This window comes from Paracoccus suum (assembly GCF_003324675.1).
GTDB classification, from domain to species: domain Bacteria; phylum Pseudomonadota; class Alphaproteobacteria; order Rhodobacterales; family Rhodobacteraceae; genus Paracoccus; species Paracoccus suum.
This window is the reverse complement of the sequence record NZ_CP030918.1, coordinates 1,446,817-1,502,443: the sequence shown is the minus strand read 5'-3', so window position 1 is coordinate 1,502,443 and position 55,627 is coordinate 1,446,817. Positions and strand designations below refer to the sequence as shown.

At 66.8% G+C, this 55,627-nt stretch carries 52 protein-coding genes (2 of these 52 running past the window's edge); 14 read left to right on the top strand and 38 right to left on the bottom strand.

The genetic code is table 11. From position 1 onward, the window contains the following. Positions 1 to 909 carry the 5' portion of an Mrp/NBP35 family ATP-binding protein gene (locus tag DRW48_RS07340; protein ID WP_114075840.1) on the bottom strand. 168 nt of this gene lie to the left of the window's left edge, so 909 of the gene's 1,077 nt are visible here — the first part of the coding sequence; the start codon lies at positions 907 to 909; the stop codon falls past the left edge of the window. Between the two features lie 350 nt (positions 910 to 1,259). Between DRW48_RS07340 and DRW48_RS07335 the strand changes: the two genes are divergently transcribed. Together DRW48_RS07335 and DRW48_RS07330 are read left to right on the top strand one after the other, a co-directional pair. Continuing rightward, on the top strand, positions 1,260 to 1,487 hold the full coding sequence (locus DRW48_RS07335; RefSeq protein ID WP_114075839.1) for a DUF1127 domain-containing protein: 228 nt from the start codon (positions 1,260 to 1,262) through the stop codon (positions 1,485 to 1,487). Positions 1,488 to 1,798: 311 nt separating this feature from the next. Next, the gene (locus DRW48_RS07330) at positions 1,799 to 2,572 is read left to right on the top strand and encodes a 23S rRNA (adenine(2030)-N(6))-methyltransferase RlmJ (protein WP_114075838.1); all 774 of its coding nucleotides are present in this window, start codon (positions 1,799 to 1,801) and stop codon (positions 2,570 to 2,572) included. Between the two features lie 15 nt (positions 2,573 to 2,587). On the opposite strand, the gene DRW48_RS07325 is transcribed toward DRW48_RS07330, so the two are convergent. From DRW48_RS07325 to DRW48_RS07310, 4 genes are all read right to left on the bottom strand, one after another. Further along, positions 2,588 to 4,999: an ATP-dependent helicase gene (locus tag DRW48_RS07325; protein WP_114075837.1), complete on the bottom strand. Its 2,412-nt coding sequence runs from the start codon at positions 4,997 to 4,999 to the stop codon at positions 2,588 to 2,590. 43 nt (positions 5,000 to 5,042) lie between these two features. Beyond that, positions 5,043 to 6,038, bottom strand: a complete 996-nt coding sequence (locus tag DRW48_RS07320) for a TerC family protein (protein ID WP_114075836.1) — start codon at positions 6,036 to 6,038, stop codon at positions 5,043 to 5,045. A 174-nt stretch (positions 6,039 to 6,212) separates the two neighbouring features. Next, a complete protein-coding gene (folE2, locus tag DRW48_RS07315; RefSeq protein WP_114075835.1) occupies positions 6,213 to 7,175 on the bottom strand; it encodes a GTP cyclohydrolase FolE2 in 963 nt (320 codons plus the stop codon). A gap of 68 nt (positions 7,176 to 7,243) precedes the next feature. Further along, positions 7,244 to 8,443, bottom strand: coding sequence for an aminotransferase class I/II-fold pyridoxal phosphate-dependent enzyme (locus tag DRW48_RS07310; protein WP_114075834.1), 1,200 nt, complete (start codon positions 8,441 to 8,443; stop codon positions 7,244 to 7,246). 185 nt (positions 8,444 to 8,628) lie between these two features. On the opposite strand from DRW48_RS07310, the gene DRW48_RS07305 reads away from it, so the two are divergent. Further along, the gene (locus tag DRW48_RS07305; protein ID WP_114075833.1) at positions 8,629 to 9,549 is read left to right on the top strand and encodes a lipase family protein; all 921 of its coding nucleotides are present in this window, start codon (positions 8,629 to 8,631) and stop codon (positions 9,547 to 9,549) included. A 20-nt stretch (positions 9,550 to 9,569) separates the two neighbouring features. On the opposite strand, the gene DRW48_RS07300 is transcribed toward DRW48_RS07305, so the two are convergent. The 8 genes from DRW48_RS07300 to soxX form a co-directional block, all read right to left on the bottom strand. Beyond that, positions 9,570 to 10,640 (bottom strand): bifunctional transcriptional activator/DNA repair enzyme AdaA, encoded by a 1,071-nt coding sequence (locus DRW48_RS07300; RefSeq protein WP_422385755.1) that lies wholly within the window; start codon positions 10,638 to 10,640, stop codon positions 9,570 to 9,572. A gap of 98 nt (positions 10,641 to 10,738) precedes the next feature. Continuing rightward, positions 10,739 to 12,160: a c-type cytochrome gene (locus DRW48_RS16535; protein WP_422385754.1), complete on the bottom strand. Its 1,422-nt coding sequence runs from the start codon at positions 12,158 to 12,160 to the stop codon at positions 10,739 to 10,741. Continuing rightward, positions 12,144 to 13,454, bottom strand: coding sequence for a sulfite dehydrogenase (gene soxC, locus DRW48_RS07285; RefSeq protein ID WP_114075832.1), 1,311 nt, complete (start codon positions 13,452 to 13,454; stop codon positions 12,144 to 12,146). The genes DRW48_RS16535 and soxC overlap by 17 nt, the downstream gene beginning before the upstream one ends. Positions 13,455 to 13,466: 12 nt before the next feature. Continuing rightward, entirely contained in the window at positions 13,467 to 15,158 is a 1,692-nt protein-coding gene (gene soxB, locus DRW48_RS07280; protein WP_114075831.1) for a thiosulfohydrolase SoxB, read from the bottom strand. Positions 15,159 to 15,244: 86 nt separating this feature from the next. Beyond that, positions 15,245 to 16,111 carry a sulfur oxidation c-type cytochrome SoxA gene (soxA, locus tag DRW48_RS07275; RefSeq protein ID WP_241963411.1) on the bottom strand — a complete coding sequence of 289 codons (867 nt, stop codon included), beginning with the start codon at positions 16,109 to 16,111 and terminating at the stop codon, positions 15,245 to 15,247. Between the two features lie 112 nt (positions 16,112 to 16,223). Continuing rightward, positions 16,224 to 16,550 (bottom strand): thiosulfate oxidation carrier complex protein SoxZ, encoded by a 327-nt coding sequence (soxZ, locus tag DRW48_RS07270; RefSeq protein WP_114075829.1) that lies wholly within the window; start codon positions 16,548 to 16,550, stop codon positions 16,224 to 16,226. Positions 16,551 to 16,574: 24 nt separating this feature from the next. Beyond that, positions 16,575 to 17,069, bottom strand: coding sequence for a thiosulfate oxidation carrier protein SoxY (soxY, locus tag DRW48_RS07265; protein WP_114075828.1), 495 nt, complete (start codon positions 17,067 to 17,069; stop codon positions 16,575 to 16,577). 19 nt (positions 17,070 to 17,088) lie between these two features. Continuing rightward, positions 17,089 to 17,577, bottom strand: a complete 489-nt coding sequence (soxX, locus tag DRW48_RS07260; RefSeq protein ID WP_114077429.1) for a sulfur oxidation c-type cytochrome SoxX — start codon at positions 17,575 to 17,577, stop codon at positions 17,089 to 17,091. A gap of 232 nt (positions 17,578 to 17,809) precedes the next feature. Between soxX and DRW48_RS07255 the strand changes: the two genes are divergently transcribed. Continuing rightward, positions 17,810 to 18,271, top strand: a complete 462-nt coding sequence (locus DRW48_RS07255; protein WP_241963410.1) for a thioredoxin domain-containing protein — start codon at positions 17,810 to 17,812, stop codon at positions 18,269 to 18,271. Between the two features lie 2 nt (positions 18,272 to 18,273). After that, complete coding sequence (locus DRW48_RS07250) at positions 18,274 to 18,609, top strand: ArsR/SmtB family transcription factor (RefSeq protein ID WP_114075827.1); 336 nt, start codon at positions 18,274 to 18,276, stop codon at positions 18,607 to 18,609. A gap of 9 nt (positions 18,610 to 18,618) precedes the next feature. On the opposite strand, the gene DRW48_RS07245 is transcribed toward DRW48_RS07250, so the two are convergent. Further along, entirely contained in the window at positions 18,619 to 19,218 is a 600-nt protein-coding gene (locus DRW48_RS07245; RefSeq protein WP_114075826.1) for a LysE/ArgO family amino acid transporter, read from the bottom strand. Between the two features lie 15 nt (positions 19,219 to 19,233). After that, entirely contained in the window at positions 19,234 to 19,965 is a 732-nt protein-coding gene (locus DRW48_RS07240; RefSeq protein WP_241963409.1) for a lytic transglycosylase domain-containing protein, read from the bottom strand. Between the two features lie 155 nt (positions 19,966 to 20,120). On the opposite strand from DRW48_RS07240, the gene gatB reads away from it, so the two are divergent. After that, positions 20,121 to 21,635, top strand: a complete 1,515-nt coding sequence (gatB, locus tag DRW48_RS07235; RefSeq protein WP_114075825.1) for an Asp-tRNA(Asn)/Glu-tRNA(Gln) amidotransferase subunit GatB — start codon at positions 20,121 to 20,123, stop codon at positions 21,633 to 21,635. Between the two features lie 330 nt (positions 21,636 to 21,965). Here the strand turns inward: gatB and clpX are convergent, their stop codons facing one another. Then, positions 21,966 to 23,228: an ATP-dependent Clp protease ATP-binding subunit ClpX gene (gene clpX, locus DRW48_RS07230; RefSeq protein WP_114075824.1), complete on the bottom strand. Its 1,263-nt coding sequence runs from the start codon at positions 23,226 to 23,228 to the stop codon at positions 21,966 to 21,968. Between the two features lie 155 nt (positions 23,229 to 23,383). Further along, entirely contained in the window at positions 23,384 to 24,016 is a 633-nt protein-coding gene (locus tag DRW48_RS07225; RefSeq protein WP_114075823.1) for an ATP-dependent Clp protease proteolytic subunit, read from the bottom strand. Between the two features lie 201 nt (positions 24,017 to 24,217). Here DRW48_RS07225 and pth point away from each other — a divergent pair, with 201 nt between their 5' ends. Genes pth through DRW48_RS07200 form a run of 5 tightly spaced genes read left to right on the top strand, consistent with a single transcriptional unit; the run spans position 24,218 to position 27,667 of the window. Continuing rightward, positions 24,218 to 24,922: an aminoacyl-tRNA hydrolase gene (gene pth / locus DRW48_RS07220; protein WP_114075822.1), complete on the top strand. Its 705-nt coding sequence runs from the start codon at positions 24,218 to 24,220 to the stop codon at positions 24,920 to 24,922. Further along, entirely contained in the window at positions 24,919 to 25,962 is a 1,044-nt protein-coding gene (locus DRW48_RS07215; protein WP_114075821.1) for a DUF2332 domain-containing protein, read from the top strand. Before pth ends, DRW48_RS07215 begins: the two co-directional genes overlap by 4 nt. Then, positions 25,959 to 26,357: a DUF2237 family protein gene (locus DRW48_RS07210; RefSeq protein WP_114075820.1), complete on the top strand. Its 399-nt coding sequence runs from the start codon at positions 25,959 to 25,961 to the stop codon at positions 26,355 to 26,357. The genes DRW48_RS07215 and DRW48_RS07210 overlap by 4 nt, the downstream gene beginning before the upstream one ends. After that, the gene (locus tag DRW48_RS07205; protein WP_114075819.1) at positions 26,354 to 26,944 is read left to right on the top strand and encodes a DUF4893 domain-containing protein; all 591 of its coding nucleotides are present in this window, start codon (positions 26,354 to 26,356) and stop codon (positions 26,942 to 26,944) included. Before DRW48_RS07210 ends, DRW48_RS07205 begins: the two co-directional genes overlap by 4 nt. Before the next feature lie 48 nt (positions 26,945 to 26,992). Beyond that, a complete protein-coding gene (locus tag DRW48_RS07200) occupies positions 26,993 to 27,667 on the top strand; it encodes a phosphatase PAP2 family protein (RefSeq protein ID WP_114075818.1) in 675 nt (224 codons plus the stop codon). A gap of 8 nt (positions 27,668 to 27,675) precedes the next feature. Here the strand turns inward: DRW48_RS07200 and prfB are convergent, their stop codons facing one another. From prfB to DRW48_RS07185, 3 genes are all read right to left on the bottom strand, one after another. Next, positions 27,676 to 28,803 carry a peptide chain release factor 2 gene (gene prfB, locus DRW48_RS07195; protein WP_114075817.1) on the bottom strand — a complete coding sequence of 376 codons (1,128 nt, stop codon included), beginning with the start codon at positions 28,801 to 28,803 and terminating at the stop codon, positions 27,676 to 27,678. 204 nt (positions 28,804 to 29,007) lie between these two features. Next, positions 29,008 to 31,551, bottom strand: a complete 2,544-nt coding sequence (locus tag DRW48_RS07190) for a penicillin-binding protein 1A (protein WP_114075816.1) — start codon at positions 31,549 to 31,551, stop codon at positions 29,008 to 29,010. Between the two features lie 103 nt (positions 31,552 to 31,654). After that, the gene (locus DRW48_RS07185) at positions 31,655 to 32,884 is read right to left on the bottom strand and encodes an N-acetylmuramoyl-L-alanine amidase family protein (protein ID WP_241963408.1); all 1,230 of its coding nucleotides are present in this window, start codon (positions 32,882 to 32,884) and stop codon (positions 31,655 to 31,657) included. Between the two features lie 162 nt (positions 32,885 to 33,046). On the opposite strand from DRW48_RS07185, the gene DRW48_RS07180 reads away from it, so the two are divergent. After that, positions 33,047 to 33,802 carry a DsbA family protein gene (locus DRW48_RS07180; protein WP_114075814.1) on the top strand — a complete coding sequence of 252 codons (756 nt, stop codon included), beginning with the start codon at positions 33,047 to 33,049 and terminating at the stop codon, positions 33,800 to 33,802. Positions 33,803 to 33,961: 159 nt separating this feature from the next. On the opposite strand, the gene ispG is transcribed toward DRW48_RS07180, so the two are convergent. From ispG to hemA, 3 genes are all read right to left on the bottom strand, one after another. Beyond that, entirely contained in the window at positions 33,962 to 35,089 is a 1,128-nt protein-coding gene (gene ispG, locus DRW48_RS07175; RefSeq protein ID WP_114075813.1) for a flavodoxin-dependent (E)-4-hydroxy-3-methylbut-2-enyl-diphosphate synthase, read from the bottom strand. 95 nt (positions 35,090 to 35,184) lie between these two features. Then, on the bottom strand, positions 35,185 to 36,453 hold the full coding sequence (locus DRW48_RS07170) for a helix-turn-helix domain-containing protein (protein ID WP_114075812.1): 1,269 nt from the start codon (positions 36,451 to 36,453) through the stop codon (positions 35,185 to 35,187). Between the two features lie 114 nt (positions 36,454 to 36,567). Next, entirely contained in the window at positions 36,568 to 37,797 is a 1,230-nt protein-coding gene (hemA, locus tag DRW48_RS07165; RefSeq protein ID WP_114075811.1) for a 5-aminolevulinate synthase, read from the bottom strand. Between the two features lie 160 nt (positions 37,798 to 37,957). Here hemA and DRW48_RS07160 point away from each other — a divergent pair, with 160 nt between their 5' ends. Then, positions 37,958 to 39,346, top strand: coding sequence for a M20/M25/M40 family metallo-hydrolase (locus DRW48_RS07160; RefSeq protein ID WP_114075810.1), 1,389 nt, complete (start codon positions 37,958 to 37,960; stop codon positions 39,344 to 39,346). 116 nt (positions 39,347 to 39,462) lie between these two features. Here the strand turns inward: DRW48_RS07160 and DRW48_RS07155 are convergent, their stop codons facing one another. The 3 genes from DRW48_RS07155 to DRW48_RS07145 all read right to left on the bottom strand — a co-directional run bounded on the left by DRW48_RS07155 (position 39,463) and on the right by DRW48_RS07145 (position 43,148). Beyond that, the gene (locus DRW48_RS07155; protein ID WP_114075809.1) at positions 39,463 to 40,206 is read right to left on the bottom strand and encodes a YebC/PmpR family DNA-binding transcriptional regulator; all 744 of its coding nucleotides are present in this window, start codon (positions 40,204 to 40,206) and stop codon (positions 39,463 to 39,465) included. Positions 40,207 to 40,299: 93 nt separating this feature from the next. After that, positions 40,300 to 42,078 carry an SLC13 family permease gene (locus tag DRW48_RS07150; protein WP_114077426.1) on the bottom strand — a complete coding sequence of 593 codons (1,779 nt, stop codon included), beginning with the start codon at positions 42,076 to 42,078 and terminating at the stop codon, positions 40,300 to 40,302. Between the two features lie 254 nt (positions 42,079 to 42,332). Continuing rightward, positions 42,333 to 43,148, bottom strand: coding sequence for a TIGR00282 family metallophosphoesterase (locus DRW48_RS07145; protein ID WP_114075808.1), 816 nt, complete (start codon positions 43,146 to 43,148; stop codon positions 42,333 to 42,335). Between the two features lie 115 nt (positions 43,149 to 43,263). Between DRW48_RS07145 and DRW48_RS07140 the strand changes: the two genes are divergently transcribed. Next, positions 43,264 to 43,968, top strand: coding sequence for an SOS response-associated peptidase (locus DRW48_RS07140; protein WP_114075807.1), 705 nt, complete (start codon positions 43,264 to 43,266; stop codon positions 43,966 to 43,968). Between the two features lie 109 nt (positions 43,969 to 44,077). On the opposite strand, the gene DRW48_RS07135 is transcribed toward DRW48_RS07140, so the two are convergent. The 12 genes from DRW48_RS07135 to ehuA all read right to left on the bottom strand — a co-directional run. Continuing rightward, a complete protein-coding gene (locus DRW48_RS07135; RefSeq protein WP_241963407.1) occupies positions 44,078 to 45,217 on the bottom strand; it encodes an alcohol dehydrogenase catalytic domain-containing protein in 1,140 nt (379 codons plus the stop codon). Further along, a complete protein-coding gene (locus tag DRW48_RS07130) occupies positions 45,210 to 46,583 on the bottom strand; it encodes an aspartate aminotransferase family protein (RefSeq protein WP_114075805.1) in 1,374 nt (457 codons plus the stop codon). The genes DRW48_RS07135 and DRW48_RS07130 overlap by 8 nt, the downstream gene beginning before the upstream one ends. A 13-nt stretch (positions 46,584 to 46,596) precedes the next feature. After that, positions 46,597 to 48,045 carry an NAD-dependent succinate-semialdehyde dehydrogenase gene (locus DRW48_RS07125; protein WP_114075804.1) on the bottom strand — a complete coding sequence of 483 codons (1,449 nt, stop codon included), beginning with the start codon at positions 48,043 to 48,045 and terminating at the stop codon, positions 46,597 to 46,599. Continuing rightward, positions 48,045 to 49,121: a N(2)-acetyl-L-2,4-diaminobutanoate deacetylase DoeB gene (gene doeB / locus DRW48_RS07120; protein WP_114075803.1), complete on the bottom strand. Its 1,077-nt coding sequence runs from the start codon at positions 49,119 to 49,121 to the stop codon at positions 48,045 to 48,047. The genes DRW48_RS07125 and doeB overlap by 1 nt, the downstream gene beginning before the upstream one ends. Before the next feature lie 5 nt (positions 49,122 to 49,126). After that, positions 49,127 to 50,308: an ectoine hydrolase DoeA gene (gene doeA / locus DRW48_RS07115; RefSeq protein WP_114075802.1), complete on the bottom strand. Its 1,182-nt coding sequence runs from the start codon at positions 50,306 to 50,308 to the stop codon at positions 49,127 to 49,129. A gap of 7 nt (positions 50,309 to 50,315) precedes the next feature. After that, positions 50,316 to 51,296: a cyclodeaminase gene (locus DRW48_RS07110; RefSeq protein ID WP_114075801.1), complete on the bottom strand. Its 981-nt coding sequence runs from the start codon at positions 51,294 to 51,296 to the stop codon at positions 50,316 to 50,318. Then, positions 51,293 to 52,273, bottom strand: coding sequence for a hydroxyectoine utilization dehydratase EutB (gene eutB / locus DRW48_RS07105; RefSeq protein WP_199286177.1), 981 nt, complete (start codon positions 52,271 to 52,273; stop codon positions 51,293 to 51,295). The genes DRW48_RS07110 and eutB overlap by 4 nt, the downstream gene beginning before the upstream one ends. Next, positions 52,270 to 53,019 (bottom strand): aspartate racemase/maleate isomerase family protein, encoded by a 750-nt coding sequence (locus tag DRW48_RS07100; protein ID WP_114075800.1) that lies wholly within the window; start codon positions 53,017 to 53,019, stop codon positions 52,270 to 52,272. The genes eutB and DRW48_RS07100 overlap by 4 nt, the downstream gene beginning before the upstream one ends. Then, the gene (gene ehuD, locus DRW48_RS07095) at positions 53,016 to 53,672 is read right to left on the bottom strand and encodes an ectoine/hydroxyectoine ABC transporter permease subunit EhuD (protein ID WP_114075799.1); all 657 of its coding nucleotides are present in this window, start codon (positions 53,670 to 53,672) and stop codon (positions 53,016 to 53,018) included. Before ehuD ends, DRW48_RS07100 begins: the two co-directional genes overlap by 4 nt. Further along, positions 53,672 to 54,328 carry an ectoine/hydroxyectoine ABC transporter permease subunit EhuC gene (gene ehuC / locus DRW48_RS07090; protein WP_114075798.1) on the bottom strand — a complete coding sequence of 219 codons (657 nt, stop codon included), beginning with the start codon at positions 54,326 to 54,328 and terminating at the stop codon, positions 53,672 to 53,674. Before ehuC ends, ehuD begins: the two co-directional genes overlap by 1 nt. Positions 54,329 to 54,394: 66 nt before the next feature. Then, positions 54,395 to 55,216 carry an ectoine/hydroxyectoine ABC transporter substrate-binding protein EhuB gene (gene ehuB, locus DRW48_RS07085; RefSeq protein WP_114075797.1) on the bottom strand — a complete coding sequence of 274 codons (822 nt, stop codon included), beginning with the start codon at positions 55,214 to 55,216 and terminating at the stop codon, positions 54,395 to 54,397. Positions 55,217 to 55,266: 50 nt separating this feature from the next. Further along, positions 55,267 to 55,627, bottom strand: partial view of an ectoine/hydroxyectoine ABC transporter ATP-binding protein EhuA gene (gene ehuA, locus DRW48_RS07080; protein WP_114077424.1) — the end only. Its footprint extends 425 nt past the window's final position; only the last 361 of its 786 coding nucleotides appear in the window; its start codon lies off the right edge, out of view — the gene reads right to left on this strand; the stop codon is at positions 55,267 to 55,269.

The following is a 55,627-nucleotide window of genomic DNA, read 5'->3' as shown; positions in this document are numbered from 1 at the left end:
CACGCCACCGTGGCCGAAGGGGTGGGTGACGTGGTTGCAGTTCGGGCAGCAGTAGCTGGCCATGTTCTCGACCAGGCCGAGGATCGGGGTGCCGAGGCGGCGGAACATGTCCACAGCGCGACGCGCGTCGATCAGGGCCACGTCCTGTGGGGTGGAGACGATGATCGCGCCGTCCAGTCGAGTCTTCTGGCACAGCGTCAGTTGCACGTCGCCGGTCCCCGGCGGCAGGTCAATCAGCAGCACGTCCAGCGGGGCCCAGGCCACCTGCCCCAGCATCTGCTGCATCGCACCCATCAGCATCGGGCCGCGCCAGACGATGGCCTGCCCGTCGGGCACCAGCAGCCCAAGCGACATCACCTTGACGCCATGCCCGACTAGCGGCTGCATGGTCTTGCCGTCCGGCGCCTCGGGCCGACCAGATACGCCCATCATGCGCGGCTGCGACGGGCCATAGATGTCCGCGTCCAGCAGCCCCACCCGCCGCCCCTGCCGCGCCAGAGCAACGGCGAGGTTGGCGGTCAGCGTCGACTTGCCGACCCCGCCCTTGCCTGAGCCGACGACCAAAATGCGACCGACGCCCGGCACGGGCTCGGGACCCGTCTGCGGGGTCGGGTGGCGGCCGATCTTGAGGTCGGGCGCCGCGCCGCGTCCGGATTCGCGCACGGTAGGGGCGGTGGTCACAATGCTGACCTGCGAAACGCCCGCCAGCGCCTCTAGCCGGGCGCGGGCCTCGGCCTCGGCCGGTTGCATGGCGGTTGCCGCCGCGGCGTCTGGCACCTCGATCACAAAGCGGACCGCGCCGCCCTCTACGGACAGTGCGCGCACCAGATCACGCGAGGCGAGCGTGCCGCCCCCTTCGACCGCGATCTGATCAAGCACGGCCATCACCTCGTCGCGGCTGATCGTCATGTCGCACCCCTACATCTGTTCAGGACGATCTTGTGCCCATGGCCCGACAACGACAAGTGCAGGGGCGCAAACGGCGCGCACTCGACCCCATGCCGCAACGCAGCAACAGGTACACCTGACGTTGCGTTAATTGCATGGCTTGTGAAGGAATAGTGACGGAACCGAGCGGTTCAATAACAATTTCGATAGGCCGTGCTGCATTTTGTCGCAGTGTTTGTGCGTGAAATGCATATCTGTTTTGCCTGAACGGGCATTGTGCAGCTGCAGCAAATAGGCCATCTATGATCCAACGCAGCAGCAAGCCCGAGGGCAACGCCAGCCTGCAGAACTTTACTTGAAAGTCCGCTCCAATGTCCGCGTTTGACCAGAATATCGCCCACACCGCCCAGCATGGCGTCGCCTCGCGCGTCAGCGTCATGCTCGAGAACCTGCGGGTCGCCCGTGCACGTCGTTCGATCTATCGCCAGACAGTGCGTGAGCTTGGTGCGCTGAGCGATCGCGACCTCGCCGACCTCGGCCTCAGCCGTGGCTCGATCCGGCAGGTTGCCCGCGACGCCGCCGACGGCCTCGCCCTCTGAACAGTTTTCCCGGTCCACTCTCCTCCCCCTTGGACCGGGGCATGGGCGGCGCCCCACTCCTCCCCCTTGTAGGGGTAGCCGCTCAAAAGATCGCCGGTTGAAGGGTCCTCCCCCCTGAAGCCGGTGCCGCCGGACCGATCTCCCCCCTTGAGGTCCGGCACCCAAGCGACCCCGGCCCCTCCCCCCATAGGCCGGTGTCGCGGCTCTACGCGGCCCGGGTCCTCCCCCCGGATCAGCGTTTAGCGGCGGTGTCTGGTCCTCCCCCAGACGCCGCCGCTTTTTCTTTGCCGTGCAAGGGGGTAAGGCGGGATATGCTGTCCTATCAACATGCCTACCACGCCGGAAATGCCGCCGATCTCCACAAGCATGCGCTGCTGGCGTGGATGCTGGACTACCTGACAGTCAAGCCAAAACCGCTCAGCTATCTGGAAACCCATGCCGGGCGCGCGTTGTATGACCTGGCCGGCCCCGAGGCCCTCCGGACCGGCGAGGCCGAGGCTGGCATAACCCGCGCCCTGGCGCGCGGTTGGCTGGCCGTAGATCACCCGCTGGCCCGGGCCATCGCCGCCACCCGCGCGCAGCATGGCGCGACTGCCTATCCCGGCTCGCCCATGATCGCCGCGCATCTGTTGCGGCGCACCGATCCGATCCACTTGGCCGAACTGCACCCGGCCGAGGCCGAGGCCCTGAACCGCACCATGGGCCGCCGCGCGCATGTGCATCTCGAGGACGGCTTTGCCATGGCAAATCGCCTGGCCCCGCCCGAGCCGCGGCGCGGGCTGCTGCTGATCGACCCGAGTTGGGAGGTCAAGGCGGACTACGCCCGCATGCCCGCCTTTGTCGACCGCATCGCCCGCAAGTGGAATGTCGGCGTGATCGCGCTGTGGTACCCACTTCTGGCGGAAGCCCGTCATGCCGAGATGCTGGACAGTCTTGCCGCCGCGCACCCCGACGCCCTGCGCCACGAACTGGCCTTTCCGCCGGCTCGCGAAGGCCACGGCATGATCGGCTCGGGGATGTTCGTCGTGAACCCGCCCTATGGGCTGGCGGAGGAAGCGGCGCGGCTGACTGCCTGCATCGCCTGAACGGGTAGCCGACCGCTAGAACGGAACGTCATCGCCGACCTCGCCTGCCATCTGCACATAGGCAGCCTTAACGGTCTTGAAGCCAGCCTCGAACTGGACCGTCAGCGTATCTTCGGCGATGCCCATGATCTCGCCCTCGCCGAACTTGGGATGCGTGACCCGGTCACCGACTGAAAAGCGCGCGCCCGGCTCGGCATCGATCACGATCGGGGTGCGATGCACCGGCGCGGCGCGCTCGGCGGCGCGGTCCTGCATCCGCTTCCAGCCGGGCGAGTTGTAGACGTCGGCCCGGGCCGCGCGCTCGTGCATCGAGGTCGTGCCGGCCTGCGCCATCGCCGCGCCGAAGCCGCCGCCATAAAGGCCAGGCGGGGTCAGCACCTCGACATGATCCTCGGGCAACTCATCGACAAAGCGCGAGGGCAGCGACGACTGCCACTGGCCATACATCCGCCGGTTGCCGGCAAAGCTGATGGTCGCCAGGTCTTCGGCCCGGGTGATGCCGACATAGGCGAGCCGCCGCTCCTCCTCGAGGCCCTTCAGCCCGCTCTCGTCCATGCTGCGTTGCGAGGGGAACAGGCCGTCCTCCCAACCGGGCAGGAATACGACCGGAAACTCTAACCCCTTGGCGGCGTGCAGGGTCATGATGCTGACCTCGTCGGACTGCTCGCCCTCGGCGGCGTCCATGACCAGCGCGATATGTTCCAGAAAACCCTGAAGGTTCTCGAATCCTTCCAGCGCCTTGACCAGTTCCTTGAGGTTGTCGAGGCGGCCGGGGGCGTCGGGCGAGCGGTCGTTTTGCCACATCGCGGTATAGCCCGATTCGTCGAGGATCCGTTCGGCCAGCTCGACATGGCTGGACTGACTGTCGATGGCATCGGCATGCCAGCGGCCCATGCCCTGCACGAATTCGCGCAGCCCAGCCGCCGCCTTGCCGGACAGCGCCCCGGCCTGCACGGCGGCAGCCGCCCCCTCCAGCAGCGACAGCCCGCGCTCGCGGGCCTCACGCTGGATGGTCTGCACCGCCTTTTCGCCAAGGCCACGCTTGGGCACGTTCACCACCCGCTCGAACGCCAGATCGTCGGCCGGGCTCACGGCGAGGCGGAAATAAGCCAGCGCGTCGCGGATTTCCTGGCGCTCGTAAAAGCGCGGGCCGCCGATGACGCGATAGGGCAGACCGATGGACAGGAAGCGGTCCTCGAAAGCGCGCATCTGGTGGGTGGCGCGCACGAGGATCGCAATGTCGTTCAGGTCGCGCTTGCCGACGGCAGCGCGGTGGCCGCCGTGAAAAGCCTCGATCTCCTCGCCGATCCAACGCGCCTCGGCTTCGCTGTCCCAGTGACCGATCAGGCGCACGCGCTCACCTCCCTCGGCCTCGGTCCACAGGGTCTTGCCGAGGCGGCCCTTGTTGGACGCGATCAGCCCCGAGGCGGCGGCGAGGATATGCGGGGTCGAGCGATAGTTCTGCTCCAGCCGGATGACCTGCGCGCCGGGGAAATCCTGCTCGAAGCGCAGGATGTTTCCGACCTCGGCCCCGCGCCAGCCATAGATCGACTGGTCGTCATCGCCAACGCAGCAGATATTGCGATGCGCCTGCGCCAACAGCCGCAACCACAGATACTGGGCGGCATTGGTGTCCTGATACTCGTCCACCAGGATATAGCTGAACCGCTGCTGCCAGCGCGCCAGTATGTCGGGATGGGCTTGGAAGATGGTCACGCAATGCAGCAGCAGATCACCGAAATCGACCGCGTTGAGGGCAATCAGCCGCTCTTGATAGGCAGCATACAGCGCTGCGCCTCGGCCGTCATAGGCGTGGCTTTCGCCCGGGGGCACGCGCGAGGGGGTTAACGCCCGGTTCTTCCAGCCGTCGATCAGCCCGGCGAGCATCCGCGCCGGCCAGCGCTTTTCATCGATATTCTCGGCCGCGATCAGTTGCTTGAGCAGGCGCAGCTGATCGTCGGTATCGAGGATGGTGAAGCTGGGCTTCAGGTGCATCGTCCCGCTGCCGACCAGTTCGGCATGGCGGCGCAGGATCTTGACGCTGATCGAGTGAAATGTGCCGAGCCATGGCATCCCCTCGACTGTCTCGCCCATCAGGCGGGCGATGCGCTCTTTCATTTCGCGCGCGGCCTTGTTGGTAAAGGTCACCGCCAGGATGTCCCCCGGGCGTGCGCGGCCCATGGCGATCAGATGGGCGATGCGGGTGGTCAGGGCGCGGGTCTTGCCCGTGCCGGCGCCCGCCAGCAGCAGGACGGGCCCGTCCAGCGCCTCGACCGCCGCGCATTGGGCAGCGTTGAGACCGGCCATGTAATCGGCGGCCGGACGCGCGGCCGCGACCCCCGTCGCCCGCTGGGACAAGGGCACCCGCGGGGCTTGGGCCGCGGCTACCGCCGCCTCGAAGGCATCGTTGTCGTCATATCCGCTCATGCCCCGAACATAGGCTAGTCCGGGGCATGTGGGAAGGCCGTGTTCACGCCTTGTTCACCCCGGGCGTGGCATGATCTTCGCGCGTGCGCCACAGCGAATATCCGACCCCCGCGGCGAGGATGACGAAGGTCACGCCCAGCGAGACGACCGGCGGCACCTTTTCGATACCCATGAACTCGGCCACGAACACCTTGCCGCCGATGAATACCAGCAGCACCGCCAGCGCCTGCTTGAGGTAGGCAAAGCGGTGGATGATCGCAGCTAGCGCAAAATACAGGGCCCGCAGTCCCAGGATGGCAAAGATGTTGCTGGTATAGACGATGTAGGGGTCGGTGGTGATGGCAAAGATCGCCGGCACGCTGTCGACCGCGAAGATGACGTCCGCGACCTCGACCATCGCGAGCGCCAGGAACAGGGGCGTGGCATAAAGGTGGCGACGGCCATTGCGGTCGGCGCGGCGCACAAAGAAGCGCTCGCCATGCAGGCGGTTGGTGATGCGCAGGTTGCGGCGCAACCAATTAAACACCCGGTTCTTGGAAAGGTCGGTCTCATGATCGTCGGACCAGAGCATTCGCGCGCCGGTGAAGATTAGGAAGGCGGCAAAGACCAGCAGGATCCATTCGTAGCGCGCCACCAGCGTCGCGCCGACACCGATCATGATGCCGCGGAGGACGATGACCCCGAGGATTCCCCAGAACAACACGCGGTGCTGCAGCGCGCGCGGAATCGCCAGCGCGCCAAAGATCATGGCAATGACGAACACGTTGTCCATCGCCAGCGATTTCTCGACCACGAAGCCGGTCAGGTATTCGAGGGCGCGTTCCTGCCCCAGTTGCCACCAGACAAAGCCGCCGAAACCGACGCCGAGGGCAATATACATGGCCGACAGCGACAGGCTGCGGCGCACCCCGATCTCGCGGTTGCCGCGGTTGAGGATGCCGAGATCGAAGACCAGCAAGACCACGACCGCAGCCAGAAAGGTCAGCCACATCCATGCGGGCTGACCCAGAAACATCGTTCCGAGCAATGAAGGTTCCATGACCCCTCTCTGTGTGCGTTCGGCAGCCGCACGCGGCCGCGTTTAGCGTGGCCGACATCACGGCAAGCGCCGCCAGAGGGGCCCGGTCCACCTGTCCCAGATAGGGCGGCGCACCGAGCCTTCAAGCCGAAGGACAAAGGAAATATCGGCGCGCGGCAGCCCGTGCGCCCTGGGTCAGGCGCTGAGGCCCGCGAACCCAAGCGGGTCGAGGCTGACCTGGGCAAAGGTGGGCCCCTCGGTCAGCAGGCTGACGGCATCATGAGAGTGCAGCGATTCCTGATGGCTCGCGACCACCCGGAAATCGCCGACCCGCGGTTCGGCCTGCAACTGCTGCGCAAAGGCGCGCACCGCGTCCTCGACAAAGATCGGATTGGCGGCGTTAAGCTCGGCGAAGGCCTGCTCGTCCTCGCGCTTGACCATGACCTGAGTCTCGGTCGCGATGGCGCGCCGGGCCAGCGCAATCATGTCCTCGAACCACAGCTTGCCCTCGCCCTGCATGACCACCGACAGGCGCGCGATCGAGCGCTGCGAATGCGGCGTCGCCAGTTGGCCACGCTGGGCCCGCGCGTGTTCGGACAATTCCAGCGAGCAGGGGCAGGTCGATGAATAGACGTAGTCAAGGTGCAGTATCCGCAACCGGCGCTCTGCCTGCTCGACCAGTTCCATGGCAATGTCGTAATACTGCCAACCCTCAAGGCCAGAGCGCAGCGAAAGCACCCGCTCGGGGTAGCTGAGTCGCATCATGATCCGCGCGCCGAGGCTTTCGTGATCTGCGCGGTAATCGTCCAGCGCGGCTTGAAGCACCGACAGGCTGAACTGCTTTTCGGCATGGGCATAGAACGAGCGCATGATGCGGCTCATGTTGATGCCCTTGCGGTCCGCCTCAAGGCTGACGGTGCCGGTAACACTCGTCTCCAGCGTCATCTCGCCGCCGGACTTGGTCTGGTAGCGGATCGGCAGGCGGAAGTTCGAGATCCCGACGTGCTGGATCGGCGCGCGCGCGCCGACGATCAGGCTGGCGGGGCCATTCTGCAGGTCCGGCAGGCCCGCGCGATAGGCGTCGTCGACCACGAAGTCGGCCGGGTAATCGCGCCGAAGCACGGGATAGGTCGCGGTGATCTCTCGCGTGTCATTCATCGCGGCACCTCGGATAATGCTCGCAAGGGATATGGGGTAGGTGCGGTCGAAAAGCGAGGGGGCGGCGCTTAGGCCGCCGCCAGCGCCGATTCGAGGTCGGCCAGCAGGTCTGCCGTATCCTCCAGCCCGATGGAGAGGCGCAACAGGCCGGGACCGATCCCCAGGCGCGCCCGCGCCTCGTCCGCCAGGCGCTGATGGGTGGTGGTCGCGGGGTGCGTTACGATCGAGCGCGCATCGCCCAGGTTGTTGCTGAGCGAGATGACCTGCAGCGCGTCCAGCACGCGGAACGCCACCTCCTTGCCGCCCGGCAAGTCGAGCGCGATCATCGTCCCGCCGGTGCCCATGACCTTCATCGCGACATCGTGCTGCGGATGCTCGGGAAGGCCGGGATAGATCACCCGCACATCGCCGCGCGCGGATAGCGCCTGCGCGATCACCGCCGCGCTGGCACATTGTGCGCGGACCCGCAGATCCATGGTCACGAGGCCGTTCAGCATGATCCAGGCGTTGAACGGGCTAATGGCCCCGCCGGTATGCTTCAGATAGGGCTCGGCGATGCCGCGCACGAAATCGCGGGTGCCGCAGATCACCCCGCCCAGCGCCCGGCCGCTGCCGTCGATGTGCTTGGTCGCCGAATAGATCACCACGTCGGCGCCCTGTTCGACGGCGCGCGAGAATGTCGGGGTCACGAAAACGTTGTCGACCATGACCAGCGCGCCCGCCTCATGGGCAAGCGCCGCGACGGCCGGAAGGTCGATCACCTCCAGCGTCGGGTTGGACAGGCTCTCAAAGAAGACGGCCTTGGCCGGCTGCGCCAGCGCCGCGCGCCACTGGGCCAGGTCCAGCCCATCGACCCAGTCGACCTGCACACCATACCCCGCCAGCAGGTCAAGAACATAGGCGCAGCTGCCAAACAGCGCGCGCGCGGAAACGACGCGATCACCGGGCCGCAGATAGGCGAACAGCGCGCCGTTGACCGCGGCCATGCCCGAGGCGGTCGCAAACGCATCCTCGGTCCCTTCGAGGCTGGCGATCCGGTCCTCGAACATGCGCGAGGTGGGGTTGCCGTAGCGGGCATAGATGAACTCGTCCGGGCCGGTGCCCAGGAACCGCTTTTCCGCCTGCTCGGCCGAGTCGTAGAGAAAGCCCTGCGTCATGAAGATCGCCTCGGCCAGCTCGCCATACTGGCTGCGGCGCGCGCCGGCATGGACCGCGCGGGTCTGGCGGCCCATGGATTTGCGATCACGTTCGGTGGGGCTGTCGGTCATGGCGGGCCTCATGGGGGACCGCCTGTCCCTAGCGGGCCGCAGATGCTGCTGCAAGTTTTTCGCGCAGCAGCGACGCGGGAACCGGCGAGCGCGCGCGGGCGTCACCTTCATGTAACCCAGCGGACATCCGGCTGTCGCGACCATCCGGCACATTGCCCGCAATTACTGGGAAAGGACGGTCTGGCATGGCGCTGGTCGTTGTTAATGCAGGCGAAGCCCCACCCGAACGGACCTGGCAGATCGCGGCCGCGCTTCCGGCCGGGGCGCCGATCGTGGTGATGATCCACGGCTACCGGTTTTCGCCGCATTCGATCCACGACCCGCACAACCACATCCTGGGCCTGCACCCGCCCGCCGACTGCCGCCGTGCGGTTTCCTGGCCGCGCGCCCTAGGCTTTGGCAACGCCGATGATCCGCGCGAGGGATTGGCCGTCGCCTTTGGCTGGGAGGCGCGCGGCAGGCTGCGCACCGCCTACGGTCAAGCCGCTGCGGCGGGCGCCGATCTGGGTCCGCTGGTCGAGGCCCTGGCCTCCGCGGCCGGCCGGCCGGTCGCGATGATCGGCCACTCGCTGGGCGCGCGCGTCGCGCTAGAGGCGCTGGGCCACACTGCCCCCGGCGCCGCTGGGCGGCTGATCCTGTTGGCCGCCGCCGAGATGCGCGACCGCGCCGAGGTCGCCATCGCCAGCCCCGCCGGGCAGCTGGCCGAGGTAATCAACGTTACCAGCCGCGAGAACGATCTTTATGATTTCGCAATGGAAATCGCGCTGTCAGCCGGACGGCGCCCGGCGCTCGGCTTTGGACTGTCGCGCCGCACCGACCGTTGGCTTGACCTCCAGATTGACGCATCCGACACCCTGGCCGCGCTGAAAAGCATGGGCTTTCCGATCAGCGGGCAGGCGCAACGCTACTCGCACTGGTCGCCCTATTTGCGCGATGGCCTGTTCGAACTCTATGCCGCCGCGTTGCGCCAGCCTGAGGCGCTGCCGCTGTGGTTGCTGCGCCGGCACTTGCCCACCCGCGCCGCGCCGCGTTGGTCGCGCCTGCTCGCCCGTCCCTGGGGCGGCCGCGACACCGACGCCGGCGGCCCGCACGCGACGGCCGCCTGACGCCACCTCCGGCCCCCCGACTAGGCCGTCTGGCGTCCCCCAAGACGCCGCTCGATATCGATAAGCATCTGCTTACGCCACAAACCGCCGCCATAGCCGGTCAGGCTGCCATCCGCGCCGATCACGCGGTGGCAGGGAATGATGATCGCGATCTGGTTGGCGCCGTTGGCACGCGCAACGGCGCGGCTGGCGGTAGGCCGGCCAATTTTCTGGGCCAGCGCACCATAGCTGACGGTCTCCCCCGGCGGGATTTCCTGCAGGGCCGCCCACACCTGACGATGAAACGGCGTGCCGTGCAGGACCAGGGGGACGGTGAACTCGGCCGCCTCGGCTGCGAAATAGCGCGCCAGTTCGGCTTCGGTCCGGTCGATGGCGGCGGTGCGGCCGACGCCGATGCGCCCGCCTGCCCCGTCGGAGAGGCGCCGCACTTCGGTCCCCAGCGCCCGGCGGCCGACAAACTCCAGCAGATGCAGGCTACGATTGTCGGCGACGGTGATCATGCCGCCCAGCGGGGTGTCGATCCAGTCGGCCATCAGCCCGGCATCTGCAGCCTGCATCGCCGCGGGCGGATGGCCAAACAGCCGGGCAAAGGCGGCGCGAAAGCCCGAGGCGCTATCAAAACCGGCATCCAACTGCGCCTCGATCACCGGCTCGCTCCGGCCGATCCGGGCGACGCTGCCGCGCAGGCGGGTCTGCCGCGATAGCTCGAGGAAGGTCATGCCGAAATGGCGGCGAAAGGCGCGGCGCACGGTCGAGGGGTCGAGGCCGAGGGCGGCGACATCTGCTTCGGTCCAGACCTTGGCAGGGTCGGCCGACAGTGCGTGGGTCAGGCGGCGGATGGTCGGGTCGCCATCAGCCTCGGCCGGGACCAGCGGGTGGCAGCGCAGGCAGGGGCGAAAGCCCGCGGCAAGCGCCTCGGCCGGGGCGGCGAACCACTGGCAGTTTTCGGGCAGGGGCTTTCGGGCGGGACAGGTCAGGCGGCAGAAAATGCCGGTGGTGGTCACGCCAACCAGCGCACGCCCTTCGAATTTCGGGTTGCGATCCACAAGCGCGCGGTAGAGCGCGTCGCGGTCGGGCAGAAGGTCCAGCATGATGTGCCTCATGGTCAGATCATGACCCGGCTTCTACCAAACCGCCATGCCCGGCGTGCACGAGGATCGGGCGCGGCATTGCTGCCGCGCCCGGATTTTCAGGGATGCGAGGCCAGGTACGCGACCACGGCATCGACGTCGGCGGGCTTTTTCAGGCCGGCAAAGCTCATCTTATTGCCGGGCATGTAGGCCTTGGGATCCGCGAGATAGCCGTGCAGCGCGGCGCTGTCCCAGACGAGGCCCCCGGCGCCGGCGTCAGCCATTGCCTTGGAGTATTTGAACCCCTCGGCCGTCGCGGCCTGCCGCCCGACGATGCCGTTCAGCTGCGGGCCGACAGCGTTCTTGGCGCCCTCGCCCACCTTGTGACAGGCCTTGCACTTGCCGAACACCTTCTCGCCAGCGGCGATCATCTCCGGGTCCGCAGCCGGTGCGGCCGCGGCAGCCTCAGCCGGCGCGGCAGCAGCAGGGGCCGCAGCGGCAGCGGGGGCCGCGCCATCAGCCGCCGGGGCAGCCGGTGCGGGCTCTGCCGGGGCGGCGGCCGGCTCCGAAGGCGCAGCAGCAGCTGCCGAGCTGTCGGCGTCGCCAGTTTCCTTTGCCGCCGGGGCCTCCGGCGTCGCCGGAATCTGCGCCGCGCCGGGATCGACCGCCTCGGGGCTTGCCGGCTTGGGCTCGGGATCGGCCGCAGTCCCAATAGGCGCGCCGGCCGCATCAGCGGCTGGAGCCTCAGCGGCCGTAGCAGCGTCGGCAGGCGCGGCGGGAGCAGCAGGCTCGGCCGGGGCGGCAGCATCCGCCGGGGTTGCCGCATCGGCAGGCGCGGCGTCGGTGGCAGCGGCCTCACCTGCCGGCGCTGCGCCGCCCTCCAGCGAGACGGCACCGGCGTCGCCGTCGTCCGCCTCGCCCGGAGTCACGTCCAGGTTCGACGCGTGCATCGTGATCTCGACCTTCTCCTTGCAGCCGTCCATGCACGGCTCCTTGGAGAATTCGGGCAGTTCCTTCGCATCGCGGTCGTCCTCGATGAACCCGTCCGCGTTGGGCAATTTCACGTCGAGGAAATTGTCCTTCGACAGGACGAAATCATCGTCCACCAGATCGTTGGAGTAGAGGATGTAGGCCACGATTGCGTAGGTTTCGTCCGGCGTCAGTGACTGCGCATCGCCATACGGCATCGAGCGGTGGGCATAGTCGAACACGGTCGACAGGTGCGGCCAGAACGATCCGACGGTCTTTACCGGATCGTCATTGGCCAGCGTGCCCTCGCCGCCCGCAAGCGCCGGATAACGGCCGGCACCCTCCGCAAATTCGCCGTGGCACATGGCGCAGCGGTCCGAGAACAGCGACTCGCCATCCTCCACGCTGCCTTGCCCGTCGGGCAGGCCGCGGCCGTCGGGCATCACGCGCACGTTCCAGGCCGCGATCTCCTCCGGCAGCGCCGGCCGGCCGAGGCCGAAGGTCTGGGCACTCACCGAGGCCGGCAGTGCCAGCATCGCGCCGAGGAACAGAAGCTTAGGAAACTTCGACATTTTCAGCCTCTCCCGTCGGCTTGACCCACCAGGTCTGGATACCATTGCTGTGATAGACCGAATTGACGCCGCGAATGGCGCGCAGCGCGTCCTTGGTCGGCTGGACATAACCGGTGTCATCCATCGCCCGCGACTGCAGCAGCATCTCGCTGCCGTCCCAATCATGGTCGAGGTAGAACCGGCTGACCGCCATCGCGACGCCCGGCGCGGCCAGACGGGCCTCACGCCAGGTCTTGCCGCCATCGACCGAGACGTCGACCCGCTTGATCGCGCCGCGACCCGACCAGGCGAGGCCGGTGATGACCAGTGGACCCTTGCCATGTTTGATCGGCATCTGCGGCGACGGCGCCGTGATGACCGACTTCGCGTCCATGACCCACGTCCACTTGCGGGTGACGCCGTCGGCCAGCGTATCAGTGTATTTCGAGGTCTCTTCGCGACTCTCGACGGCGGCATCGGTGACTTCGATGCGGCGCAGCCACTTGACCCACATGTTGCCTTCCCAACCCGGCACGACCAGCCGGACGGGATAGCCATGCTCCTTGCGGAGCGCCTCGCCATTGGCCTTGAAGGCCACCAGGCAGTCGGCGAGCGCCTTTTCCATCGGGATCGAGCGGCCGTTCGAGGAGGCGTCGGCGCCCTCGACATAGACCCATTTGCCCTCGGGCTTGATGCCGGCTTCGTCGAGCAGCGTCTTCAGCGGGACGCCGATGTATTCCATATTATGGATCATGCCGTGCGTGAACTGCGAGCCGTTCAGCTGGGCACCCGCCCATTCCATGCCTGTGTTGGCGGCGCATTCCAGGAAATACACACCCGAGGTCCGCGGGAACCGCTCAAGGTCCTCGTACGAGAACACCAGGGGGCGGTCCACCAGGCCGTCGATCATCAGGCGGTAGTCAGGCTTTGCCAGCGAGATCGCGCCCGAATGGTGACGCTCGAAAGCGCAGCCCTGAGGCGTGATCGTGCCGTCCAGCGCGTGGATCGGGGTGAAGTTGATGCTGCTGGTTGTGTCGGCGGTCAGCCAGGACACGTTGCGGCGGATGACGTCGGATTCAAACTCGATCGGCATGCCGTAGGGCACGGCATCGACGCCGTCGCCAAGGCTGCGCGCCCAGTCCTGGACCTCGGTGATCAGCGGATCGGGGCCGGGGGGCGCCTCTTGCGCGCGGGCCGCCGCGCTGCCCAGCAGCGCGCCAGCGGCGACGCCGCCCGCCAGGCCGGATCGCAGAAATCCGCGCCTGCCGATGCGTCCGCTTAGCCCGGCGGCCTTAGCTATAGTCAGATCGTCCATTGCGGACCTCCTTTATAGTCCCGTGACGGCAATGTTGGTCGCGGGTGCGGCCGACACGGTGCCTTGCTTTTTCAGGTATTCCTCGACCACGTCCCAGATCTGCGGGCCTTCGGTGCCCTCGTTGACCGAGGCCCAGCCCGCGACCACGTAATTGCGCGCCGGGTCGATCGGGCTGTTGTCCTTGAGGAAGGTCATGTTGCTGATGCGCCCGCCCATCTCGCCGCGCGGGTCGATGGTAAAGCCCATGCCGCCGACGCGGACCATGTCCCCGCCCTGCTGGTAGTAGGGGTCCTTGTTGAAGATGTTGTCGGCCACATCCTCCATGACCGTCTTCAGCGTCTCGCCGGACATTTCGGTGCGGTAGGCCTGGCCATAGGTCATGGTCGTGACCGAATGGACGTCCTCGCGCCGGATCTCGCCCGGCAGCAGGCTGGCGCCCCAGCGCACGCCGGGGGAGAGCGCGATCTCGGCGTCCCGCTCGGACATCAGCGCGTCGAGGATGACGTTGTCCCAGGTGCCGTTGAAATTGCCGCGGCGGTACAGCAGCGAGTCGGTGTGGCCCACGACCTCGTCCAGTTTCTCGACGTAGGGCGCGCGCACCTCGTCGACCAACGCGGTCATTTCGGCATCCGGCTCGATCACGTCCGAGAAGATCGGGATCAGCTTGTGGCGGAAGCCCATCATCCGGCCGTCGCGCACGTCGAGATCGACGCGGCTGATGAACTTGCCGTGACTGCCGGAGGCAATGATGATCGTCTCGCCGACCAGCACCGGCTCGGGGATGGCGTCATGGGTGTGGCCCGACAGGATCACGTCGATGCCCTTCACCCGGCCGGCCATCTTGTGGTCCACGTCAAAGCCGTTGTGCGACAGGCAGACCACCAGATCGACCTTTTCGGTGTCGCGCAATTCGTTGACGACGGCCTGCATCCGCTCTTCGCGGATGCCGAAGCTGTATTCGGGGAACAGCCACTTGGGGTTGGCGATCGGCAAGTACGGGAACGCCTGTCCGATCACGCCGACCTTTACGCCGCCCTTTTCAAAGATCTTGTAGGGCTCGAACGCGGGCTCATCCCATTCGACGTCGAAGATATTGGCGCCCAGCAGCGGCTGGTCCATCATCTCGGTCAATTCCTTGACGCGGTCGGTGCCGAAGGTGAACTCCCAGTGCGCGGTCATCGCCTCTGAACCCAGCAGGTTCATGACCTTGACCATGTCCTCGCCCTTGGTTTCGTAGCTGGTGTAGCTGCCGTGCCAGGTATCGCCGCCGTCCAGCAGGATGCTGTCAGGACGCGCGGCGCGGATCGCCTTGACCACCGTGGCGATGCGGTCAAAGCCGCCCATCTTGCCATAGCTTTTCGCCAGGGCTTCGAAGTCGGGATAGGTCAGGGCATAGGCCTCGGGGCTGCCCGGGGCGATGTTGAACATCTTGAGGAACGCCTCGCCCACGACATGCGGCGGCCGTCCGGCGGCGTCGCCGACGCCGATGTTGATCTCGGGCTCGCGGAAGTACACGGGCTTGATGTGGGCATGGCAGTCGGTGATGTGGATCAGCGTCAGATTGCCGAAATCATCGAACTGCAGCAGTTGGTCCTGTGTCAGCTTTTGCTGGGCAAAGGCGCGCATGGGGTTGGTCACGCCCAAACCCGCGAGCAGCGCCGAGGTAGCCAGAGACGCCTGCATGAAACCACGACGGCTGATCATTGGCCCTGTCCCTTCATATAAAGATATTTGCAACTATCAAAAAAAGGAAACCGCGCGTGCCCTGTTGGCACGCGCGGAATCAACTGTCAGTGGCGGACGCTGGCGCCTTCGACCGGCAAGCCCGCGCCGCGCGAGGCGACGTAGAGCTCCAGGGCGCGGAACTCGGGGCTGCCCTGCTTGAAAGGCTCGGCCCGGGTATCGCGGATACAGCCCGAGAAACGCTCGTGGATCGATACGACACCGGCGCCGTTGTTGCGATAGACCGGGAAGCCGTTGATCTGGCCCTGGCTAAGGTGATCAGCCCGGATCATGTCCCCGTAGTGATCCTCGTGGCAGTTGGCGCAGCTCAGCTGCAGCTGGCCGTAGCGCGTGTAGTAGATTTCCTTGCCCTGCTCCCAGTAGGGGGCGGCATCGCCGTCGATCTTGACGTTCACCGGCTCGCCCCGCGACTGCAGCGAGATCGCCAGCGTCATCGCCTCCATGGGGGCACTGGACCATTCCCACGGCTCGGCGCCCATCCGCTCGGTGCGGCAAGCGTTGATGTAGTTCTCGACCGACCACAGCTCCTTGGCGTCGGGATTGACCTTGGGCATCGAGGCGCGCACGCCCTTCATGCTCGAGATGTCCTTGTGGCAGTCGGCGCAGGACTTGCCCTCGGTGCCATCAACCTTGGACCATTGGTCAACGCCCTGGTCGACGAAGATCATGCCGGGGTTCGAGAAATCGTCGGTCTGCATCGCCTGGGTGTCCGCATCGCGGAACAGCCAGCCGGAATAGATGGTGTCGAACACGCCCTTCAGAAACTCCGGCGCCGGCGCACTGGTCGGCAGCTCGATCTCGCCCCCGTTGATGACGATTGGCGGGGCGCTTTCGGGTTCGGTCACGGCCAGCGCCGGCACCGCCATAGCGAAGGCGCAGCCAAGAGTGGCGGCGAGCCGGATCGCGTTCCTCATAGTCGTGTCCTCCGTGTGGGCATGGCCCGAAGCATGGCGCCCGGCTGCGTGGGCTGTCGTTGTTCAGTGCAGGATGCAGCCGGCCTCTCGGCCGCCTGCACAGGTAGGTTTCTCAGGCGACTTCGATCGACTGCTTGTCCTCGTAGGTCGAGCCGTCGTCGTCCTGCCAGGTGAAAACGAACTCGCCCGATTCCGGGATCTTCACGTCGAATTCGATGTAGGGATTGGTCGAGATCGCCGGCTCCAGCGCGACGTCGACAACGGGCTTGCCGTTAAAGGTCGCGGTGAAGTGGTTGATGATCTCGCGCGGGATGAGCTTGCCATCCTTGTCCTTGCGCTGACCCGATTCCATCGGATGCGAGATCAGAGTCTTGATCGTGATGACCTCGTCCTTCTTGGCGGTTTTGGGCACGCGGACGCGGGGTTTGACGTTATCCATGAATGATATCCTTCGTGATGACGATCAGCCGCCGCAGCCGCCGATGGTCACCTTGATGTTCGAGGTGGCCTTGCCGAACTTGCCGTCGGGCAGCTTGGCGACGGCGATCACGTCCTGGGTCGTGGCCAGCCGGATACGCGTCGAAGCAGCCTGGCTGCCGGCCAGTTCGCCAAAGTTGAAGGTCGCAACTTCCGGCGAGGGGTTGCCGGACGCAACCAGAAGGACCGACGTCGCGCCGGGCGCGTCGAACGAGATCGGCACGGTGTTGCCGTTCTCGGCGATTTCCGGGGCAGTCAGGGTGATTCCACCTTCAGCGGCCTCGGCCCCTCCGGTGAAGTCGGCGATCAGCTGGTCGGCGGTCTTGGCGTCGGCGGCGGGGGCTGCGGCAGCAGCGGGTGCAGCAGCGGCGGCCGGCGCCGCAGCGGGTGCCGCGGCAGTCTGGGCCAAGGCCCGCAGCGGCACGGCGGCCAGCGCCGCGGCCACCACCGCCGAGGTCAGAACCTCACGTCGGTCGATCATAGTAACTCCCTCACAGTCTTCATTTCATGGTCAGCAGGTAGGCTGTGATATCCTCAACCTGCTGGGCGGTCAGCAACGGCTTGACTGGTTCGGTCGCGGGCTTGGAGGTGAAGCCCTCGCCCGGACGGATGAAGCCGGTGGATTTGAAGAAGCTGGGCATCATGCTGTCGGGGAAGGTGTGCTTGGCGTCGGCAACTATGCCGCGCAGCTGCGCCTCGGAATAACGGTCGCCCGCGCCATCGAGGGCCGGGCCTATGGTGCCCTGGAACGGCACGTCCGGCATGGTGCCGATGACATGGCATGCGGCGCAGTTGCCGAGGCTACGCTCGACCATGGTTTTGGCGCCGGCTGCCGGATCGCCAGGCGTTCCCGTCAGCGATTCGGCGATCGAGCCATCCTCTGCGAAGGCAACGGTCTGCGGCGTCACTTCGGCGGCAAAGGCCGCCCCGACGGTGCAGAACGCGATCGCCCCAAGGACAGAGACGGACACGGAGATTGGCCGATTCATGACGCGCTTTCCCATGCATATGCTCCCTGCGCGGCAGTAAGCCCCAAACGGCGCGTCCTGCGCAAGTAATAAATGCCTGATTCGCGATGTGTACACAGTCCACATCCGCAACATCCGGGCCGCCGTACTGTCTGGATTCGCATCCCTACGTTGCAGCGCAGGCCAGCGGCACCTATGTTTCCACGAGAAACACAGAGCTTCCTTCGAGGCCAATCCGGCGGAAAGACCCTTGATGAACGGCCCTACTGCACTCACTGCCCTGACCCTCGCCTTTGCCCTCTGCGGCCCGCTCGCGGGCGCGGCGCAGACCCCTGTGCCCCCCGCGGTCGGCGATGCGGCGCCCGTTCAAGCAGCCTCGACAGACCAGGTGATCGGCCCGGTCGAACTGCTGATGGTCGAGCAAAAGGGCTGCATCTATTGCGAAGCCTGGCATCACGAGATCATGCCGCAATATCCGCTGACCACAGAAGGCAAGACCGCCCCGCTGCGCCGGGTCGAGATCAACGGACCCTGGCCCGACGGGATAGCGCTTGCGCGAAGGCCCAACATCACGCCAACCTTCATTCTCCTGCAGGATGGCAAGGAGGTCGGCCGGCTGGAAGGTTACGTGGGCGAGAACTACTTCTTCCCGCTGCTCGACAAGATGATCAAGGAAGCCGGCATTGCGCTTGCGAGCGCCGAACCCGGGGGGTGAAGATGCTGCCACTGGACACTCAGCCGATCAAGGCGCCCGCCCCGCATGTCCAGGAGGCGGCCAACATGGCCGCGCGTGCCGCCGAGGCAGCGGGACTGCTCAAGGCCCTCGCCCATGAAGGCAGGATGATGATCCTGTGCCACCTCTCCGAGGGCGAGAAGTCAGTGAACCAACTGGAGCATCTGCTGAACGAGCGGCAGGCCGCGGTCAGCCAGCAGCTCGCCCGCCTGCGTGCCGAGGGGATCGTCAGCTGCCGGCGCGATGGCAAGGCACGCGTCTATTCGGTGGCCGATCCGCGCGCCGCGCAGATCATCGCCCTGATGTGCGAGTTGTTCTGACGCCGCCTGTCAACCGGCGATCAGCGTCGCCGCAATCGCCCACATCACCAACCCGACCAGCAGGTCTAGGACCTGCCAGGACCGCGGTCGCGCGAATACTGGCGCGAGCAGCCGCGCGCCATATCCCAGCGACATGAAGAACACGCCCGAGGCGAGGATCGCACCCGCAGCAAATGCCTGCGGCGGCGGGTGCCTGGCCGAGATCGCACCCAGCAGCATCACGGTATCCAGATAGACATGCGGGTTCAGCCAAGTCAGCGCGGCGATCGTGCCGAGCGTCGGCCACAGCGCGGGCGGGTTCGTACCCATCGCCTGTAGCGACTGGCCGCCACGCCAGGCTGACAACATGCTGCGCGCGCCATACCAGATCAGGAAGGCCGCCCCGCCCCAGCGCATGGCGGAAATGAGGCCGGGCGCAGCGGCAATCAGTCGGCCCGCGCCGGCGACGCCCAGTGTGATGAGGATCGCATCGGAGATGGCGCAGAACGCGCTGACCGCGAACACGTGCTGACGCATCAGCCCCTGGCGCAGGACAAAGGCGTTTTGCGCCCCGATCGCGAGGATAAGGGACAGCGACGTCAGAAACCCCGAGACAAAGGCCGAGGTCACGTCATCCTGCCAGGCTTAGCCGTTGCAATAACTCTGCTGGCGCGTCCAACCGGCGATGTCGGCCCGCTTTGAGCCCGAGCGCATCGGCGCCCAGTCACGGCCAACACCACGCGCGCCGCCGCCAGCGATCACACCGTCGCGACCGACCTGCTTGGCCATGATTCGCACGGCGCAGGACAGGTTGTCGCCCCCGTCCAGGATCTGGCCATCGCAGCCGTAGGCACGCCAAGTCGAGGGCGCGATCTGCATCAGGCCGAGCCACTTGCCGCCGCCGCCGCGGGCACCCGGGTTCCAGGTGCTCTCGTGCTTGGCGATCGAACTGACGAGGCCAGCCCAGAATGCCTTGCGCTGCTCGACGCCTGCGGTGACGTAGCTGGGGCAGTAGGCCGAGACATCGGCCGGCACGACTTGCACAAGGCGCCCGCCATGCGATTCGAGTGCCGCCAGCAACTCGCTGGTCCAGGCGTCCGACCCGCGCCGGCTACCCCAGCGCATGCTGGGCGCGCGGCCCGTGGCAGCGGGCTGAGCTTTGGTCCCAGCCGGTGCCTGCCGCAGCGCCAGACGTTGCTGTTGCACCGCCGGGGCGGCGGCCGCCTTTTGCGCAGCTGCGCGCTCGGCTGCCTGCCGCGTCATGGCCGTGGTCGAATCCTCGCCGTTTGCCGCCATCGCGCCAGTTGCGCCCAGCGCCACCGGCATCATCAAAGCAAGTGCAAGCGCCGCATGGCGCAGTCGGCGAGGATTCGACATATCACTGTCCAGCGTTGTTTCTCGTTGGCACCCGCTTAGCGGCAAGGGTTCCGATCTGAAACGGGGCGCAATTTCCCTCGGCGAAAAGCCGCCAGCCTTGCCCGGCGCCCGCCCCTGCCCTACACCGTGCCGGTTCGCCGAAGGAAAGTCCGCCGATGCTCGATCATCTCGAATTCACCCCGCCCGCGCCCAAGGTCCTCCACGGTGCCACGGGCGAATGGGAACTGGTGATCGGCCTCGAGGTTCATGCCCAAGTCGCGAGCAACGCCAAGCTGTTCTCGGGCGCCTCGACCACCTTTGGGGCCGAACCGAACAGCAATGTCGCCTTCGTCGATGCCGCGATGCCAGGGATGCTGCCCGTCGTAAACGAGTTCTGCGTCGCACAGGCCGTGCGCACCGGCCTCGGCCTGCGGGCCGCGATCAACCTGCGCAGCGCCTTTGACCGCAAGAACTATTTCTATCCGGACCTGCCGCAAGGCTACCAGATCAGCCAACTGTACCACCCCATCGTCGGCGAGGGCGAGGTGATCGTGGACATGGGTCCCGGCACCGCGCGGCGTGTGCGGATCGAGCGCATCCACCTGGAGCAGGACGCCGGAAAGTCGATCCATGACATGGACCCGGCCCTCAGTTTCGTGGACCTGAACCGCACCGGCGTCGCCCTGATGGAGATCGTGTCCCGCCCCGACATCCGCGGCCCTGAGGAAGCCGCCGCCTATGTTGCGAAGCTGCGCCAGATCATGCGCTACCTCGGGACCTGCGACGGCAACATGCAGAACGGCAACTTGCGCGCCGACGTAAACGTGTCGGTCTGCCGGCCCGGCGCCTATGAAAAATACCAGGAAACCCAGGATTTCTCGCATCTCGGCACGCGCTGCGAGATCAAGAACATGAACTCGCTGCGGTTCATCCAGGCGGCCATCGACTTCGAGGCCCGCCGGCAGATCGCCATCCTTGAGGATGGCGGCAGTGTCGTGCAGGAAACCCGCCTCTACGATCCCGACCGGGGCGAGACGCGCTCGATGCGGTCCAAGGAAGAGGCGCACGACTATCGCTACTTCCCCGACCCCGACCTGCTGCCGCTGGAGATCGAGCAATCCTGGGTGGATGACATCCAGACCGGGATGCCCGAACTGCCGGACGAGAAGAAGGCGCGCTTTGTCGCCGCCCTGGGCCTGTCGGAATATGATGCGGGCGTGCTGACCGCCGAGGTCGAGAGCGCCGATTTCTTCGAGGCGGTGGCTGCTGGACGCGACGGCAAGCAGGCCGCGAACTGGGTCATCAATGAGCTGTTCGGCCGGCTCAACAAGGAAGGCCTGACGATCGAGACCTCGCCGGTCAGCGCGTCACAGTTGGGCGGCGTGGTAGATCTGATCGCCTCGGGCGAGATTTCCGGCAAGATGGCCAAGGACCTGTTCGAGATCCTGTGGACCGAGGGCGGCGATCCAGCCGAGGTCGCGGCAGCGCGCGGCATGAAGCAGGTCACCGACCTGGGTGCCATCGAGGCAGCCGTGGACGAGATCATTGCCGCCAACCCGGCTCAGGTCGAAAAGGCCAAGGCGAATCCCAAACTGGCCGGCTGGTTCACCGGGCAGGTGCTGAAGGCGACGGGCGGCAAGGCCAACCCGGCTGCGGTGACGGAGATGGTGACGCGCAAGCTGGGGCTTTAGGCGGGGGCGAACGAGAGCGCCATGACATCTCGAAAGTAGCTGAGCGCCGCAACGCTGATCACGGTTTGGAACAGCGGCCCCCCACGTGGTGGACGCGCCGCCAGCTTGTTCAATCCGATGAAGAACCAGCTGCCGCGGCGGCAAAGATCGGGCTGCACCTTATGGAGCGCCGAAGGAACTCCCTGCTTTGACGGACGAGCGGCCTCCGGCCCCGAAGTACAGTGAGCGGGCCGTCGCCATTCCCTGATCAACGCCGCCGTCGCAGGTTTCCGCTCGCACACAAAAAAGCCGCGCCCCAAGGCGCGGCTTTTTTGTCATGCTTGTATGCGATCAGCCGGCGGAGGCTTCTCGCTTGCTGTCGGCGTGGATCAACAGCGGCTTGCCAGAAGCGTTGTCCACGGCCTCCTCATTGACAACCACCTCGTCGACGCTGTCGAGGCCCGGAAGCTCGAACATGGTCTCCAGCAGGATGTCCTCCATGATCGAGCGCAGGCCCCGGGCGCCGGTCTTGCGCTTGATCGCGCGACGCGCGATGGCGCGCAGGGCGTCGTCGGTGAAGGTCAGCTTGACGTCCTCGAGGTCGAACAGGCGCTGATACTGCTTGACCAAGGCATTCTTGGGCTCGGTCAGGATGGTGATCAGGGCGGGCTCGTCCAGGTCGGTCAGGGTTGCGATGACCGGCAGGCGGCCGACGAACTCAGGGATCAGGCCGAATTTCAGCAGGTCCTCGGGTTCGAGTTCCTTGAACTGCTCACCCACGCCGCGATCGTCGTTCTCCTTGACCGAGGCGCCAAAGCCCATCGCCGTGCCCTTGTTGCGCTGGGCGATGATCCGCTCCAGCCCGGCAAAGGCGCCACCGCAAATGAACAGGATATTGGTCGTGTCGACCTGCAGGAACTCTTGCTGGGGATGCTTGCGGCCGCCCTGGGGTGGGACGCTGGCAACGGTCCCCTCCATGATCTTCAGTAGCGCCTGCTGTACGCCCTCGCCCGACACGTCGCGGGTTATCGACGGGTTGTCCGACTTGCGGGTGATCTTGTCGACCTCGTCGATATAGACGATGCCGCGCTGCGCGCGCTCGACATTGTATTCGCTCGATTGCAGCAGCTTGAGGATGATGTTCTCGACATCCTCGCCGACGTAGCCCGCCTCGGTCAGGGTGGTGGCGTCGGCCATGGTGAAGGGCACGTCGAGGATGCGCGCCAGCGTCTGCGCCAGCAGCGTCTTGCCGCAGCCGGTCGGGCCGATCAGCAGGATGTTCGACTTGGCCAGCTCGATGTCGGATTTGCTGCCGTGGTTCAGGCGCTTGTAGTGGTTATGGACGGCCACCGAGAGCACGCGCTTGGCATGTTCCTGGCCGATGACATAATCGTCCAGAACACCGCAGATCTCGCGCGGCGTGGGCACGCCTTCGCCCGACTTGAGACCGGAGGACTTGGTTTCCTCGCGAATGATGTCCATGCACAACTCGACGCATTCATCGCAGATGAATACGGTCGGGCCCGCGATCAGCTTTCGAACCTCATGCTGGCTCTTGCCGCAAAAGCTGCAATAGAGCGTGTTCTTGCTGTCACTGCCGGAATTGCTGGCCATCGTTTGTTCCTTCCGCTCGGCCGAGGGGGATCGCCCCATCCGCTGCAGTCCGGGCCGGGCTGTCTCGTACGGCCGGTCGGTCTAGTTTAAGGTTGGCCTAGCGAGGCCACAACCCGCAAAGGCAGCCGCCGCTGGCGGCACGCCTACAATATTAGTTACTTCGCGTCAGGCTCGGCCTTGCCGCGGGCGGCCAGGATTTCGTCGATCAGGCCGAACTCCTTAGCTTCCTCCGGGGACATGAAGCGGTCGCGGTCCAGCGCCTGCTCGATCTCGTCGAGGGTGCGGCCGGTGTGCTGGCCATAGATCTCGTTCAGGCGCCGCTTCAGCTTTTCCGTCTCCTGCGCGTGGATCAGAATGTCCTGCGCCGTGCCTTGGAATCCGCCCGAGGGCTGGTGGACCATGATCCGGCTGTTGGGCAGTGCGTAGCGCATGCCTTTTTCGCCGGCGGTCAGCAGCAGGGTGCCCATCGACGCGGCCTGCCCGACCACCAGGGTCGAGATGCGCGGCCGGATGTATTGCATCGTGTCATAGATCGACAGGCCCGCCGTCACCACACCGCCGGGGCTGTTGATATACATGCTGATGTCCTTGGACGGGTTTTCCGCCTCAAGAAACAGCAGTTGGGCACAGATCAGCGTCGCCATGCCGTCATGTACCGGACCGGCGAGAAAGATGATCCGCTCCTTCAGCAGGCGCGAGAAAATATCATAGGCGCGCTCGCCCCGGCTGGTCTGTTCGACGACCATGGGGACCAGGTTGTTCATGTAGTATTCTGCCGGAGTCGTCATGCCTGTCCTTGGCCCCTGTCAAACGTCGCCGATCTGCGGCGCGGACCGACGGCCCACCCTTAACCGGAAAATCTTGCCAGAGTCTTAGTAACGCCACTGCCCCGCCGCAAGGATGGATCGAATTTGTCCCATCCGGCCGGGCGATTTGACACTGCGGCGCGGCAGGCTATCCCGGTGGCGCGGCATTGCGGAAGGTTCGAGATGCGATTGATCGTTGGCCTTGGAAACCCTGGCGCGACCTATGCCCGGCAACGTCACAACATCGGGTTCATGGCGCTGGACGAGATTGCGTCCCACCACTCCCTGCCCGCCTGGCGGCCGCGCTTTCAGGGGCAGCTGGCCGAGGGTCGGGTGGGCGATGCGCGCGTCGCGCTGCTCAAGCCGCAGACCTTCATGAATCTCTCCGGCCAGTCGGTCGGCGAGGCGATGCGCTATCTCAAGCTGCAGCCCGCCGACGTGACCGTGTTCCATGACGAGTTGGACCTCGCGCCCGGGCAGATGCGGGTCAAGTTCGGCGGCGGCCATGCCGGCCACAACGGCCTACGCTCGATCCACCAGCATATCGGCGAGGGGTACGGCCGGGTCCGGCTGGGCATCGGCCATCCGGGGGACAAGGCGCGGGTGACCGGCCATGTGCTGTCGGACTTCGCCAAGGCGGAGGGGGACTGGCTGGAGCCGCTGCTCGATGCGATCGCGCGCGAAGTCGGCTGGTTAGCGCAGGACGATCCGGCGCGGTTCCAGACCGCCGTCGCTGCGCGGTTGAAGCCAGCGCGAAACGCCGGGCCGCGGGACGCGCTCCCGGAGGGCCAACCCCGGCACGCAGCGCCGCGACCTGTTCCGGCCGCAACGCCGGATACCCCTGCCCCGGTCGATCCGCTGCAGGCGCTGCGCGAGCGTTTCCGGTGACCCCGCGCGAGGCCTTTGCCGAGCAGGCGCAGGCCTGCCGCAAGCTCGGCTCGCCGCTGACAGCGGCGGTGTGTGACCTGATGGCAGAGCATCTGGCCCCGGCCGACGGGGCGGTGGCTCAGCGTGTGCTGGACTGGCCCGGCGATCCGCGCGGCACCGCGACCGCCTTGCCCCTGCGCCTGGCCGGCGGGCTGCACCGGCTGGTGCTGGACGGGGCCGCCCCCGACCTTGCCGCCGAGTACGCCACCGGGGCCGTGCAATGGGGGACCCTGCGGGCGGCGCTGCGCGACCACGAAGCCGCGCTGTTAAAGATGCTGGACAGCCCGCCGCAGACCAACGAAGTCGCGCGCAGCGGCGCCCTCGTGCCCGCCGCGCATTTCGCGTTGGGGCAATTGGACCGGCCGCTGCGGCTGGCGATCATGGAGCTTGGCGCGAGTGCCGGCCTGAACCTCGGCTGGCCCCGGTTTCGCGTGGCGCCGGTCGGCAGCGCCGCAGCCTATGGCCCGCCAGACGCACCGGTCGTGTTGCGCCCGGAATGGCAGGGCGATGCGCCACCGCCGCAACCCATCGAGGTGGTCAGCGCCGCCGGGGTCGACCTTAACCCGGTGCGCGATCCCGAGAACCTGCTGGCCTACTGCTGGGCGGATCAGCCAGAGCGGATGGCGCGCCTGCGCGCGGCCGCGGACGAGGCGCGCGCCCGCCCGCCCCAGATCGCGCAGGCCGATGCCGGTCAGTGGCTGCAGGACCAACTGGCCGTGCCAGCAGAACCAGGCGCTCTTCGCCTCGTTCAGCATTCCATTGCCTGGCAATATTTCGCCCCGGCCACGCGCGATCGCGCCCTTGCTGCGCTGGAAACTGCCGGCCTGTCGGCGGGTCCGGACACGCCGCTGGCGCATCTGTCGATGGAGGCCGATGGTCAGCCGGATGGCGCAGCGCTGCGGCTGCGCCTCTGGGATGGCGCGGTCCGCCAATGGCACTTGGCGCGGGTTGATTTTCACGGGCGCTGGGTTCGCCGGCAGCCAATCGAGGAGGCCGCATGATCGAACCCTCAATCAATGTGCTCGGCGGCCAGCTGCAGCCCTGCTCGAACCGGCCGCTGACGGGATTTTACCGCAACGGCTGCTGCGACACCGGCACCGGCGATCACGGCAGCCATACGGTTTGCGTGACCGTCACGGCCGAGTTCCTGGCCGTCTCGCGCTATCTGGGCAATGATCTCAGCACCCCGCAGCCCGGTTTCGGCTTCGAGGGACTGCAGCCGGGGGACCGTTGGTGCCTGTGCGCCTCGCGCTTCCTGCAGGCCGCGCAGGAATTCGCCGCGCCCCAGGTGGTGCTGGAGGCGACACACGCAAGGGCGCTGGACATTCTGCCGATGGAGTTGCTGCGCGCCCATGCTACGCCCTCTGCCGGCGATAATGCGAAGGACGAGACATGAAATTGATGCCCCTTGCTGCCGCGCTGCTGGGCGCCTTGCCCGTCCATGCCGCAGAGGTCACCTGGCGCGCCGACGACCTGCGCAGGCTGGAACAGCTGGATGCCGCATCGGGCCAAGCCCTGCGCGAGGCGTTCGCCAAGGGGGCGCCAGCCGATGTGGCCGATCTGGTCGAGGCATTGCGCGGTCCGGCCGATAACTCCGGCGCCGAGGCACTGGCCGGCGACTGGACCTGCCGGACCTTCAAGCTGGGCGGCGATCTGGGACTTGTCGCCTACCCGCCGTTCAAATGCCGGGGCACGCCGGCGGAAGACGGCGTCATGTTCGAGAAACTGACCGGCTCGCAGCGTGTGCGCGGACTGGTGCAGCGTGGCCCGGATGGCGCGTTGTTGCTGGCTGGCGTCGGCTATATCGCTGGCGACACCCCGCCGGAATATGGCGCTCTGCCGGCCGAGATCGACCCGGCCGCCTCCCCGCAGATCCTCGCCGCGCCCGGAGTTGTCGAAGTCACAGGCGGCGGCAGCGCTCGCATCCTTTTCCCGCTGCCGATGGTGGAATCGACGCTGGACATTCTGCAGCTGTCGCGGTGAACCCAGCCCGTTGCCCGGCGTTCCCTGACAGCACGAGGGGGTCCGCCGATGAGCGATGAGGAAAAGCTGCCACCCAAGGCGAGCCAGCAAAAGGTGGAGGCTGCCGTCGAGGAGGTGACGGAGACCGACGACGACGCCGGCATTGTCGAGCGCGTCCATGCCGCCGATGTCGCGGCCTCGGTCACGGCCGGCGAATATCGCGAAACTCCTCTGATCAAGGGCCTCGGGTTTCTCAGCGAGATCAGCGACCAGCCGCCGGCCTTCACGCTTGCCGGTCTCGCGGCCGTCGGCGGCGTTCTGGCCGGTCGCCCGCGGCTGGCCGAGGCTGGCTTTCGCTGCCTCGCCTCCCTTGGCGTTGCGACCGCAAGCAAGGCTGTTCTCAAGGCGTTCATTGTCCGCACCCGGCCCTTCGTGCTGATGGAGCGTGGACATTACGAGACCGGCCTGAACGGGCCAAATGACGGGCCGTGGAATAGCTTTCCGTCAGGACATACTGCCAACGCTGTCGCGGCGGCGTGCGCATTGTCACGGGTCAGCCCGGAAAACGCCCCGCTGCTGAGCGCGGCGGCAGTCGGAATCGGTGCAATCCAGGTACCGCGCGGTGCGCATCACCCAGTCGACGTGGTGGCGGGGGCGATGGTCGGCTGGGCGGCAGAGGCGGTCGTGAATGCTGCCTGGCAACGGCTCTTCCCGCCGCGCCAAGGTCCGCGGCGACGCAGCTAGCGCCAGCGTCAGTCCTCGGCGTTGGCCTCGGCCCGGCTTTTGCCAGAGACGTCCAGCGCCAGTGTCGCCGCCATGAAAGCGTCAAGGTCGCCGTCCAAGACGCCCTGCGTGTCCGAGGTTTCCACCGAGGTGCGCAGGTCCTTTACCATCTGGTAGGGCTGCAGCACGTAGCTGCGGATCTGGTTGCCCCAGCCGGCATCGCCCTTGGCCTCGTGCTGGGCGTTGACGGCGGCGTTGCGGCGATCAAGCTCCTGCTGGTAGAGCCGCGATTTCAGCGCGTTCATCGCGATCTCGCGGTTCTGGTGCTGCGATTTCATGCTGCTGGTCACGACGATCCCGGTCGGCAGGTGGGTGATGCGCACGGCCGAGTCGGTGGTGTTGACGTGCTGCCCGCCCGCGCCAGAGCTGCGATAGGTATCGATCCTGATCTCACTGTCGGGCACCACGATCTCGATATTGTCGTCGACAACCGGATAGACCCAGACGCTAGAAAAGCTGGTGTGGCGGCGCGCTGCACTGTCATAGGGGCTGATGCGGACCAACCGGTGCACGCCGCTTTCAGACTTCAGCCAGCCGTAGGCATTCGGGCCGCTGATCTTATAGGAGGCGCTGCGGATGCCGGCTTCGTCGCCCGCGGTTTCGGACTGCAACTCGACCGTGTAGCCCTTTTTCTCGGCCCAGCGGACATACATGCGCGCCAACATCGAGGCCCAGTCGCAGCTTTCCGTGCCGCCGGCGCCGGCGTTGATTTCAAGGAAGGTGTCGTTGCCGTCGGCCTCGCCGTTCAGCAGCGCCTCCAGCTCTTTCTGGGCGGCTTCGGCGGCCAGGGCCTTCAGCGAGGCCTCGGCCTCGGTGATGATCTCGGCGTCGCCCTCAACCTCGCCCATCTCGATCAGCTCGACATTGTCGCGCAGGTTCTGGCCAATGCGGCGATAGGTTTCGACGGCGTCATGCAGCATCTGGCGCTCGCGCATCAGCTTTTGCGCACGGGCCGGGTCGGACCACAGATCGCCATCCTCGATCATGGCGTTCATCTCTTCCAGACGGTGGGGCGCGGTGTCCCAGTCCATCCGCTGCGCCAGAAGCTTGAGCGACTTTTCGATGGCATCGACGGTGGCTTCGGTCTCGGCGCGCATGGGCGGGGCTTTCGCTGGCGGAAAAACGGACGGCGGGTGATAACGCGCGCGGCGGGACGGGGCAAGACAGGCGCAGTGGCCGGCAGAGGGCACCCGCCAACGCTTCGCGCTAATGAAGAGGATGAGGGGCCTGGCGCAATCCTCGCGCGTCCGCCGCCAGTTCCTGCCGCGGAGGCTGATCCGCCCACCCTCTCGGGCCGCGGATCAGTACAAGCCACCCGAGGAGATTGTCCCGAAATCGGCCTTCTTGGGGATGACCTTTTTCTTCCCCGTCGAGGTAGTGATTTGTTGCGCGCCGCCGTCGCCATCGGCACGCGCCGGTAGCACCCCGGGTGTTCGCTGGAATCCGCCATCGACGATCCGCGCCGGCGCTGACCAGTTGGGATCGCTGCCGTTGCGGAAATATTCGGCGATCACGTTGTCGCCGGTGGCGTTGTCGGACAGACGCGCGCCGCTGTGGCGGTCGATCTTGACGAAGTGACCGCCGGGCGGGACGCGGAATCGGGTGCCACCATATTTCTGTATGGCCTTCTTCATGAAGGCGTTGAACACAGGAACGCACAGCGTGCCGCCAAAGGCGTGCTGGCCCAGGCTGCGCGGCTGGTCGTAGCCAAGGTAGCAGCCCGCAACCATGTTGCTGGTATAGCCGATGAACCATACGTCCTTGGCGTCGTTGGTGGTGCCGGTCTTGCCGGCAACAGGAACCGGAAGGCGGACGCCCTTGCCCGAGCCGCGCTTGACCACACCCTCCATCATCGAGGTCAACTGGTAGGCGGTCACCGCGTCCATCACCCGCTCGCGGTCCGAGGTGATCTGTGGCGCCATGCCGGGCGGCAGCGCCGGCTGATCGCAAGTCTGGCACACGCGTTTGTCGTGGCGATAGATGGTGCGGCCGCGACGGTCCTGCACGCGGTCAACCAGCGTCGGCTCGACCCGCTCGCCGCCATTGGCAAACATGGCATAGGCCGCGACCATCTTGAACAGCGTCGTTTCCTGCGCCCCGAGCGCGTTGGCGAGGAACGGTGAGAGGTGATCGTAGACGCCGAACTTTTCGGCATATTTCGCGACGACCTTCATCCCGATGTCCTGCGCGATGCGGATCGTCATCAGGTTGCGCGATTGCTCGATGCCGGTGCGCAGCGGCGTGGGTCCGTAAAACCCGCCGCCCGAGTTCTTGGGCGCCCACAGGCCCTGGGGCGTGTTCACGGTGATCGGCTCGTCCGCAACGATGGTCGCGGGGGTGTAGTTGTTGTCGAGTGCCGCGGCATAGACGAACGGCTTGAACGAGCTGCCAGGCTGGCGCTGGGCCTGGGTCGCGCGATTGAACACCGAGGACTGGTAGCTGAACCCGCCCTGCATCGCGTAAACGCGGCCGCTGTTGACGTCCATCGCCATGAAGCCGCCCTGAATCGCCGGTACCTGGCGCAGGGTCCAGCGGATGAACTTGCCGCTGCCGTCCTCGGTCATGGCGCGCACCAGGACCACGTCGCCGACCGACAGCAGATCGCTCGCGGTCTTGGCGCGCGGCCCCAGCTTGCCGTTGGCACCCCGCTTCCGCGCCCACTGCACGTCCTTGGCGGGCAGCCAGTGGCCGTCTGCGTCCTCCTCGATCCCCTCGATCCCGAGGCGCGCGTCGGTGTCGTTCAGCGCCAGCACCACGGCCGGGTGCCAACCGGGAATGTCGCGCGGCACCGGCGTCGCATAGAGGGCGCCGCGCCAGCTTTCCTCGCGGCCCAGCTTGTCGGCGGCGATGGCCCGGCCGGTCCCGCGCCAGACGCCGAGGCCGCGGTCATAGCTCTCGAGCGCCGTGCGCAGGGCGTCCGCAGCGATCTGCTGCAACTCGGGCTCGACCGTCGCGCGGATCTGCAGGCCGCCGCTGAAGAATTCCTCTTCGCCGAATTGCTGGCTCAACTGGCGGCGGATCTCGTCGGTGAAATAATCGCGTGGCGGCAGGCTGTCACGGAAGGCGGGATAATCGCCGGCCTGGACGGTGCGCATCGGCAGGCGGGCCTCGGCCTCGTAGGTCGCCTGGGTCAAATAGCCGTTCTGCCACATCTCGCGCAGCACGTAGTTGCGCCGTTCGGTGATGCGCTCGCGGTCGCGGATCACGCTGCGCGACGGGGCCTGAGGCATGGCCGCCAGCATCGCCGCCTCGTGCGGCGCCAACTGGTCGAGGGTCTTGTTGAAATAGCTTTGCGAGGCGGCAGCCACGCCAAAGCTGTTCTGGCCGAGGAAAATTTCGTTCAGGTACAGTTCGAGGATCTGGTCCTTGGACAGCGTGCGCTCCAGCCGGGTGGCGAGGATCAGTTCCTTGACCTTGCGCTCGATGCTGCGGTCGCTCGACAGCAGGAAGTTCTTCATCACCTGCTGGGTGATGGTCGAGGCGCCGCGCATCGCGCCGCCCCGCAGGGCCTGCGCAAAGGCCCCCGCCATGCCGCGCGGGTCATAGCCGTGGTGGTGGTAGAAGTTCTTGTCCTCGGCGCTGACGAAGGCCTGCTTGACTGAATCAGGGATCTCGTCGATCGGCTGGAAGATCCGCCGTTCCTCGGCGAATTCGTCCATCAGCTTGCCCTCGGCCGAATAGATCCGGCTGATGGTCTTGGGGCTGTACTGCGCCAACTGCTCGTGACTGGGCAGGTCGCGCGAGAACATCCAGAAGATCGCGCCGATGATCAGCGCCAGAAATACGGCGCCGGTGACGAACCATGAAAAGATCGCCCCGATGAAGGACAGTACAAAACGAAACAACAGACCAGGCCCCCAGCGCGATAGGGCCGCTATAAACGCGGGGGGCGGGCGCGTCAAAACAACCTTTCGCGCAATTGGGGCCCCGTCTTTGCTGGCCTGAGCCCTAGCGCCGCAGCAGCGGATCGCGCAGCTTGTCGTCCTCGGCCCAGGCGACGACGGCGCGGGCGATGGCCCCGCTCAGTTCCGCGCGCCAGACGGGATCGGTCAGGTTGGCCCGGTCGGCGGAATCGCTGAGAAAGCCCGTCTCGATCAGGACCGAGGGAATGTCGGGCGATTTCAGCACGCTGAAAGCCGCGCCCTTGACCGGCCGCTTGCGGATCGCGATCCGGCCCAGCGCCAACTCGCTCAGCACGAACTGCGCAAGGTTCTGGCTGCGCGGCAGTGTATCGGTCTGCGCGATGTCCATCAGAACCCCGGTGACCTCGTCGTCCTGCCCGGCCAGGTCCATGCCGCCTAGCAGATCGTCCCGGTCGTGACGTGCCGCCAACTCGCGTGCGGCCCGGTCGTCGGCCTCGCGGGTCCAGGTGAAAACTGCCGCGCCCGCGGCCGCGCCCGCAGGCAGCGCATCGGCGTGCAGCGAGATAAAGGCGTCCGCCCCGGCCCCCCGTGCCGCTGTCATCCGCCGCTCGAGCGGCATGAAGCGGTCGTCGGGGCGGGTCAGGGTCACCTCTACGCCGCGTTGCTGCAACGCCGCCTGCACCTCGCGCGCGACTTGCAGCATCATCGCAGCCTCGGTGATGTTGCCGCTGACGGCACCCGGATCGCGGCCGCCGTGACCGGGATCGAGGGTCACGCGCAGCGGCCCCGGTCGCCTGACCGAGGGCGGTGCGACCGCCGCCGGCTGGGGCAGATCCCACAATTGCGGCAGCGCCGAGCCATGGCCCTGGGGCTGGAACAGATCGGCCGCGACCGGCGCAAGGCGCACGGCGAGGCGCGCGGTCTTGCCCGGCGCGGCGTCGGTCATGGTGGCCGCTGTCACCGCCATCGGCGCCGGCAGCGGCACGACCACGCGCATGCGTCCCGGCCCCGCCGGCCCCCAGCGCAGGCCCGGCACGATTTCGGCCGCGCCCGGAATGACCTCGGCGTCGCCGGCACCTGATCCGGGGGCAAGCAGGTCAACCACGAGCCGCACCGGGTCAGCCAGCAAGGCGACACGCCAAGGCGCCGACCGGTTCAGGCGCAACTCGATGAGCAGCGGCCGGGGCTTTCCAGGCCGGCCCTCGGCGATGACGGAAGAGGCTGCACCGTCCAGGGTCACGGGGGCGGTGTCACGCGGCGGTGCGGCGCGAGCCGGCGCTGCCGCCAACAGCAGCACGGCCGCGAGTGCAGCCAATCCCCCGATCAATGCCCTTAACACCGCGTTTGCCCGAGTTTGCCGTTTTCCGGTCTATCCCAGCCGCGCCCGCGCCGGTCAAGCGCTCACGCAGCCGTGTGCTTGTCATCGCGGGGCGTCGGCGTCACTGTCCCCCGACCCCTGAAACTGAGGATTGTTCCGATGAAACGCCTGGCGCTCGCCGTCCTTCTGACCGCCGCCACCGCCCTGCCCGCCGCCGCCTTCGATCCGGCCGCCATGTCGGAGCAGGAACGCGAGGCCTTTGGTCAGGCGGTGCGCGAGTACCTGATGGCCAATCCCGAGGTGCTGATCGAATCGATCAACGTGCTGGAGGAGCGCCGTGCGGCCGACGAGTCCAAGGACGACCGCCTGCTGGTGCAGCACTTCCAAGACGAGTTGCTGGAAGACGGTCATAGTTGGGTCGGTGGCAACCCGTCGGGCGATCTGACCATGGTCGAGTTCGTCGACTACCGCTGCGGCGTCTGCCGGCAGGTGTTCGCCTCGGTCGAGGATCTGGTCAAGAGCGACGGCAATATCCGCATCATCTACAAGGACTTGCCGATCCTCGGCCAAGATAGCGACACGGCCGCCCGCTTTGCGATCGCGGTCAAGCAGACAGCCGGCGACGAGGCCTACAAGAAGGCGCATGACAAGCTGATGACCATGCGCGGCAATGTTACGCTGGATGCGCTGAGCAAGCTGGCGGCCGAGATCGGGGTCGACCCCAAGCCGGTGATCGACGCGATGAATACCGAGGCGGTCACAGCCGTCATCCGCGCGAACCTGCAGCTGGCGGAAAAGATGAAGATCGCGGGGACCCCAACGTTCGTCGTCGGCCCAGAGCTGCTGCGCGGCGTTCCGCATGGTGGGTTGGAGCCGGTTGTCGAGGCGGTGCGCAAGGGTGCCAAGGCGGGCTGAGAAGGGCGGCGACGGGCTCACTCGGCTGGCGTCTCAGCGGACTGCTCGACAGCTGCTCATTCGGCGGCGGTTCGGACGGGGGCGGCTCACCCTTCCTCTGCTTGCCTCGACCGGTTTGGCCGTCGCTCGGCTCACTCCGCGGCCCCGCGCGCCCCCAGCTTATTCGGCTGCGGTCTCGGCGGGTGCGGTCGACAACTGCTCGGCCCGTGCCTCGACCAGTTCGACGATATGGTCGATCATCTGCGCGTTCGACATCTTGTGGCTCTGCCGGCCGGCCATATAGACCATGCCGCTGCCCGCCCCGCCCCCGGTAAAACCGACGTCCGTCATCAGCGCCTCGCCGGGGCCATTCACCACGCAACCGATGATCGACAGGCTGATGGGGGTCTTGATGTGTTCCAGCCGCACCTCCAGCGCCTCGACCGTCTTGATGACGTCAAAGCCTTGGCGCGCACAGCTGGGGCAGCTGATGATCTGCACGCCGCGGGTGCGCAGCCCCAGCGATTTCAGGATCTCGAAGCCGACCTTGACCTCCTCGACCGGATCGGCCGACAGGCTGACGCGGATCGTGTCGCCGATGCCGGCCCAGAGCAGCGAACCCATGCCGACGGCGGATTTCACCGTGCCGCCGCGCAGGCCCCCGGCCTCGGTGATGCCGAGGTGGATCGGCGCATCCGTCACCTCCCCCAGCGCCTGATAGGCGGCAGCGGCGAGAAACACGTCTGATGCCTTCACGCTGATCTTGAATTCGTGAAAGTCGTTGTCCTGCAGCAGCTTGATGTGGTCCATGCCGCTTTCGACCATCGCGTCGGGGCACGGCTCGCCATATTTTTCCAGCAGATGCCGCTCAAGGCTGCCCGCGTTCACGCCAATGCGCATCGAACAGCCGTGGTCCTTGGCAGCCCGCACCACCTCGCGCACCCGAGCAGAATCGCCGATGTTGCCAGGGTTGATCCGCAGGCAGGCGGCACCCGCCTCGGCGGCCTCGATGGCGCGGCGGTAGTGGAAATGAATGTCGGCGACGATCGGCACGGGGCTTTCGCGGCAGATCTCGCGCAGCGCGCGGGTCGCCGCCTCGTCAGGGGCAGAAATGCGGACGATGTCGGCCCCTGCATCTGCAGCCGCAATGACCTGCGCCAAGGTGGAGCGCACGTCACCCGAATCCGTGTTCGTCATGGTCTGAACGCTGATCGGGGCATCCCCGCCTACCGGAACCCGCCCGACCATGATCTGCCGCGACTTGCGCCGGACGATGTTCCGCCATGGACGGATCGGGTTCAGGGACATGACGGCACCTCGCGGCAGCTATTCGCTTTGGGCACAGATAGGTTGTGCCGACCCGCCCGTCCACCCGGCCCCCCGGACGTGATGACCGGTCCGGCCTAGTCGGCGACAGCATCCGGCGCGGCTGTTCCGTCACCCGCCAAGGGCGCGACCGAGGCGATTGCTACCATCGAGGCCAGTTCGGGGTCCTTGGCCAGATCCGCCGCGGCGTATTTGGTGGTCAACGCAGTGGGCGACAGCTCGATGTTCTTCACAACATTGGGCCCGGGCGCAGCCGGACCGAAAGTCTGGCCGTTGACTGCGAAATAGATTGCGCCAGAGTTGCCCGAGCGCAGAACCGGCGGCGTCTCCAGCTTGGGCAGTGCGAAACGCTCGCCAGCGTCCAGAGTCTTTTCCAGGATCACGGTGCCATCGGCCGAAGTGACGCGCACCCAAGCCGGCCGCGCCGCCAGAATTTCAACCTCCGCAGCGTCGGGCGCCACGGTGCGGACCTCGCCGGCGGCGAGTGTCGTTCCGGCAACCGTGCCCGGTGCGCCCCCCTCGGGGAGTTGCGGGCCGCTGGCCACCGCTTGCTGGCCGGGGGCAGCCGCGGGATCCGCCGCCTGGGAGGGGGCTTCGGGCTGGGTCAGGCCGGGATCGATGGCAGCGATTGGGCTCTCGCGCCGGGTCAGGACCGGAACCTCCAGCGCTTGGGGGCGATAGACCCGGTCCGACACTTCAGGGCGCGGCAGGTTCACGGCGAGTTCGGTTTCGCCCTCACCACCCGCCGGCAGGGTCACGTCTTGCGCAGGATCAAGTGCCGCGACGACGCCGGGCGCCTGATCGACCGGAGTCAGGTTGACCTTCTGCACCTCTTGAAGGACGGCATAGCCGCCATAGGCAAGCCCGCCGACCAGTGCGATCAGCACGGCCAACGAGCCTATCGCCCGCGGCTCGATCTGCGACCAGAAGGATTCGGGCTGTGGCAGGTAGATGGCGCGCGGGTTGGCCAGCGCCTCGGCGACATCGGTCGGGCGGCGTTGGGGCTTGGGGCCCGACGCGGCCGGTGCCATGCCGTGGACCGGCTGATACCCCGATTCCTCGCAGAACCGCCGAAAGGTCCAGTCGGAATCCATGCCGAGGTAGCGCGCGTACGAGCGCACGTAACCGGCGATGAAGCTGGGGGCGTCAAAGGCCGAAATATCGCAATTCTCGATCGCCGCGATATATGATGCACGGATGCGCAGCTCGCGCTGCACATCCAGCAGGCTCTTGCCCAATGTGGCCCGCTCGCCGCGCATGACGTCACCGAGCTTCAGCTCGAAGTCATCAAATCCGGGCGCAGCCTGCACCTCATCCTCCGCCGGGGAATCCGCCCTCAGCTTCATACGACTGCTCAATCCTCTGCCCCTTGGGCTAGTTCCCCCGAATCGGAGGCTGCCATCTAATGATTAAGCAGAGGTTATCACAGCGCCGAGAGTGCCACAGCCTGAAGTTGCCGATCAGGCGACCGCTTCAGCGCGATTTAGCGCACAGCGTGACCACAATGCGTCCATGGCCCGGACAAGGCGGTCGATCTCTGGCGGGGTGTGGATGGGCGAGGGCGTAAAGCGCAGACGCTCGGTCCCGCGAGGCACGGTCGGGAAGTTGATCGGCTGGACGTATATGCCGAACTCCTCCAGCAGCATGTCCGACAAGGCCTTGCAGTGGACCGGATGGCCGACATGGACCGGCACGATGTGGCTGCCATGATCGATGATCGGCATGCCAAGGCCCTTGAGACGCATCTTGAGGATCCGCGCATGCAGTTGCTGCGCATCGCGCAGACGCTGGCCCTCGGCCGTCTTCAAAAGCGCGATCGACGCCGCCGCGCCCGCAGCCACCGCCGGCGGCAGAGACGTGGTGAAGATGAAGCCCGGCGCATAGCTGCGGATCGCGTCCACCATCTTGGCGCTTCCCGTGACATAGCCGCCGAACACGCCGAATGCCTTGCCGAGCGTGCCATTGATCAGATCGATCCGGTCCGAGAGGCCGTCGCGCTCGGCCACGCCGCCGCCGCGCGGGCCGTACATGCCTACTGCATGGACCTCGTCGAGATAGGTCAGCGCGCCGACCTCTTCGGCCAGTTCGACCAGTTCGCGGATCGGGCCGAAATCGCCGTCCATCGAATAGATCGATTCGAATGCGATCAGCTTGGGCGCCGCCGGGTCATCCGCGGCGATCAACTCGCGCAGGTGGGCGACGTCATTGTGGCGAAAGATGCGCTTGGCCCCACCATTGCGCTTGATACCCTCGATCATCGAGGCGTGGTTCAGTGCGTCCGAATAGATGATGAGGCCCGGAAACAGCTTGGGCAGCGTCGACAGGGTCGCATCATTGGCGATGTAAGCGCTCGAAAAAACAAGGGCAGCTTCCTTGCTGTGCAGGTCGGCCAGTTCGGCCTCCAGCCGCTTGTGATAGACCGTGGTGCCCGAAATGTTGCGTGTGCCGCCCGAGCCAGCGCCGGTGGCGTCCAGCGCCTCGTGCATCGCCGCCAGCACGGCGGGCTGCTGGCCCATGCCAAGGTAATCATTGCCGCACCAGACGGTGATTTCGGCCTCGGCGCCGTCGGGACGGGTCCAGACGGCCTGCGGGAACTGGCCGTTGCGCCGCTCGATATCGATAAAGGTGCGATAGCGCCCTTCTTCATGGAGACGACCGATGGCCTGATCTAAGGCGGCGTCAAAATCCATCGCGGGCTCCCTTGCCTGGCTTGCTGGGGGCGATCATGCTGACCGCGCGGTGTCGTGCCTTGATAAGGATCAGGCACACAGAAGGACAGGTCAATATTGTCGCATCCCACGGACAACGTTGGATTTTTGACCGACTAAAACAGTCAGGAAAGGAAGAACCATGGCAGCTGGCCAAGGCATCACGCAGGTATTGGAGCGCCTAGACACGGGCCTGCCCGACGCGTTGGAGAGGTTGCAGGCGTTCCTGCGCATCCCCTCAGTCTCCACCGAACCGGCGCATGCCTGCGACGTGCGCCGGGCGGCGGAATGGCTGCGGGACGAACTGACCTCGCTGGGCTTTGACGCCAGCCTGCGCGAAACCGCGGGTCACCCGGCCGTCGTCGCCCACTCGCAACCCGGCGAGGGGCGCAAGCTACTGTTCTACGGTCACTATGACGTCCAGCCGGTCGATCCGCTGAACCTGTGGGACCGCCCCCCGTTCGAGCCGCAGATCGAGGATACGCCCGAAGGGAGGGTGATCCGCGGGCGCGGGGCGGCGGACGACAAAGGCCAGTTGATGACCTTTGTCGAGGCATTCCGTGCCTGGCGCGATGTCCACGGCAGCCTGCCGCCGAACCTGACGCTACTGATCGAGGGCGAGGAGGAGGCCGGCTCGCCCTCGCTTGACGATTTGCTGCGCGCCAATGCGGACGAGTTGCGCTGCAATCTGGCGATGATCTGCGACACCGGCATGTATGCCGACGGCCGCCCGGCGATCACGACCCAACTGCGCGGGCTGGTCGGCGATCAGATCACCGTGCGCGCCGCCGACCGCGACCTGCATTCGGGCAGCTTCGGCGGCCTTGCCGCCAACCCGATCCAGCTGCTGGTCAACGCCCTTGCCACCATCAAGGACGAGGACGGCCGTATCACACTGCCCGGCTTTTATGACGGCGTGCCCGAGATCGGCAACGAGATGCGCTCTGACTGGGAGGCGCTGGCATTCGATCCGGCCGAGTTCCTCGGCCGCGTCGGCCTGCGCAATCCCGTGGGCGAGCGCGGCCGGACCGGGCTAGAGATGGCCTGGGCCCGCCCCACGTTCGAGATCAATGGCATCATCGGCGGCTATACCGGGGACGGCTTCAAGACCGTGCTGCCGGGCGAGGCGCATGCCAAGGTCAGCTTCCGCCTGACCGGCACGCAGGACCCAGCGCCGATCCGCGAAGCGTTCCGCGAGCGTATCCGCTCGATGATCCCCGATGATTGCACGGTCACATTTGAGGCTCACGGCGCCTCGCCGGCCAGCGTCATGGACATCTCGGACCCGGCCTTTGCCGCGGCGAAGGCCGCGCTCAGCGAGGAATGGGGCCGGGATGCGGCCTACATCGGGGCCGGCGGCTCGATTCCCGTGGCCGGGTCGTTCAAGACGCTGCTGGGGATGGATTCGATGCTGATCGGGTTCGGGCGCGACGACGACCGCATCCACAGCCCGAATGAGAAATACAACGTCGCGAGCTTTGCCAAGGGCGCGCGCAGCTGGGTGCGCGTGCTGGACGCCGTGCGCGGCTGAGAAAAAGGCGGGGCGCCGCGGGGCGTCCCCCCTGCCCGGCCGGATTACTCCGCCGCGACTGCGACCCCGTCGCCGATCAAAAGCGCCGGCCCCGCCACGCGCGGCCTGACCGGGGTTTATTCCAGCGCGGCCGCGACCTCGTCGCTGATCTCGAAGTTGCCGGTGACGTTCTGGACGTCATCGTCCTCTTCCAGCGCGTCGATCAGCTTCATCAGCTTGACCGCCGTTTCCAGGTCGACATCGGTCGCGGCCTGCGGGCGCCAGATCAGCTTTGCGGTTTCGGACTCGCCCAGCGCGGCCTCGAGCGCGGCCGACACCTCGCCCAGATCGGTATCACCGGTCGTGATCCAGTGGCCGTCCTCGTCGGTCGAGACATCCTCGGCCCCGGCCTCGATTGCCGCCTCCATCACTGTGTCGGCGTCTCCGGCGGACAGCGGATACATGATCTCGCCCTTGCGATCGAACATGAAGGCCACGCTGCCGGTCTGCCCCATGTCACCGCCATACTTGGTGAAATAGCTGCGCACGTTGCTGGCGGTGCGGTTGCGGTTGTCGGTCAGCGCCTCGACGATGATGGCGATGCCGTTCGGGCCGTAACCCTCGTAGCGGATCTCATCGTAGCTCTCGGCATCACCAGCCTGCGATTTCTTGATCGCGCGGTCGATCACATCCTTGGGCATCGAGCTGGAGCGCGCTTCCTTGACCGCCAGCCGTAGGCGCGGGTTCTTGTCGGGGTCGGGATCGCCCATCTTGGCCGCGACCGTGATCTCTTTCGAGAGTTTCGAGAACAGCTTCGAGCGCAGCTTGTCCTGCTTGCCCTTGCGATGCTGGATGTTGGCCCATTTGGAATGGCCGGCCATGGGAACCTCGTTGAATGGAAAGCCGGCGCACCGTCAGGGCGCGCCAGTATCATGCCGCGGCGTCTTAGACAGCCGCGGGCCTCGGTTCAACCGTCACAGCGGCCAGAACAGCGGGATCGTCAGGCAGGCGGCAATTGCTGTGACGATGTCCAGCGGGATGCCGAGCCGAAGAAAGTCGCTGAAACGATAGCCGCCGGGGCCATAGACCATCATGTGGGTCTGATAGCCGATCGGCGTCGCGAACGCGACCGAGGCCGAGAACATCACCGCCACCACATAGGCCCGCGGATCGTGGTCCAGCCGTTGCGCCAGTTCGATGGCGATGGGCGTCAGGATGACCGCGACGGCGTTGTTGGACAGCACCTCGGTCAAGGCCAGTCCCAGCAGATAGACACAGACCAGTGTCCAGAAGGCGGGCAAGCCGCCAAGGAAAGGCTCGACCGCGTCGACCACGACCTCGACCGCGCCGGTATGGTCCAGGGCCGCGCCCACCGCGAGCATGGCAAAGATCATCGCCAGCAGCCGCGCGTCGATGAATTCGAAGGCCTCGTCGGCATCGACGCAGCCGGTGATCAGAACGATCGCCGAGGCGACCAGCGCCAGCGCCATGATTGGCGCCACGTCCAGCGCAGCCAGCAGCACCACCAGCAACAGCGCGGCGATGGCGAGCGGGGCTTGTTTGCGGCGGAACGGCTTTGCCACGGGCTGGCTGATGTCGACCAGGTCCATGTCGGCGGCGAGGCGGGCAATGTCCTCGGGCGCACCTTCCAGCAGCAGCGTGTCGCCGATGCGGACCTCCAGATCGTCCAACTGGCGGCCGATGTTCTGGTTGCGGCGGTGCGCGGCCAGCACATAGACGCCGTAGCGCCGACGCAAGCGCAGATCGCCTAGACGCCGGCCGATCATCCGTGCGCCCGGCGATATCAGCACCTCGACCGTCGCGGTCGCGACCGAACTGAGCTTGTCGACCAGTTGGAAATCCTTGGACTGCTGCATTTCCAGCAGGTCCGCCATCTCTGTGCGCAGCACCACCCTGTCGCCGGGCGACAGCATGACCTCCGACAGGTTGCGGCGCAGCGAGTTGTCGCCGCGCAGGACGTCCACGACCCGGACCGCCTCGCGCTTGAACATCGGGACGTCGTTGACGTTCTGGCCGACCAGGCTGCTGCCCTCGGGTACGGCGACCTCCGTGAAATATTTCATCTCGCGCCGTCCACCCAGTAGCGACGCCATGGAGTTGCGGACCGGCAAGAGCCGGTGCCCGACAAGTCCGATGAACAGCGCGCCCGCGGCGGTGACCGCAAGGCCGACCGGTGCAATCTCGAAAATGCCGAAGGGCGCCATGCCCTTTTCCTGCACGACCCCGTCCACCAGCAAGTTGGTCGAGGTGCCGATCAGCGAGATCATGCCCCCCATGACGGTGAAATAGCTTAGAGGCATCAACAGCTTGGATGGAGCGATGCCGCTGCGATGCGCGACCTGTATGACGATCGGGATCATCACCGCGACGACCGGCGTGTTGTTCATGATGGCCGAGGCAAAGACCACGAAGGCGAACATCGCGCAGATCGTGAGGATCGGACGCGTATCCGCCCGTCGGGCCACCAACTGGGACAGGATGTCCAGCCCGCCCGTTCGCATCAGGCCGCCCATGATGATGAACATGAAGGCGATGGTCCAAGGCGCGTTGTTCGAAAGAACGCCGACAGCCTCCTTGTAGGGTACGAGGCCGAGAATCATCATCACCGCGGCAGTGCCGATGGCGATCACCTCGGGAGGCTGCTTTTCGCGTATGAACATGATGAACATGACGGCGACGATGGCCAGCGACAGATATGCGCCCCAAGGACTGGGCACTTCAATTCCGAACATTATGGTCCTGTCAGACGCCTCCGGCTCTGCACCGGCGACGGCCATCTATCGCGGCGTTTGTCGGGGGCGCAAGCATGCTGTCGCCTAGATGTGTCGGGGCGGCCCCTCGCCGCGCATTGGCCCGCAACCTGGGGCTGCAGATCGACCGGAGCCTCATACGCACAGCGGGAAAGCCGACGCTCCGAAGATTGGCGTTGGCGATCAACTATTCGCGCAGCTTCCGTTGGTCGACGTGCCAAGGCGACCGTTCCGGGTCAGTCCAGCGGCGTCGGGGCCAACCGCCCGCCCTGCCGCACCGGCCGCACGGCCGTTGCCAGCCCGGTGCGGTCGTCGGTGGTGACAAGCACGCCTGACAGCGTCGCCTCACCCGCCGCCGGGGTGAACCGCTCGCGGGTCATGCCGGTCAGAAAACGGCGCATCGGCTCGGCCTTGTCCATGCCGATGACGCTGTCATAATCGCCGCACATTCCGGCATCGGACTGATAGCCTGTCCCGCGGGACAGGATCATCGTGTCGGCAGTGGGCACATGGGTGTGGGTGCCGACCACCAGGCTCGCGCGGCCGTCGCAGTAGTGGCCCAAGGCCATCTTTTCGCTGGTCGCCTCGGCATGCACGTCGATCACGGCCGCCTGCACCCCGCCACCGACGACATGCGCCCGCAGAACGGTGTCGATGGCTGAGAAAGGGTCGTCGAAGGGACGGCGCATGAACACCTGCCCCAGCAACTGCGCGACCAGCACTTTGCGACCGCGGCTGGCCTCGAACACGCGTGCGCCGCGGCCAGGGGCCTCGCGCGCGAAGTTCAGCGGACGGATGACCCGGGGCTCACGCTCGATGAAGGTCAGCATGTCCTTCTGGTCGAAGGCATGATCGCCGAGGGTGACGCAATCCGCCCCAGCGTCCAGGATCAGCTGCGCATGCGGGCCGGTCAGGCCCATTCCGCCTGAGGCATTCTCGCCATTGACGACCACGAAATCGGCGCGCAGCGCGTCGCGCAGGGGTCGTAGACCGGTGGCGATGGCGGCGCGTCCGCTGCGACCCATGACGTCGCCGAGAAACAAGATCTTCATCCGCGCAACCTATGCCGGGGCGGCCGCCAGCCTCAAGGCCTCCAATGGTTACATGCAACACTAGCGAGCGTGCCCCACTGGCAGCGGTCCCGTGGCTTCGGTAGAACCGCGCCGCATGTGCAACCTTTATTCCCAGACCAAGGGTCAGGCGGCGATCGTCGCGGTGACTAAGGCAATGCGCGATCTGACCGGAAACCTGCCGCCGCTGCCCGGCATCTGGCCCGACACTCGCGCGCCGATCGTGCGCGCCGGCGCTGACGGCGTGCGCGAACTGGCAATGGCCCGCTGGGGCTTGCCGACGCCGCCCCAGCACCTGACCACGCGGCGCGATCCGGGCGTCACCAATGTGCGCAACACTGCCTCGCCCCACTGGCGCGGCTGGCTGGGCCCGGCGCATCGCTGCCTGGTGCCGCTGACCGCCTTTGCCGAGCCACGCTCCACCGCCGGCCGGGGGTCCGGGAATGTCTGGTTCGGCCCGGCCGAGGCGGGCCAGCAGATGTTCTTTGCAGGCCTGCACGTTCCCAACTGGCGCAGCATCCGCAAGGTCAAGGATGGCGAGACGGTGGACGACCTCTACGCCTTCCTGACGACCGCACCGAATGCCGAGGTCGCGGCCGTCCATCCCAAGGCGATGCCGGTGATCCTGACCGACCCGCAGGATTGCGAGGACTGGCTGACACTGCCGTGGCCCGACGCGCGGCAGTTGCAGCGGCCCCTGCCTGATCACAGCCTGGTCGAGGTGGATGACCCGACCCTGATCGAGGCGGATGAGCCGCCCGTCGTGCTTCCAAACCCGCCGGCCCAGGGCTCGCTGTTCTGAGACCTTCGATGCGGGGTCCGGAGCGTTGTTCCGCACCGACATCGCCCCCGCCGGAATCGGCTGATTCCTCGCCCGTGCCGCATGCCGCACCGCCGGCGTTGCATGCCTCTCAAACGGCCATCGCCGTTGGGGCGCCGTGTTCAGCCCATTGGCTGTCCGGCACGATCACCATCTTGCCGGCGAAACCGGACGAGCGCTCGGCAAAGGCGACCTCGGCCTCGCGCAGCCGGGACAGCGGGACGGTTCCTGCCAGAACCGGTCGCAGGCGGCCTTCACGGATCCAGTTGATCAGCCGTTCCGCCTCGGCGCGCGTGCCGTGGGACACGCCAGCGATGCGGATCTGGTTCAGGTAGACCAGCGTCCAGGGGATCTGCGTCAGGTTGCCGTTGCTCGCACCGGCGATCGACATCCGTGGCGGCGTCGCCCGGCTTGGCATGTCGTGGCACATCGCCTGCAGCAGCGGCACGGTCATCTCGCCACCCACCAGGTCCATCACGGCATCGATCCGGCCGGCGCCGTCCAGCACCGCCGCCTCCAGATCCCCCGCGCCTCGGTGAATGACCGCCTCGGCACCCAGATCGCGCAGCACCTCGTCCTTGCCGGGACTGGCGAGGGCAAACGGCACCGCGTCCAGAACGCGGCACAGCTGGATGAGCGCCGTTCCGACCCCTCCGCTGGCCCCGGTCACCAACACCCGGTCCCCGGCCGAGACTGCTGAAGACGTCAGCATGTGCAGCGCGGTGTGCCAGGCGCACATGCCCAGCGTCGCCAGCTGCGCGTCGCTGAGGTCGGCGTTCGGAACATGGTGGAACTGGCCCGACGGAAAAACGCCGTATTCCGCAAAGCCGCCATCCGCGCCGTGGCCGTAATAGTCCGGAGCGAGGTTCAGATCGCGCCGCGCGTCGGGATAGATGTTGAAATCCAGCAGCCCGCGCTGACCGATCCGCGCCGGATCGACGCCCGCGCCCACGGCAGCCACGCGGCCGACCACGTCGGCGCCCTGGATGCGCGGAAACTGCAGCGTGTCCCCGGCCATCCGAAACGATGCCACCGCCCCATCGGCCGAGGTATCGTAGAGCCCCTGGCGCACCTTGCGGTCGGTGTTGTTCTTGGCAGTCGCGGTCACGCGGACCAGCACCTCGCCCGGTCCCGGTTGCGGGACGGGCCAGTCGGACCTGATCTCGATCATTTCGGGGCCGCCGTGCCCGGTCAGCACGGCGGCCTGCATCACTGCCGGGATGTCAGCCACCCAGCACCTCGCGCACCGCCTCGGCGGTGACAGAGACGATGGTGTCCGCCTCGGACCGCGTCAGACACAGCGGCGGGGCAAAGCCGATGATGTCACCCTGCGGCATGGCACGGGCGATAACCCCGCGCTTCAGCATCGCCGCAACCGCCTTGCCGCCGACCCCGGCGGAGGGGTCAAAGAAGGCGCGGGTATCGCGGTTCTCGACCAGTTCGACCGCGCAGAGCATGCCTTCGCCGCGCACCTCGCCGACATTGGGGTGATCGCCCAGAACCTTGGTCATTTCAGCGTTCAGATAGGCGCCCACCTCGCCGGCGTTGGCGACGAGCCCTAGTTCGTCGATCAGTTTCAGGTTGGCGACGCCGGCGGCGGCCCCGATGGGATGGGCCGAATAGGTCCAGCCGTGGCCAAAGACCCCGTTCTCGTCGGTGCCCTGCATCAGCACGTCCCAGACCCGCTGGCCAACGATGGTCGCCGACAGCGGCGCATAGGCCGAGGTCAGGCCCTTGGCGCAGGTGATCAGGTCCGGTTTGATCCCGTAATGATCCGAGCCGAACATCGATCCCAGCCGCCCAAAGCCGGTGACCACCTCGTCGGCGATCAGCAGGATGTCGTGCCTGGCCAGCACCTTCTGGATCGCGTCCCAGTAGCCCTTGGGCGGCGGTACGATCCCGCCCGTGCCCAGCACCGGCTCGCCGATGAAGGCAGCGATGGTGTCCGGCCCCTCGGCCACGATCAGCTGCTCGAGCTGCTCCGCGCAATGGGCGCTGAAGTCCTCCTCGGTCATTCCCGCGTCCTTGCGGCGGAAGTAATACGGCGCCTCGGTATGGATCACCTGCGCCAGCGGCAGGTCGAACTTCTTGTGAAACAGCTCGAGCCCAGTGAGGCTGCCCGTCATCAGGCCCGAGCCGTGATAGCCACGCCAGCGGCTGATGATCTTTTTCTTCTGCGGCAGGCCACGGATGTTGTTGTAATACCAGACCAGCTTGACGTTCGTCTCGTTCGCGTCAGATCCGCCAAGGCCGAAATAGACCCGCGCCATGCCCTCGGGCGCGCGGTCCATCACCATCTTGGCCAGCGTGATCGCGACCTCGGACCCGTTGCCGGCATAGGCATGGTAATAGGCCAGCTCGCGCGCCTGTTCGGCGATGGCCTCGGCGATCTCCTGGCGGCCATAGCCGACGTTCACGCAGTAAAGCCCGGCAAAACCGTCCAGCAGGCGGTTGCCGTCCCGGTCGGTGATGTGGACGCCCTCGCCGCCCGTCACGATTCGCTGCGGCGCCTCGCCCCGCGCGAACTGGCCGAGATTGGTCGAAGGGTGGAAAAAGCTTTCGCGGTCCCACAGGCCCAATTCATCGTTGCTCAGCATGGTAATCTCCTCACTACGACCAGTCGCGGCAGACGTATTTGATGTCCGTGAAGGCCTCCAAACCGTGGCGCGAGCCTTCGCGCGACAGTCCGGATTGCTTCATGCCGCCAAAAGGGATGGGCGCGCCGGTCACCTTGGTGCGGTTGACGGCAACCATCCCGAAATCGAGCGCGCGCGTCAGACGGTAGATGCGGCGCGGGTCCTGGCTGTGGACATAGGCCACCAGCCCGTATTCGGTGTCATTGGCGATGCGCACCGCCTCGTCCTCGGTATCGAAGGGGACGATGGCGGCCACGGGACCAAAGGTTTCCTCGTGAAAGATTAGCGCGTCGGTCGGCACGTCGGCCAGCACCGTGGGCTGGTAGAACAGCGGCCCCTCAGGCGCCCGTTGACCGCCCGTCAGGACGCGCGCGCCGCGAGCCAGCGCGTCGGCGACGTGCTGTTCCTGCTTTTGCACCGCGCCCTCGTTCATCAGCGGGCCAAGGTCGCGGTCAAGTGCCCCCGGACCCAGCGTCAGCTGGCTGGCGCGTTCGGCAAACGCCGCGCAGAACCGCTCGTAGATCGGGCGCTCAACGAGGAAACGGTTGGCGCCGAGGCAGTCCTGGCCGCTGGTTGCGAACTTGGCCTTGATGGCCTCGTCGACGGCCTGATCGAAGTCCGATGCCGCAAACACAATAAAGGGCGCGTGGCCCCCCAGCTCCAGCACCAGCCGTTTCACCGTGTCGGCCGACTGGCGGTAGAGCAGCTTGCCGATTTCCGTCGACCCGGTGAAGGACAAGGCTCGCACGCGGGGATGCGCGGTCCAGGCGCCGACGATCTCCGGCGCGACGCCGGGCAGGACGTTGAAAACCCCGGGCGGCAATCCAGCGCGGTCGGCAAGCTCGGCGAGTGCCAAAGCCGACAGCGGCGTTTCGGCCGAGGGGTGGCACACAACCGTGCAGCCCGCGGCGATGGCAGCTGCGGCCTTGCGGGTCAGCATGGCGCTGGGGAAATTCCACGGCGTGATCAGCGCGGCGACGCCGACTGGCTCGCGCCAGAGTTCCATCTCGGCTGTCGCAAGATGCGAGGTCACGCTTTCGATGTTCGGGCGCTTGGCTTCCTCGGCGTAGAACTCGACGAAGCTGGCGGCGTAGTCGATCTCCCCGCGGGCTTCGGACAGGGGCTTGCCCTGCTCGGCGACCATGATCTGCGCCAGGTCCTCGCGGTTCTGCACGATCAGCTCGAACCAGCGCCACAGCGCCTCGGCACGGTTCTGCGGCAGCTCCCACGCCCAGTCGTCAAAGGCGCGGTAGGCGATCTCGACCGCCTCGCGCGCGGCCTCGGCGTCCAGCCGGGCAACCTGGGCCACGATCTCGCCCGTGGCCGGGTCCGTCACGTCAAAGCGGCCCGAGCCGGCGAGCCACTGGCCGCCGACATAGCCGTCAGTGCGCAGCAGCGAGGGGTCGGCAAGGTCGAGTGTCATCAGGCGATCTCCTCGATCTCGCGCGGGCCCGGGCCTTCCATGTCCTCGGCGCCCGGGACCTCCACCCCGACGACGGCCAGGCAGTCGCCCGGCTTGACGATGCCGGGGACGTGGCGCGCGCACAGGATGCCGCTGCGTCCGGCTGGCAGGATCGCGGGCGCTACCCCGGTGCGGCCGGTCGGCCAGAGGCGCGCGACTGGCTCGCCCTTGGTGACGGGATCGCCCAGATCGGCGCAGAACTCGACCAGCCCGCCGTCCTCGGCAAAGACGAAGCAATCGGAATCGGGCATGTCGAGCCAGCGCGTCGCGGCCTTGGGCACCTCGCCCTTCAGGATCCCGGCGGCGACCAGCAGGTTGCGCAGGCCGTCGCGGGCGATGCGAATGGTGCGCGCGGTGGCGGTGCCGCCGCCGCCCAGTTCCGTCGTGACAAAGACCTTGCCCATTTCTTCGGCGGCGGTGTCGTACATGCCGATGGCGTCGATCTCGAGCATGCGCACGCTGAAGGGCGCGCCGAAGGCCTCGACCAGTTCAAAGGCGCGGGCCTCTTGCGCGCGGACTTCCTCGCCCTCGGCCGGCAGGATGTGCGCGGCGCAGAACGGCAGGAAGTCCAGCGTCTTGCCGCCGGAATGAAAGTCCAACACCACGTCCGCCATGGGCAGCAGCACGCGCTGGAAGTAATCGGCGATCTTTTCGGTCACCGTGCCGTCCGGCCGGCCCGGAAAGCTGCGGTTCAGGTTTCCGCGGTCGATCGGCGAGGTGCGCGTGCCGGCCGCGAAGGCCGGCTGGTTCATCGCCGGCACGATGATGACGCGGCCGGTCACATCCTCCGGGCGCAGACTGGCGGCGAGGTCGAACAGCGCCAGCGGACCCTCGTATTCGTCGCCATGGTTAGCGCCGGTCAGCAGCGCGGTGGGTCCGGTGCCGTTGCGGACCACCGTGATGGGGATCACGACAGACCCCCAAGCGCTGTCGTCGCGGCTGTAAGGCAGGCGCAGGAATCCATGCTGGATGCCGTCGCGGTCGAAATCCACGGTGGCGAGGATCGGCGATGCGCGCAACGGGGCGGGGGCGGACATGTCGGTCAGTCCTTCACGAACAGCTTGCGCGGCACGCTCGCCAGCAATTCCGGCGCGCCTTCGGTGATGATGATGGACTCGGTGATCTCGAGGCCCATTTCGTCTGACCAGAGGCCGGTCATGAAATGAAAGGTCATGCCGGGTTCCAGCACAGTCTGGTCGCCAGGACGCAGGGACATGGTACGCTCGCCCCAGTCCGGCGGATAGCTGACGCCGATGGGATAGCCGGTTCGGCCGTCCTTGATGATGCCGTATTTCTTGAGGACGGCGTAGAACGCGCCCGCGAACTGCTCGCAGGTGTTGCCGGCACGTGCGGCCTCGAGCCCCGCCTCCATACCCTCCAGCACGGCTTTTTCACCCTCGACGAACACCTTGGGCGGCTTGCCCAGAAAGACGGTGCGCGACAACGGGCAGTGATAGCGGTGATAGCAGCCTGCGATCTCGAAGAAGGTGCCTTCGTTCGGCTTCATCGGCTTGTCGTTCCAGGTCAGATGCGCGGCGGCCGCCTCGCGCCCCGACGGCAGCAGCGGCACGAGGGCCGGGTAGTCGCCGCCAAAACCGTCGGTGCCGCGGATGCCTGCATCATAGATTTCCGCGACGAGGTCGTTCTTGCGCATCCCCGGTTCGATTACATCGAAGATGCGCTCGTGCATCCTGGTCACGATCGCGCCGGCCTTGCGCATGTAGTCGAGTTCGGTGGCCGACTTGACCGCGCGCTGCCAGTTGACCAGCGCGGTACAGTCCGAGAACCGCGCGTTCGGAAGGCCCGCCTGCAGCGCGGCAAAGGCGCGGGCGGTGAACCAGTAGTTGTCCATCTCGACGCCGGTGCGCAGCCCGCCCCAGCCCTTGTCGGTCAGGATCGAGGACAGAAGATCCATCGGATGCTTCTGGGTGTTCATCACGTAATCATCGGGGTAGCCGATGATATTGACCTCATCCAGATAGGCGGTGAAGCGCGCGCCCACGGCGTCCATGGCCCGGCCGAAAAAGATCGGCTCGCCCTGCGGCGGGACCAGCACGCACTGGTGGACGTAGAAGGACCAGCCGTCATACCCGGTCAGCCAGTTCATGTTGCTGGGGTCGGTGACGATCAGCAGATCGACGCCTTTCGCCTCCATCGCGCTTCGGGTCTTGCGCAGGCGGTCGGCATATTCGGCGCGGGTGAATTTCAGCTCGATGTCGGGCATGATGTCCTCAGGCGGTGAAGGTCTGGCCCGCCCCGGCCGCGCGGGCGCGCGTCAGGGCAAAGGCGGCGATTGCGGTGTCCTGGATGCCGGTGCCGGTCAGGTCGGTCACGGTGATGGCGGCGGGATCGGTGCGGCCGGGCGCGAGTCCGGCAATGACCTGCCCCAGTTCCGGAAATATCGCGTCGGGGGCGGCCAGCCCGGCGGCAATGGCGTGGTGCAACTCGCCCTGAATGCGTGTCTGGGCGAGGCGGTCGGCGACATAGGTGCCCCCCGCCAGCAGCGCGGGGGCGAGTTCGTTCTTGTGCGGCGCGTCCGAGCCCATGGCAGTGACATGCGCCCCGGCGGCCGCATGGTGCAGGATCGGCTCGCTGGCGGGGGTGGTCGTGACGATCACGTCCGCCCCTTCGACCGCCGCCTCGACGCTCGCCGCCGCCGCGATGGGAAAATCGAGCGCCTGCGCCATCTCGGCCGCAAAGGCCTGCGCCTTCGCGCCGTCGCGTGCCCAGACGCGCGCCGCCCGGATAGGCCGCACCAGCGACAGCGCCCGCAGTTGCATGCGCGCCTGCATCCCGGCGCCAAGGATCGCGGCGCTCGCGGCATCCGCGCGTGCGAGGTGTCGGGCGGCCACTGCGCCCGCGGCGGCGGTGCGCAGGTCGGTCAGGTAGCCGTTGTCCAGCAGCAACGCCTCGACCAGCCCGGTCTCGGCCGACAGCACGACCATCATGCCGTTCGTGGACGGCAGGCCCCGCGCCGGATTAGCGAAAAAGCCTGGGCTGATCTTGATCGCGAAATGCGGCAAGCCCGGCAGATAGGCGGTTTTCACGTCAACCTCGCCCAGCGGCATGTCGAGGCGCATGACGGGCGGCATGACGACAGCTTGGGTCGCCAGCGCGCGAAAGGCACCCTCCATGCTGTCGATCGCGGCGAGGTCCAGCGGCACCAGCGCGCGCAGTTCGGCCTCGGTCAAGATGATGATCGGCGGTCTCATGCCGCAACCCCGTTTGCGCCGGCGATGACGCGGGCGTGCAGGGACGGGTCGATATTCCTGCCCGAGAGGATGGTGACGACGGGGCCGCGCGGGCGGACCTTGCCCGCCAGCAGCGCAGCGTGGCCGACGGCGGCAGCGCCCTCGATAATGTGGCCGATGGCATGCAGGTGGCGGAGCGCGGCGGCGATTTCCGCCTCGCTGACCAGCACCGTGTCGTCCAGCAGCGCCTGGCAAATCTGAAAGGTAACGCGGTTGTCGAGGCCGATGCCGCCGCCGAGCGAATCCGCCAGGCTGGGCTGCTCGGCCACCAGCGTCGGGCTGCCGGCGGAAAGGCTGGCGTGCATCGCCGCGCCACTTTCCATCGTGATGCCGATGACGCGCGCCCGAGTCAGCAGCGCCTTGACGGCGAGGGCGACGCCGGCGGCAAGGCCGCCGCCCGACAGCGGAACCAGCACGATTTCAGCTTCCGGCGCGTCCTCGGCGATCTCGATGCCAAGCGTCCCCTGCCCCGCCACGATGGCCGGGTCGTCAAAGGGCGCGACCGGGGCCATTCCCTCGCCGGCTACCGCGCGGGCGACCTCGGCCATCGCCTCGTCCTGGCTGGCGCCGATGATGCGCAGCTCTGCCCCCAGATCGCGGATCGCAGCCAGCTTGTTGGCCGGGACCAGCCGCGACAGGCACACCACGGCCCGCGCCCCGGACAGGCGCGCGGCATGGGCCAAGGCCCGGCCGTGGTTGCCGGTCGAGGCGGTGACGATGCCCCGCGCCAGTTGGTCGGCCGACAGCGAGAGGACCGCGTTGCTCGCCCCGCGCAGCTTGAACGAGCCGGTGTCCTGCAGATGCTCGGCCTTCATCAGCACGGTCACGCCCAGCCGCGCGGACAGCACCTCGTCGCGCAGCAGCGGCGTTCGGCGCACCCGGCCGGCGATGCGGTCATGCGCGGCGCGGATATCCGCAAGATCGACCGGCAGGCTCATGGCGTCGCCATCAGTGCGCCGGGCGCAGCGGCGCCGGTATCGCCGCAAGCACGCAGCACCGCCCATGCGGTGGCGAGGTTGGCCGAAACGACTGGAACGCCCGCCGCCGCCTCGATCTCGGCGATGCTTTCGACCGCCCGCAACGCGGTGCAAGCGATGAACAGCGCGTCCGATCCGGCCTCGACGGCAGCCCGTGCCTGCACCGCCAGCGTGACGCCGTTGATCCGGGCCATGGCGCGATCATCGGTCTGGCCCATGCAGCTGACGCCGGCGAGATCGAAGGCTTCGGCGAACAGCGCCGCCATCGGCGCGGTCGTCTCGGGCAGGTAAGGCGTCAGCAGGCTGATCCGCCGCGCGCCGAGCGCGCGCAGCGCCGCGAACCCTGCCGAGATCGGCGTGATCGCGGTGACGCCCGGCCGGCCACCCTCGATCGCCGCGCGCACGCGTTCGTCGCCGATGACAACGGAGGCCGAGGTGCAGGAATAGACGACCGCATCCAGCGCCTCGCCGGGCAGGATCAGACCTGCTGCGGCGCCGATATCCGGCGCCATTGCGGCCAGCGTCTGCGGCGTCACGGGATTGGCAAAGGGAATGCGGGTGACATGAACCGCAATGCCGCGCGGCACCAGCACACGGGCGTAATCGAGTTCCGTCGTCATGTCGGTCGACAGTGCGATCAGCCCGATCCGATGCGGCGTCGGATCGCGGTCGAGGACGACCGGCAAGGGGGACAGGCGCGGGGTCATGAGCGCCTCCCATACCGGCGCTCCAGCCAGCGCAGCCCGATGACGGAGATCACGCTGACGATCAGGAACAGCGCGCCAACCATGGTCATCGGCTCGACATAGCGGAAATGGGTGTTCGCCACCGATTTCGCCTGGTTCATCATTTCCAGCACGGTGATGGCCGACAGCAGCGGCGTTTCCTTGAACATCGCCAGCAGGTAGTTCGCCATCGCCGGGATCATCGGCGGCACGGCCTGCGGGATGATCACATGCACCCATGTCTGGCGCATGGTCAGGTTCGTGGCGCGCGCGGCCTCCCACTGGCCGCGGGCGACGGATTCGATGCCGCCGCGATAGACCTCGGCGAAGTAGGTCGCATAGTGCAGGCCCATGCCGATAACGCCCGCGGCCAGCGCGGGCAGCCGGATGCCGATGTCGGGCAGCACGTAGAAGATGAAGTAGAGCTGGACCAGCAGCGGCGTGCCGCGAATGAACTCGACGATAAAACCGGTCACCCGCGCCACGATCCGGTTGGACGACCGGCGCAGGATGGCAAAGACCAGGCCCAGCACCACGGCGACGCCCGCGCCGAGGATGGTGGCGATGATCGTGACCTTCAGGCCCTGCAGCAGGACCGGCAGGATCTGCCAGGCGAAAGCCCAATCCCAACCCATCAGCGCACCCCGTCCAGGCCGCGGGTCGCCCGACGCTCGACCCAGCGCATCAGGCGCGAGATCACGAGCGACAGGACAAAGTAGAGGACGAGGATTGTCAGGAACGGGACCATCGTGTTGCCGGTCTGCGAGCGTACGACCTGCGCCTGGAACGTCATGTCCGACAGCGAGATCAGCGAGACGATCGCCGTGCCCTTGAGCAGTTCGATCGCATTGTTGCCAAAGGTCGGCAGCATCAAGGGCAGCGCCTGCGGCAGGATCACATGCCGCATCCGCTGCCAGCCGGTCAGGTTCAGCGCCACCGTCGCCTCGTACTGGTCCTTGGGCACCGCGAGGATCGCGCCGCGCACCACCTCCGCCCCGTAGGCGCCGACGTTGAGGCCGAGGGCGAGAACCCCGGCCTGCATCGGGCTCAGCGCGAGGCCGGTCAACGGCAGGACGAAATAGATCCAGAACAGCTGGACGAAGATCGAGGTGCCGCGAAAGAACTCGATATAGGCGGTAGCCAGCCAGCGCACCGGCGCCCAAGGCGCAATGCGGCCCATGCCGGCGACGAATGCGACCACCAGCGCGAGCGCGCAGCCCATCACCGTCAACTGCACGGTGACCCATGCGCCCTGCAGGATGAGCGTCAGATATCCGGCCCAGTCGCCCATAAGGCCCCGCGCTTGCGTGTTTCACTCAGGAAATGCGGCCGCGGGATCGGTCCCGCGGCGCCTTGGTCACTGCTGCGCGCAGAGCGCCTCGCGGTTGGTCGACAGCGCCGCATCGGCCGAGAAGCCATAGGGCTCGATGATCTTGGCGAATTCGCCGGACTTCTTGAGGGCCGCCAGTTCGACGTCGAACGCGTCACGCAGCGTCTCCTCGCCCTGCCGGAAAGCAACGCCGTCGCAATAGACCGGCGCGCCTTTGACCGGGGCAAACACCTCGAGGTTGGCGTCCTTGGACTTGGCCAGCAGGTCGTTCAGCGACAGGACGGGCAGCGAATAGGCGTCGATCCGCCCGTCCTGCAGCATCTTCAGGCCGGATTGCGGATCGGGCACGACAACCAGCCGGTCGCGCGGCACGCCCGCGTCGAGGGCCAGCTTTTCCTCGGTGCCGCCGCCTGGCGCCCCGAGGCGGGCGGTCGCGTTGGTCGCGAAATCGGCATAGGACTGGAAGGCCTTGGGATTGCCCTTGGGCACCAGCAGGGCCTCCGCATCGCAAAGCACCGGCTCGGAGTAGAGCACCGCGGCACAACGCTCGGGCTTCATGAACAGGCCCGCCGCGATGGCGTCAACGCGGCGCGCCTGCAAGCTGGGGATCATCGCGCCGTATTCGATCACTTGCGCCTCGAGCGTGGGCACGCCCAGCTTTTCAAACACCGCGCGGGCGACATCGGGCGCGGCGCCCGAAACCTTGCCGGCAGAATCGATCGCGGTGAAGGGCGGCTCGTTGCCGATGGCGATGGTCACCTTGCCCGCAGATTTCAGATCGTCGAGTTTATCGGCCCAGGCCATCGCCGGCGCGGCGAGGATCATTGCGGCCAGCACACAGGTTTTCATGGTCTTCTCCGCTGTTGGTCTTGTTGTTTGGTCTTGTTGTTCGGTGTCGCTCACACGCGGTGGCCCGCGGCGATGATCTTGCGCAGGAAGGTCCGGGTCCGGTCCTGCACCGGATTGGAAAAGATCTCGTCGGGGGGCCCTTCCTCGCAGATCCGACCGCGATCAAAGAACAGCACGCGATCCGCGAACTCACGCGCAAAGCCCATTTCATGGGTCACGAGCAACATGGTCATGTCGGTCTCGGAGGCGAGGCGCTTCATCACCTCCAGCACCTCCTCGACCAGTTCGGGATCCAGCGCCGAGGTCACTTCGTCGAACAGCATGATCTCTGGACGCAGGGCCAGGGCGCGGGCGATGGCGACGCGCTGCTTCTGGCCGCCAGACAGCTGACTGGGCATCGCGTCGGCCTTG

Excerpts from the sequence above, each read along its gene's own strand:
- DRW48_RS07335 (WP_114075839.1), top strand. The coding sequence starts at position 1,260 with ATGTCCGCGTTTGACCAGAATATCGCCCACACCGCCCAGCATGGCGTC.
- DRW48_RS07330 (WP_114075838.1), top strand. The coding sequence starts at position 1,799 with ATGCTGTCCTATCAACATGCCTACCACGCCGGAAATGCCGCCGATCTC.
- DRW48_RS07325 (WP_114075837.1), bottom strand. The coding sequence starts at position 4,999 with ATGAGCGGATATGACGACAACGATGCCTTCGAGGCGGCGGTAGCCGCG.
- DRW48_RS07320 (WP_114075836.1), bottom strand. The coding sequence starts at position 6,038 with ATGGAACCTTCATTGCTCGGAACGATGTTTCTGGGTCAGCCCGCATGG.
- folE2 (WP_114075835.1), bottom strand. The coding sequence starts at position 7,175 with ATGAATGACACGCGAGAGATCACCGCGACCTATCCCGTGCTTCGGCGC.
- DRW48_RS07310 (WP_114075834.1), bottom strand. The coding sequence starts at position 8,443 with ATGACCGACAGCCCCACCGAACGTGATCGCAAATCCATGGGCCGCCAG.
- DRW48_RS07305 (WP_114075833.1), top strand. The coding sequence starts at position 8,629 with ATGGCGCTGGTCGTTGTTAATGCAGGCGAAGCCCCACCCGAACGGACC.
- DRW48_RS07300 (WP_422385755.1), bottom strand. The coding sequence starts at position 10,640 with ATGCTGGACCTTCTGCCCGACCGCGACGCGCTCTACCGCGCGCTTGTG.
- DRW48_RS16535 (WP_422385754.1), bottom strand. The coding sequence starts at position 12,160 with ATGTCGAAGTTTCCTAAGCTTCTGTTCCTCGGCGCGATGCTGGCACTG.
- soxC (WP_114075832.1), bottom strand. The coding sequence starts at position 13,454 with ATGGACGATCTGACTATAGCTAAGGCCGCCGGGCTAAGCGGACGCATC.
- soxB (WP_114075831.1), bottom strand. The coding sequence starts at position 15,158 with ATGATCAGCCGTCGTGGTTTCATGCAGGCGTCTCTGGCTACCTCGGCG.
- soxA (WP_241963411.1), bottom strand. The coding sequence starts at position 16,111 with ATGAGGAACGCGATCCGGCTCGCCGCCACTCTTGGCTGCGCCTTCGCT.
- soxZ (WP_114075829.1), bottom strand. The coding sequence starts at position 16,550 with ATGGATAACGTCAAACCCCGCGTCCGCGTGCCCAAAACCGCCAAGAAG.
- soxY (WP_114075828.1), bottom strand. The coding sequence starts at position 17,069 with ATGATCGACCGACGTGAGGTTCTGACCTCGGCGGTGGTGGCCGCGGCG.
- soxX (WP_114077429.1), bottom strand. The coding sequence starts at position 17,577 with ATGAATCGGCCAATCTCCGTGTCCGTCTCTGTCCTTGGGGCGATCGCG.
- DRW48_RS07255 (WP_241963410.1), top strand. The coding sequence starts at position 17,810 with ATGAACGGCCCTACTGCACTCACTGCCCTGACCCTCGCCTTTGCCCTC.
- DRW48_RS07250 (WP_114075827.1), top strand. The coding sequence starts at position 18,274 with ATGCTGCCACTGGACACTCAGCCGATCAAGGCGCCCGCCCCGCATGTC.
- DRW48_RS07240 (WP_241963409.1), bottom strand. The coding sequence starts at position 19,965 with ATGTCGAATCCTCGCCGACTGCGCCATGCGGCGCTTGCACTTGCTTTG.
- gatB (WP_114075825.1), top strand. The coding sequence starts at position 20,121 with ATGCTCGATCATCTCGAATTCACCCCGCCCGCGCCCAAGGTCCTCCAC.
- clpX (WP_114075824.1), bottom strand. The coding sequence starts at position 23,228 with ATGGCCAGCAATTCCGGCAGTGACAGCAAGAACACGCTCTATTGCAGC.
- DRW48_RS07225 (WP_114075823.1), bottom strand. The coding sequence starts at position 24,016 with ATGACGACTCCGGCAGAATACTACATGAACAACCTGGTCCCCATGGTC.
- pth (WP_114075822.1), top strand. The coding sequence starts at position 24,218 with ATGCGATTGATCGTTGGCCTTGGAAACCCTGGCGCGACCTATGCCCGG.
- DRW48_RS07210 (WP_114075820.1), top strand. The coding sequence starts at position 25,959 with ATGATCGAACCCTCAATCAATGTGCTCGGCGGCCAGCTGCAGCCCTGC.
- DRW48_RS07205 (WP_114075819.1), top strand. The coding sequence starts at position 26,354 with ATGAAATTGATGCCCCTTGCTGCCGCGCTGCTGGGCGCCTTGCCCGTC.
- DRW48_RS07200 (WP_114075818.1), top strand. The coding sequence starts at position 26,993 with ATGAGCGATGAGGAAAAGCTGCCACCCAAGGCGAGCCAGCAAAAGGTG.
- prfB (WP_114075817.1), bottom strand. The coding sequence starts at position 28,803 with ATGCGCGCCGAGACCGAAGCCACCGTCGATGCCATCGAAAAGTCGCTC.
- DRW48_RS07180 (WP_114075814.1), top strand. The coding sequence starts at position 33,047 with ATGAAACGCCTGGCGCTCGCCGTCCTTCTGACCGCCGCCACCGCCCTG.
- ispG (WP_114075813.1), bottom strand. The coding sequence starts at position 35,089 with ATGTCCCTGAACCCGATCCGTCCATGGCGGAACATCGTCCGGCGCAAG.
- DRW48_RS07170 (WP_114075812.1), bottom strand. The coding sequence starts at position 36,453 with ATGAAGCTGAGGGCGGATTCCCCGGCGGAGGATGAGGTGCAGGCTGCG.
- hemA (WP_114075811.1), bottom strand. The coding sequence starts at position 37,797 with ATGGATTTTGACGCCGCCTTAGATCAGGCCATCGGTCGTCTCCATGAA.
- DRW48_RS07160 (WP_114075810.1), top strand. The coding sequence starts at position 37,958 with ATGGCAGCTGGCCAAGGCATCACGCAGGTATTGGAGCGCCTAGACACG.
- DRW48_RS07155 (WP_114075809.1), bottom strand. The coding sequence starts at position 40,206 with ATGGCCGGCCATTCCAAATGGGCCAACATCCAGCATCGCAAGGGCAAG.
- DRW48_RS07150 (WP_114077426.1), bottom strand. The coding sequence starts at position 42,078 with ATGTTCGGAATTGAAGTGCCCAGTCCTTGGGGCGCATATCTGTCGCTG.
- DRW48_RS07145 (WP_114075808.1), bottom strand. The coding sequence starts at position 43,148 with ATGAAGATCTTGTTTCTCGGCGACGTCATGGGTCGCAGCGGACGCGCC.
- DRW48_RS07140 (WP_114075807.1), top strand. The coding sequence starts at position 43,264 with ATGTGCAACCTTTATTCCCAGACCAAGGGTCAGGCGGCGATCGTCGCG.
- DRW48_RS07130 (WP_114075805.1), bottom strand. The coding sequence starts at position 46,583 with ATGCTGAGCAACGATGAATTGGGCCTGTGGGACCGCGAAAGCTTTTTC.
- DRW48_RS07125 (WP_114075804.1), bottom strand. The coding sequence starts at position 48,045 with ATGACACTCGACCTTGCCGACCCCTCGCTGCTGCGCACTGACGGCTAT.
- doeB (WP_114075803.1), bottom strand. The coding sequence starts at position 49,121 with ATGTCCGCCCCCGCCCCGTTGCGCGCATCGCCGATCCTCGCCACCGTG.
- doeA (WP_114075802.1), bottom strand. The coding sequence starts at position 50,308 with ATGCCCGACATCGAGCTGAAATTCACCCGCGCCGAATATGCCGACCGC.
- DRW48_RS07110 (WP_114075801.1), bottom strand. The coding sequence starts at position 51,296 with ATGAGACCGCCGATCATCATCTTGACCGAGGCCGAACTGCGCGCGCTG.
- eutB (WP_199286177.1), bottom strand. The coding sequence starts at position 52,273 with ATGAGCCTGCCGGTCGATCTTGCGGATATCCGCGCCGCGCATGACCGC.
- DRW48_RS07100 (WP_114075800.1), bottom strand. The coding sequence starts at position 53,019 with ATGACCCCGCGCCTGTCCCCCTTGCCGGTCGTCCTCGACCGCGATCCG.
- ehuD (WP_114075799.1), bottom strand. The coding sequence starts at position 53,672 with ATGGGTTGGGATTGGGCTTTCGCCTGGCAGATCCTGCCGGTCCTGCTG.
- ehuC (WP_114075798.1), bottom strand. The coding sequence starts at position 54,328 with ATGGGCGACTGGGCCGGATATCTGACGCTCATCCTGCAGGGCGCATGG.
- ehuB (WP_114075797.1), bottom strand. The coding sequence starts at position 55,216 with ATGAAAACCTGTGTGCTGGCCGCAATGATCCTCGCCGCGCCGGCGATG.